This is a genomic window from Iodobacter sp. BJB302 (assembly GCF_002735645.1).
GTDB lineage: Bacteria > Pseudomonadota > Gammaproteobacteria > Burkholderiales > Chitinibacteraceae > Iodobacter.
The window spans coordinates 1-57,671 of the sequence record NZ_PDZG01000005.1 but is presented as its reverse complement, the minus strand read 5'-3'; the positions used below and the strand labels follow the sequence as shown (position 1 = coordinate 57,671).

Below are 57,671 nucleotides of genomic sequence, written 5' to 3'. Positions count from 1 at the left end.
CTTTAAAGACGAAGACCCCATTGAAGCGCTCAGCTCGTTTGATCATTTATCTGATGATCAGCATGAGGCAGATATTGCAGAAGCTCTGCAAGAGGATGCGGACACCGGCTTCAGTGATGTGCTGCCTGATCAGGCTGAGGTCCTTGTTCTGCCTGAGCCTTCTGCTATGCCAGAGCCGGCCGCTGAGCCGCAGTCACCGCTGAGCAGCCTGCTGGATCAGCAGGACGATGATGAAGAAGTAGTCAGCCTGCTGGATATGGAGTCGCTTACTCCGTTTGAACAGCTTATGGATAAGCACGATGTGCAGCGTAAATCCGAGCTGGACAGCCTGCAGGCCGACGATATTGATGAGCAGCTGTTGCCGGTGTTTATCGAAGAAGCGGATGAGCTGATGCAACAAATCAGCAGCTCCCTGCGTGGTTTACGCTTGCCGGATGAAGTGCAGAAAGAATCAGGCGCCCTGAAGCGGCTGCTACACACCTTTAAGGGCAGTGCGCGGATGGCAGGTGCCATGCGTATGGGTGAGGTAGCTCACCAGATGGAAAGCCGTTTGCTGGCGGCAGGAAATCACTATTCTGCTGCGCTTCTTGATGCGCTGGATGCCGATTTTGATTTGATTCAATCTCTGGCTGATGAATTAAAAGGTGTGAAGCAGCCTGCTCCGGTTGTGCAGGCCGTTGTTCCCGTGGCTGCTGAAGTGGAAAGCGGAACCACGATTCGGGTTAAATCCGAGCTGATGGATCAGCTGGTTAATCAGGCCGGTGAGGTATCGATCGCCAGATCGCGTATTGAAGCCGAAATGATCACCATGAAAACCTCTCTGCTTGATTTAACAGAAAACGTGAATCGTTTGCGCAGCCAGCTCCGGGAGCTGGAAATTCAGGCTGAATCGCAAATGCAGGCAAAGATTCAGGATGGCCATGAGGCCAACTTTGATCCGCTTGAGTTCGATCGGTTTACACGTTTGCAAGAAGTCACCCGTTTTATTGCCGAGAGCGTTAACGACGTTGCAACGATTCAGCAAAACTTGCTGAAAAACCACGATGATTCAACTGGTGCATTAATGCAGCAGGCGCGGATGACCAAAGAGTTGCAACAAAGCCTGATGCGTGTGCGCATGGTGCCGTTCAGCAGCTTGTCAGACCGGCTTTACCGTCTTACCCGTCAGACAGGTAAGGAAGTCGGTAAAAAAGTCAATCTGGAGCTGCGCGGTGGTCGTGTGGAAGTAGACCGTGGTGTGCTGGATCAGATGATGTCGCCGTTTGAGCATATGTTGCGCAATGCGATCGACCATGGACTGGAAAGCACCGAGCAGCGGATTGCATTGGGCAAGTCAGAGTTTGGTGAAGTACAGGTTGAAGTACGCCAAGAAGGCAATGAGCTGGTTCTGGTGCTAAAAGATGATGGCAAAGGGCTTGATCTGGAGTCTTTACGGGCCAAAGGGGTAGAAAAAGGTTTAATTGGCCCGCAGGCAAGTGATCAGAGGGTGACCGAGCTGATTTTCGAGCCGGGCATCAGTACGGCCAGCTCGCTTACGGCACTTTCCGGCCGTGGTATCGGCATGGATGTGGTGAAGAATAAGCTGGGTGATTTGGGCGGGCGGATTGATGTATCAAGCCAGGCTGGTGTGGGTACAACCTTTACCATTTATCTGCCCCTGACTTTGGCCGTGACCCAGGTTGTACTGGTTAAAGCGGGTGGAGAGCAATTTGCTATTCCTTCCGGAATGATTGAGCAGGTTCAGGAAATTAAGCTCGGCGTTTTAGAGCGAATTTACGAAAACCGTTTCCAGGAGTGGATGGATCACCGCTATCCTTTTGCATACCTGCCAAGGCTTTTAGGCGATGCAGTCTCTGTGCCAGAGCAAAAGCGTTACAACACCATTATGTTGCTGCGCAGCGGTACCGGGCGTATGGCGCTACATGTGGATGAGCTGGTGCGCAATCAGGAAGTGGTGGTGAAAACCATTGGGCCACAGCTGGCCCGCATTCCGGGTGTAACCGGCGCAACCGTGCTGGGGAATGGTGATGTGGTGATGATTATGAATCCACTCACCCTGCTCGCTCGTGGTGAAACACGCAGTGCGGCGGTACAACTGGTTCCTGAAGAGCTGAAAACAACACCTCTGGTGATGGTGGTGGATGATTCGCTTACGGTGCGCAAAATCACAGGCCGTTTATTGGCGCGTGAAGGCTTCCAGGTCCTCACTGCTAAAGATGGTGTGGATGCTTTGCAACAGCTTTCTGATGTGATTCCTGATGTAATGCTGGTTGATATTGAAATGCCGCGCATGGATGGGTTTGAGCTCACCCGGAATGTGCGGGCCAATGAAAGCACGCGGCAGATTCCTATCATTATGATTACTTCGCGAACTGCTGATAAACACAAGAACTACGCATTTGAGCTGGGCGTGAATGCCTTCCTTGGAAAGCCTTATCAGGAAGAGGAGTTATTAGGCCAGATCAGGAGCTTTATTGAGTCTTAAGCTGGCGTGGCTGCTGCTTTGAGGCGGATTTGCTTTGAAAAGCCAGTCTGTTAAATGTTATTTGATTGGGTTAATGGCCCCGCTCGTTTTTAAGTAAACGCAGCGGGGCTGTTTTATTTTGAGTAAGCCGTTTTCAACAGAGGCCTGACCGAAGGCGTTTTTTATCCATAAAAGCCGGCCTGTTTTTATTTATCTGCTGCTAAAAAACGCGTTAGCACTGTTTCTAGGTAGCTGCACCTGCGATTTATCCCCTATTGTTAAATTATCTCAAACGCATAAGATTAGTAAAAGCTTATGTATCGGTGCAATCCTGACCGGCTTGTAAATGACAGTGACAACTTTAGGATATATAAAAATGAATAAATTTTTGCTTGCTTCGTTGTTTGCATTAAGCAGCCTAGCGTCTCACGCTGACTTGTTAGATACGATTAAAGCCCGCGGATCTATGGTGGCCGGTGTTCGTGCCGATATCCCGCCATTTGGCCAAAGAAATAAAAACCAGACTGTTTCTGGCTACGATGTGGATTTCGCGGGGGCGATTGCTAAGAAATTAGGCGTAAAGCTTGTAGTGCAGGATTTAGATCCAAATGAGCGTATTTCTGCGGTTAAGACGGGCAAGATTGATATCCTGGTTGCTACGTTTACAAAAACAGCCGAGCGTGAGCGCGAAGTTAACTGCAGTAATGGCTATTTTGTTGCCGCGCAAAAAGTTTTATCAAAGAAGGGTAAGTTTCCTTCACCAGAATCCTTGGCAAAAGCCAATATTGGCGTAGCTCGCGGAACAACCGGCTCAGATTTGGTACGCAAGCAGTATCCAAAGGCAACGGTTATTGCTTTTGATGATATTCCTGAAGCGGTGCGTTTTTTAGAAGATGGAAAAATTGATGCCGTGGTGGATGACGAGCCTGCACTGGCACGCTCTTTAAGCAAGATGTCCAATAAGACTCAGTTTGAATTATCCAGCTATGCAAATGCCACCGAGATTTATGCCATCGCCGCTAAATTAGGTGAAAAGCGTTTGATGAATCTGATTAATGAAACGCTGATTGAAATGGAAAACACCGGTGAGGCAGAGCGAATCTTTAATCAGTGGTTTGGGCCGCAAACGGCAACACCATTTCCACGTACTTTTAAAATTCGTGGTTAATTTAACAACACCGAGCATTATTTTGTAAGTTTTACATGTAATGTTAGTGTTGCAATTTTGTAATAAAAGCCCGTCAAAAGTAAGTGAAACTGCTTATTGTGCTGATTTTGGATGCCAGCACAGTTAAGGGTGTTCCACAGTTGGTGATTACCACAGTATGACTGTCGTTGTGAAAGGGCTTTAAGATTAGTTATCTCTAATCTGATACGGCAATGATGTGCTGTTTATTGCCTGGAGCTTTGTATGCAACGATTACTTTTGGCGGGTTTACTGTGTATGAGCAGCGTGCTGGCGCATGCTGATCTGCTGGATAAAATTAAAGCGCGTGGTACGTTGATTGCGGGCGTGTCTGCAGATGTTCCGCCATTTGGGCAAAGAAATAAAAATCAAACTGTTTCAGGTTATGACGTTGATTTTGCAGCGGCTATTGCAAAAAAGTTGGGCGTTAAACTGCTGGTGCAGGATGTAGACCCGGCGGAGCGGATACCCAGTGTAAAATCCGGCAAAGTGGATGTGATTGTTGCTGCATTTACTAAAACGCCTGAACGCGAGCGTGAAGTGGCTTGCAGTATTGGTTATTTTGTTGCCTCCCAAAAAGCCTTGAGTAAAAAGGGCAGATATCCCACTTCAGAATCTTTATCCAGGGCGCGAATTGCTGTCTCTAGGGGCACTACAGGCGAAGATTTGTCCAGAAAACTCTACCCTAAAGCTAATGTTGTGGCTTATGCGGACGTTTCTGATGCCGTTAAATCATTAGAGCAGGGTGCTGTAGATGTGGTGATGGATGACGAACCCACATTGGCTGGTGCTTTGAACTCAATGATTGCGAAATCGCATTATGAATTGTCGAGCTTTTCAAATGCCACAGAGATTCTTTCTGTCGCGGTGAAACTGAATGAAAAACGCCTGCTTAATCTGGTTAATGAAACATTATTAGAAACCGAGAAAAGCGGCGAAGCAGAATTGATTTTTAATCGCTGGTTCGGGCCGCAAACCAATACCCCATTCCTGCGTACCTTCCGTATCCAGGGCTAAATATTCCTTAGCGTGGGCAGCTCTGCCCACGTTTCTTTTGCACATCTTATTTGCAATCCCCTAGCCGCTTGGCGCTGCCTTTTACCGTCATTGTTCTGTCCTGAGCTTTTATCTGATGTTCAAACTGATAGCTGTCTCTGGACGGGCTGAATTGAATCACGCTGTGCATGGCTGAAGGGTGTGGCTGATGGCATTGCATATCCATAATGACCGTATTGCCACTATTGCTGATTTTGGGCATGTCGCAATTCTTCTGCTGCTTGTGCCCCATCAGCTGCCAGCTGGTTTCTTTGTCTTTGGATAAGCAGGACGACATGATTATGGTTCCGGCTTTGGGATCAAAGTGCATATTGGGCTGCTGCATTTGTTTTAGCATTTCTGGCTTCATCTGGCTCATCATTGCTTTTTGTTCAGGCTGCATCTCACTGGTGATTTCCCATTGCCCTGGCTGGGGCACGAGCCCGGCAGCCATGGATGCAGAATTGATAAAGAGAAGGGCACAGAAGAAGCGCATAACGATGCTCCGCATATGGGATAAATCGTTATAGACGTGCAAAGGCGGCTCACCATTAAAAATAGGCGAATGGATAATGTCTGGGTGTGATTTGAACCGGAGCAGGTTTGTGCGGGATAAACAAAGCAACCTGTGTGTCGGGCTGAAAGCGGTTCTGGCTGCTGAAAAACAAAAAGCCCAATCCGAAGATTGGGCTAAATGCTTAATATACTTGGTGGGTCGTGCGGGATTCGAACCTGCGACAAACGGATTAAAAGTCCGCTGCTCTACCAACTGAGCTAACGACCCGCTCTAAAGAGATGCGGATTATAGCGTATAAATTTATGTTGTCAAACTTTTTATAAAAAATATTTTTGCTGATATATTTTTTAAAGCTGCCCGGGGGCCGTTTGTGGGCTGACTGATGGAAACTGCAGTATAAATTGTGTGCCTTCATTTGGAAGGCTTTGCACCGTAATTGAGCCGCCAAATTGCTTATTGATAATATTGAATACAATATTCAAACCAAGCCCGGTACCGCCCTGGCCGCGTTTTGTTGTAAAAAATGGATCAAATATTTTGCCGATATGCTCCTGTGAAATGCCCTTGCCATTGTCTTTGAAACTCATATTTACAAGCTCCCCGTTTTGCTCTGCGCTGATTACAATTTGCCCCTGTTTTTCCGGGGTAAAGGCATGCGCCAGCGCATTTATGGTGAGGTTGGTAATGACCTGTGCCATTGCACCTGGATAGCCCTCTAAAACAATCTCTGCCGGGCAGTTTACCGTGACCTGGGCATCGTTTTGTTTGAGAGCAGGGTGCAGGCTTGAAATCACCTCATCGATATACTCTTTTAATTTATATTCCCGCCGCAGCTCGCTGGTCTGATCGACAGCCACCTGTTTAAAGCTTTGGATTAGTGTGGCAGCCCGTTCTGCGTTGCTCATAATCAGTTGGGATGTCTGTTCTGCTGTTTCGATATAAAGCATGACCGAAGATTTTCGAATTGCACCATCACTCATGGCATTTTTGAGTTGAAATGTTGCATCGCTGAGTACAGAGGCGCTGGTCAGTACAATCCCAACAGGGGTATTGATTTCATGGGCTACACCGGCAACTAAGCTGCCCAGACAAGCCATTTTTTCTGATTGAAGTAAAGATGCCTGAGCGGCCTGCAAATCGGTATAGGCTTGTTTACTGGCGTCTTCTGCCTGGCGGCGGCGGCCCATAATGCGCCTGAGTTTGCGCTGAGTCTGGTTGAAGCCCTGAATGACTTCACTAAACTCGCTAAGCTGCGTTTCAGGTAGCTCTTCTGCTTCATCACCATCATGGCGTGATAAAGCGAAGAGGGCATCACGCAATTGGCTCAGAGGGGTAAACACCATTCTTAAACTGAATGTAAAGGCCAGCAGCAGGATAGAGTCTATGACTAAGATTTCCAGTGCTCTTCGCCAGATATTGGCGCTCAGAGCCGCATCAATGCGCTCCCTGGAGAAATAAACGTTTACTTCGCCCAGGAGTATGCTTTTGCTGGTGTTATTTGAGGCATCTATATCACGGTAAAGCGGCTGGGTAATATGAATTCCCTGAATGTCTGTCCATTGGTTTGTAATTTGCTTGTTTGAGCTTTTTTGTACAGAAGCAAATCGCTCCCCGTCTAAATCCAAGACTAAAATGCCACGTACTTCTTCGGGCAGTATTTCAGCGCTTAGTATTCTATGCGCGGATGCAGGGTTCAGATCCCACAGCGGCCGGGGCAAGCTAATGGTGAGCCGGTTTATTGTTTCTTTTTGCAATTGCTCAAAACGCAACTCCAGCTCATGGGAGAGCAAACCCTGAGCATAAATGCTGAATGCAGCCAAGATGGACGTGGTCATCACGATAAATAACACAATGAGTCGAATTCGAATCGAATGCATAGGCGCTATTGTTCCGGAAGAGATGCAGCAATTGGCCTGATAACAAGCCAGGCTTATGAGTTTCTGCAGCGCTGGCTGGTTTTGTTTTAATGAATAAGCCAGTCAGGGCTGCTGCAAAATGGGCCGACAATTTATAAAGGTATGCTTTTTGGTCTGGGGTGTGTGTTATATAAGGTGTTTGGCTGGTGTAAGCGGCGGTGTCAAGAATACGGTGCTGAATGAATCAGAGCTTAAGCGCTGATTGATGGAGGCATGTGCAGGGAGCGGACAACAAAAAGCCCAATCTTTTGGATTGGGCCAGATATCACATCTATTATGGTGGGCTGTGACAGATTCGAACTGTCGACCTACGGATTAAGAGTCCGCTGCTCTACCAGCTGAGCTAACAGCCCTGAACACACATTGAGTGAGAAGAGTGGTGGGTCGTGCGGGATTCGAACCTGCGACAAACGGATTAAAAGTCCGCTGCTCTACCAACTGAGCTAACGACCCGCTCTCACTTCAGAGAGGACGCATTGTAATGGATTGAGATTTTGTGTCAAGCCTTGCGTGGCCAGTTGCGGCCATAATCAGCAGAATTTGTTGTTTACTCTCTGATTTTAATAAATAATTTTTATTATGGTCGTTGGCAGATATTGCATCTGTTTTTTTTGATTTCCCTACCCCGGTGCAGTTTTATGCGGGTAAAAAAATCGTGAATTTATGCAAAAGTGTTAATGCGGCAAGTTTACAGAAACACGGTAAACTTAAGTTTTCTTGAATTGGATAATCGTCATGCGCTTGCTGCATACCATGCTCCGTGTGGGCAATCTTGAACTATCTATTCAGTTTTATATCGAAGTGCTGGGTATGCGTTTATTGCGCCGCACAGACTTCACAGAAGGCCGTTTTACGCTGGCATTCTTGGGTTATGAAGATGAAGCCAGTGGCACAGTGCTGGAGCTTACCCATAATTGGGATACCGAAAAATATGATCTGGGCAATGCTTACGGGCATATTGCGATTGAAACAGATGATATTTATATGCGCTGTAATGATGTGCGTGCAAAGGGCGGCAAGGTTGTGCGTGAGCCTGGCCCTATGAAACATGGCAGCACCATCATTGCTTTTGTTGAAGATCCGGATGGTTACAAAATCGAATTTATCCAAAAATGAAAAAACACCTATTTCTAGCTTTAAGTTTGTTACCAGGACTTGCTTTAGCCGCAGATTTTGATGGCGCTACATTAAGCTTGGCCTGGGCCTTGCCTTTTGTAGGTATCTTGCTTTCAATTGCGCTATTTCCTTTATTTGCACCTCATTTCTGGCATAGCCATTTTGGTAAGGTCGCTGCTTTCTGGGCTGCGTGTTTCTTATTGCCGTTTACCATGGTCTTTGGTGTGCCTGCTTCGCTGGGAGTGATTGCACACGCAATGATTGAGGAATATATCCCTTTTATTTTGATTTTGTTTGCCTTGTATACCATTTCTGGTGGGATACTGGTTTGGGGAAATCTGCATGGCTCGCCAAAGCTAAATACAGGTTTGCTGGCATTAGGCACGGTACTGGCTTCGATTATGGGAACAACAGGCGCTGCCATGCTGCTGATTCGTCCTTTGATTAAGGCGAATGACAACCGCAAGCATAATGTGCATGTGGTGGTGTTTTTTATTTTCCTGGTGGCTAATATCGGTGGTGGTTTAACCCCTCTGGGTGATCCGCCTTTATTTCTTGGTTTTTTAAAAGGTGTGGATTTTTTCTGGACCTTCAGCCATATGCTGCCTTTAGTTGCTTTTGCTGCGGCTTTATTGCTCACCGCGTTTTACTTTATTGATAGTTATTATTTCAAAAAAGAAGGCGTATTGGAGATTGATAAAACCAAAGATAAGCCGATTAAAATCCATGGGAAATTCAATTTCTTTCTGATTGCCGCCGTCGTGGCTGCTGTCGTGATGTCGGGTGTGTGGAAGCCTGGTATTAGCTGGCATATTGCAGGCACAGAGCTGGCGATCCAGGATTTAATGCGCGATCTTATTTTACTGGCATTAGCACTGGTTTCTTTGAAATTTACGCCTAAGCCCATACGGGCAGGTAATGATTTTAACTGGGGTCCTATTTTAGAAGTGGCTAAGTTATTTGCCGGTATCTTTATTGTTATGGCCCCGGCTATTGCAATCTTGCGTGCAGGTGAGGCAGGGCATTTAGCGCCTCTGGTTAATACTGTGAGTAATGCCAGTGGTGGCCCGGTTGATTATATGTATTTCTGGATGACGGGTTTATTATCCGCCTTTCTGGATAATGCCCCGACTTATCTGGTGTTCTTTAATCTGGCTCATGGCGATGCTGTGCAAATGATGGGGCCAATGGCATCCACGCTGCTGGCTATTTCGGCGGGCTCGGTATTTATGGGGGCACTGAGCTATATCGGTAATGCGCCTAATTTTATGGTGAAAGCCGTTGCTGAAGACCGTGGTATTAAAATGCCAAGCTTCTTTGGCTATATGGCCTGGTCTTGTGCCATTTTATTGCCATTATTTGTGTTAATGACTTTAGTATTTTTTAGTCATTCGTTTTAAAGAAAAGGCCCCGCTGCAAAACAGCGGGGCCTTTTTTATTTTCTTGTCATTCTCAGCTTGTTGCCGGCTTTATTGCTTTAATGTCTGTTTAAGCTCTGCATCCATCCGTGCAATTTCTTGCGTGGTTTTGGCCCTTTGCTGGCCACGCTGTTCTGCTAATTGTATTTTTTGCCTGATCATATCAATGGTTTTATCCTGCACATGCTGCAGTGTGCTGATATCCACGGCCTGTCTTTGCAAAGCGGTTTCTGCACCAATTACATTGTCGTGTATTTGATCTGCTGCGCGCTTCATGGATGACTGAATTTGGTCTTTAACGCGGTTACTGATTTCTAAATTGGCTTTTTGGCGCAGGCTGAGTAAACCCATGCTGATATCGGTGCCCCATGCCGGAATCGCGTTTTCCAGCAAAGAGCGAAAATCATCGGTAATCCCGCGGTTTGCGTCTTCCAGGCCCTTGATTTGAAATGCGCGCAATTTTGCCTGATGGATCTGCAGCTCGATGGTTTCAGCCCTGCGTGTCAGGCGATCTACCCTTTGCCTTTGTCCTGCTATCAGCATCGGGTCGTTGGGATCAAGTGCAGCCAGCTTTTGCTGCTCTTCGGCCAGTACAACGCCGATGGCGGGCAGGATTTGCTCCAGTGCGCGCATATCGGCCAGATTGGCTTCATAAGCATTGCTCAGCCACTGGTTATCGGTTTCCATGACGCGCAGGCGATTTCGCATATCGTTGCAAATTTTGTCGATTTGCCCTTTTGCGCTGTCAAAAGCCTGTACTACATCTACTTTGGCAACGTTCAGTGTGCGCTTCAGGCGCTTAACCAGCCCGTTCAGGCCGCTGGGCTCGCCAAGCTGATCGTAGTGCACGGTGGTCATCAGTTTGAGTACATCATTCATGCCGCGGCCAAAGTCGCCGGTATCGCTGGCGCGTGTTTTAGCCAGCAGCTGATCAGATAACTGAACCAATTGCTGTGTTTGCCTGTTGCCGATTTCCTCGAGCTGCTCACTGCCCAGCTGGCGTATTTGTGCTACGAGGGCAGGATCAGCTGCCGGAGCGGCTGCTTGGGCAGGCTGGATAACGCTGAGCGGCGCATCAGCGGCCTGATTCAGATCGACGGGCAGTGGGCTTGGGCCGGGTGATGGGCTGCCAAACAAGTCTTTGTATTGCGACATGGTAATCCTCAGAGTTTTTGCTGAATATCGACAACCAGCAGAGACAGAAAGTGGCCCCGCCAATTTTCAATATCAAGCAGCTGTTCGTCCAGTTGGGCTGTGAGCTGCCGTGTGGATGCGGCTTGCAGGGATAAAATATGAGCCTGAGTCATGATGCGGCTGAGTAGCTGATCTTCCGGGGCCAGTACCTGCAGAGCGTCTGTTTTTAAAACATCAGCCAAACGATCCAGGTAATCAGTCTGGCGCAGTAATTCATCAATATCATTTTGTAAAAATAAATCCGGTTTTAATTCCTGCCGCATAAATAATTGCAACTGATCGATTAATGCGTGTGCATGAGCCTTATCCGGGGCCTTTTTTCCAAACAATAAACTGCGTTTTGGATTGATGGCTGCCTGCAGATCATCAGCCTGGCGCTTTGCCTCAGTAAAGATGGTATTTAACAGATTTTCACGGCTCTTAACCGACTGAGTAAGGTCGATTACGCGGTGCATCAGCTGCTCGCTGGCTTTAATTAATTCTGCATAGCGCAGATTAACGCCCTCGGTGCTGGCAATTGTTTTAGGTGCGGTGGTGAGTGCTTTGTCTGCGTTGATTTCATCCGGCCTGGCAGGGCTTGTCTGGCCGGCAAACAGATCCGCCAGATTTTCGCTTGCAGGGGCTGTTTGAGGAGCTTCTGGCTCCCCAAACAGATCGCGCATTGGGGCTGCAGGAGCACCAAATAAATCGCGATAGCCGGACATAATCAGCCTTGATAACCAAATAATTGGAAGAAATCAGGCAATTCTTTACCCGGATAGCCCTGGCTGACGTTTTCTACAGTCCATACCTGATCTTTTTTACGAATGCTTGCAAATAAGCAGCCGGTAGATCCTGCATCCAGCGACGCCAGTTTCGCTTCGGCCAGTAATTCATTGTTTTTATTATTGAAGATTTGCATTTTTGCATCGGCCACTTCGGCAAAGCTTTGCCCGCGCTCAATGGCTTTATCTATGGTGCCAACAATGGCGATTAAATCGCAATTGCCGGGCAGGGCATTAAAGTGAATCAGGATGACTTCGTCGGGGCCATCGCCATCACCGGTACGATCGTCCCCGGCCAGGTGTTCCATTGAAGGGGTTTTTTGCTGGCCCCAGTAGCAAATATGATCAACTTCGCTGATTTTCCCTAAGGGGCCGCCACCTGTGCTGTTAAGCGGAAAGCAGCTGGCATCTAAATCATAGCTGCCTTTGCTGGTGTTTTTGGGCGGGGACCAGGACAGCTCAAGGCGCACTTCTTGTAGTGGAGCGTTGTTTTTAGTGAGCGGTAAGCTACCGCCTTTTGTCATTGGGAGCATCTTCTATCCTTACTGGGTTTTATTGAATTTTAATCAGCTATTTTGCAATAATTAAGTATCTGGCTCAGCCTTTATATTCTGCTGATAATTGCTCAAACCAGCGTTTGAATTCTGTATCAAAAATACGGTCGTAAAGCTGATCGGTAGAGAGATTTGCTAATTCAGTTAAGCGGTGGAATGTACATCCTTCAACTTCATTCGCCGCTTTTTGCATCAAATTAAACTTTACCTTTTTATCAGAGTTTGCACCAATCAATACGACAAAAGTACCAATTTTGGCGAGCTCTTTTAATTGAGAAATAAAGTTCGGAGCAGAACCCATATCTTCGCCATCTGAAACAAATAATACTAAGAATGCTTCTTTCTTTTCTGCAGGGGTTTTTTTACCAAAACCAAACAAGCCTTTGAGCATGCCCCCTAGCGTTTGCTCCATGGCCTTACTTTTTAGCAGTGCTTCCAGTGCTTTGGCATAGTCGGTTGAGCCCCATAAAATAGGCTTGGCTCTGTTTAAAAAATCGGTACGGATTTCTGTTTCGGTATCAACTGAATAATCGCCGGTATCTAAAGCACGGTCTGAAAAACCAATAATTTGAATATTGCGGTCAGGATCAATTACCCCTGCGATTGCGAGCGCGGCCGTAAAAAATGGATCAACAATATAGCCGCCGCCAGGAAGCTTTTTTGTAAATTCATCTTTAAATGAGCCACTTACATCAGCAAATAATTTCATGTTTATTTTAAAGCCTGGCGGTACATTTTGTTTTTGTAAGATCAGGCGAACTTTATCCTGCTCTTTTGCCATGGGTAAACTCATCTGTTGCTCCAGTTGAAGATAGTAAAAAGGGGCAGGCACGATCGTGCTAAAAATTTCTTATATATAAGCTGAATGCACAGGCCTGTTTAGCTTATATAGTGCAGTGTGCAGCAGGGCATCCAAGTTCTATTACTTTTGCCTTACGTTATATCGGCAAGTTACCGTAGCAATAAACAAAGAGCAAGTAAGGTGTGAAGCTGGTAGATGCGTGTCAGGCTTGCGGGTTTTCTTGTAAAACTAGGAGGTAATCATTACGCGGATGTATAAAGTACCGCTTTATGTTTACAGGGCAGCTGAATACTTCAAATTACAATGATTTAGCGCTGAATGCCGGATGAAAAATAACGCTGTTTTGCACCACAGCCCGGAAATATACAGAATAATATATCTGTTATATGTATATAAATATGCAATTAATATTATTAACACAGAATATTTTTTAAAACAATATGCAGCTTTTTTTTTAAAAACATTGTTTGCGGGAAAACTTGTTAAGAATAATATTTGTTATAAAATAAAGTGTTATTTTTTAGCCTCTGAATTATTCCTGTTTTGTACTCAGGATGATGGATGATAATGACTCATTATGACTCGGTATTATTTGCGGCTCAGGGTCATTCCTGGAACAAAACAGCCTGCAGATGGTCTTGTATAAGGTGAAAAACTTATTGTGTTCGACTTCTGGCAGATTTGATTTTTGTCATACAGCCTTAAATAGCAATCATGTACAGTAGTTTCAACAGATGAAATTCTTAACGATTTACTGATTAGCAACTCTCAACGAGGTGTTCCGTGACTCAACAGCTATCTCCTGCACAAATCAACAAAATGCACGCTTACTGGCGTGCGGCTAACTACCTCTCAGTTGGTCAAATTTATTTGTTAGATAATCCGCTTCTTACAGAGCAACTGAAGTTTGCTCACATCAAGCCTCGTCTGTTGGGCCACTGGGGTACTACGCCTGGTCTGAATTTTATTTATGTTCATGCTAATCGCGTAATTAAAGAACGCAAAAGCCCGATGATTTATATCACTGGTCCTGGCCATGGCGGCCCTGGTCTGGTGGCAAATACTTATCTGGAAGGCAGCTACGAAGAATTCTATCCACATATCGACCGCACGACTGCCGGTATGCAACGTCTGTTTAAGCAATTCTCCTTCCCACGCGGTATTCCTTCGCACGTAGCACCGGAAACTCCGGGCTCGATGCACGAAGGCGGCGAGTTGGGTTATTCGCTTTCACACGCGTTTGGTGCTGCTTTTGATAATCCAAACCAAACTGTTATCGCTGTTGTGGGTGATGGTGAGGCTGAAACCGGCCCGCTGGCTGCATCATGGCACTCCAATAAATATCTGCACCCTGTGAATGACGGTTTTGTTCTGCCTATCCTGCATCTGAATGGCTACAAGATTGCTAATCCAACCTTGCTGTCACGTATCAGCCATGAAGAAATCACCAAGATGTTTGAAGGTTTTGGTTATAAGCCTCACTTTGTTGAGCTGAAAACCGAAACATTCAATGAAAAAGACGAGTCATTTACCGAGATCCACCAAAAAATGGCTGCGACCATGGATCTGTGTATGGCCGAGCTGGATGCGATTCGTGCTAAGGCACAGGCAGAAATGGATGCTGGCGTACCTATCGTTCGCCCACGCTACCCAATGATTGTGATGCGTACGCCTAAAGGCTGGACTGGCCCGAAAGAAATTAAAGGCAAGAAAGTTGAAGACTACTGGCGCAGCCATCAGGTGCCGTTCTCTGATATCGATGAAGAAAACGTCCACAACTTAGAAAACTGGATGAAGAGCTATCGTCCTGAAGAGCTATTCAATACCGATGGTTCATTCAAGGCAGAGCTGGCTGAATTAGCACCAGAAGGCGCATTGCGCATGGGTTCTAACCCAGTTGTGCACGGCCAGGAATCTAAAGATCTGCGCATGCCGGATTTCCGCAAATACGCGGTTACATTCGATAAGCCAGGTACAGTGAATGCTGAAGCCACCCGCGTGATGGGTAAATTCCTGCGCGATGTGATGGATGAGAACGAAGAGCAAAAGAACTTCCGTATCTTCGGGCCGGATGAAACTGCATCCAACCGCTGGAACGATGTGTTCGATGTATCAGGCAAAACATGGTTTGCTGATTACCTTGAAGCAGATAAAACCAATGATTACCTGGCGCAAGATGGCCGTGTAATGGAAATCTTGTCTGAACATACCTGCCAGGGCTGGCTGGAAGCGTACAACCTGACCGGTCGTCACGGCTTCTTCAGCTGCTACGAAGCGTTTATCCACGTGATTGATTCGATGTTTAACCAGCACGCAAAATGGCTGAAAACAACACGTACCATCAACTGGCGCAAACCTTTGCCATCGCTGAACTACCTGCTGACATCGCACGTATGGCGTCAGGATCACAATGGCTTCTCACACCAGGATCCGGGTTTCCTTGATCATGTGATCAACAAGCGTGCAGAAGTGATCCGTGTTTACCTGCCAGCAGATGCCAACACCCTGCTCAGCGTAACTGATCATGTATTACGCAGCCGTCACTATGTAAACGTGGTGGTAGCTGGTAAGCAGCCAGCGCTGCAATACCTGACTATGGATCAAGCCATCACCCATTGCACCAAGGGTCTGGGGATCTGGGACTGGGCTTCGAATGACCAGGGCGGTGAGCCAGATGTAGTCATGGCTTGCGCGGGTGAAGTACCGACCATGGAAGCACTGGCTGCAACTGATTTGCTGCGCCAGCACTTCCCTGATCTGAAAATCCGCTTTGTGAACGTGTGCGATCTGATGACACTGCAGCCAGAAGAAGAGCACTCACATGGCTTGTCTGACCGCGAATTTGATTCCATATTCACCGCAGATAAACCAGTGATGTTTGCCTTCCACGGCTACCCATGGCTGATTCACCGCCTAACATACCGTCGCAATGGTCACAGCAATATCCATGCGCGTGGTTATATCGAAGAAGGCTCAACTTCTACACCGTTTGATATGGTAGTAGTGAATAAGCTGGATCGCTTTAACCTGGCCATTGATGTGATTGATCGTGTACCTGCATTGCAAAAGATCGGCGCACATGTACGTCAGAAACTGTCGGACAAATTGGTAGAACACAGCCAATATATCGCAGAACACGGTGACGATATGCCAGAAGTTAAAAACTGGAAGTGGGCTTATTAATTAGCGGTGTTTAGCTGATTAAAAACCACAAAAACCGCTCCTCGGATGGGGGGCGGTTTTTTTTATGGCTGTGATCAGGGCGGGTGAAACCCCATACGTAATAAGCAGATTTTTTTTATCAGCAAACTGTGAAAAGCATAATAAGCACGCACTTTGCATAGGGCTTTTTAAAGTCCCCTTGAAAGACGCCGGAGCGAGGAACAAGCGGGGCGGGGGATCGCTTGGGGGCGAGGAACGAGCCAATCCCGCCCGCCGCCGGCTCGATTGGACCGCAACAGGGGCTTCAACCATCCTACACATATTCCCCAACGTTTTTCATGTGCACATGCAACAAAGTCATCTTACTGCCTTACAATGAGGGGTAAACATGGGAGAGAGCTGTGAGCGATTTTGAGCGTTTATCCGATTTAGTTGCTTTGGCCCGCCGTGTAGCGGCTGAAGAAATTATGCCGCGCTTTCAGCAGGTGGCGTCCAGCCGTAAACATGATGGCAGCCTCTTTACCGAGGCGGATATGGCATCGCAAGCTGCATTGCAGCGTGAGCTCCCTAAAATTGTGAATTGCCCGGTGCTGGGCGAAGAAATGAGCGTGGCCGAGCAAAAATCGCTGTGGGCAGATCATGAAGATGGCCTGTGGATTGTTGATCCAATTGATGGCACAACCAATTTTGTACACGGCTTGCCGCATTTTTCGGTGTCGATTGCCTTATTCCGCCAAGGGCGGCCAGTGCTGGGTGTGGTTTATGTACCGGCTTTGGATGAGTGCTTTTCGGCTGCGGCAGGCTATGGTGCTTGGATGAACGGGCGCACTTTACCGCTGCGCCAGGAAGTGCCTAAATCGTTGTGTGAGGCCGTAGCCGCCGTAGAGCCTAAGTATTTAGGCGGGCGATTGCCTGCGCGGGTGGTCAGCGTGGCCCCATTCAGCAGCCTGCGCAATTATGGCTCTTCGACTATAGACTGGTGCTGGCTGGCGGCAGGGCGCACAGATTTAATGTTGCATGGCTCGCAAAAGCTATGGGATTACGCGGCGGGGGTCTTGATCTTGCTTGAGTCCGGCGGGCAAATTGCCAGTATCCATCATGATAATTACTGGCAGGATCATATTTGGCAAAGATCGGTTGTGGCTGCGCGTTGCCCATCCTTATTTAAGCCCTGGCTGGAATGGGTTAAGAATAATCGCTGATGAATAATAATATTATTTTTCTGTATTGAGTATTAATGGCCTATTGCCATTTTATTTGATTAAAAGTATGTGGTTATAAATCGCCAGAAAAAGGCGCAAGCTTTACAGCTTGCGCCTTTTTTGATTTCTCTCAAATAAAACAGTAAATGCAGTTGCTTACACCATTCGAAAATATAAAACAAATAAAATGGATAATTTCTGATGGTTGGCAGGTAAATTTAGTTTTTTTTGCCTGAAAAGCATTAATATGTGCCGCTTTTTTTGAAATCAGGGTATTTCGCTTACATGTGCGGATTTGCTAAACATTCATTACGTTTTTAAGTGGCCGGCGTATAAGTGAAACACCTTATTTCTTCAAATATTACCAGGCCTATATTGCAGGCTGAGTGAAAACCCGTAAAAAACAAGCCGCAGCGCACGCAAATATTAAAGCGGTATGTGAAATTTCAGGAGACGAAGATGTTTGAAGTTGGACGCAGCCTAATCGGTATCGCGGTTCTGTTATTGATTGCTTTTGCAATTTCAATGAACCGCAAAGCAATTAAACCACGCATCATTATTGCTGCACTATTAACCCAGATTTCTATTGGTGCAATTGTGCTGTTTATTCCATTGGGTAAAGATATTTTACTGAATGTGGCTAATGCAGTGAATCATGTATTGGAATACGGTAATCATGGTATCTCATTTTTATTCGGCGGCTTAGTCGATAAAAAAATGTTCGAGGTATTTGGCAACGGCGGATTTGTGTTTGCATTTCGTGTGTTACCGATGATTATCTTTATGACTTCGTTTATTTCTGTGCTGTATTACCTTGGTGTAATGCGCTGGATTGTAACGATTTTAGGCACTATCTTCCAAAAGCTCTTAGGTGTGAGCAAGCTGGAATCTTTTTCTGCTGTGACGACTATTTTCCTCGGCCAGAGCGAAATGCCTGCGGTGGTTAAGCCATTTATGAAAACCATGAGCGGCCCTGAGCTGTTTGCGGTGATGTCCAGTGGTATGGCTGCGATTGCCGGCTCGGTCTTGGCGGGTTATGCAGGGCTTGGCGTGCGTATGGAATACCTGATTGCCGCTTCATTTATGGCGATTCCAGGTGGCTTGTTATTTGCCAAAATTATTTGCCCAAGCACTGAAGAAAGTACGGTAGAAATTAAAGACCTGACTTTTGACGATGAGCGTCCGGCTAATCTGATCGAAGCGGGTGCCGCAGGTGCATCTGTAGGCCTGAAGATTGCTCTGAATGTTGGCGCGATGTTGCTGGCGTTTATTGGCCTGATTGCACTGGTGAATGGTTTGGTTGCCGGTGTGGGCGGCTTGTTTGGCCATCCTGAATACAATCTTGAATTGATTCTGGGGATTGTGTTCTCGCCATTGGCTTACTTAATTGGTGTGCCTTGGGAACATGCGGCGCTGGCAGGTAACTTCCTTGGCCAGAAAATGATTCTGAACGAGTTTGTGGCCTTTGTGGGCTTGGCTCCATACCTTAAAGATGCTGCTGCTGTTTCGGCTGCAGGCTTGCAAGTACTGGATGCTAAAACACTGGCGATTCTGTCTTTTGCTTTGTGCGGCTTTGCCAACTTCTCGTCGATTGCCATTCTGGCAGGTGGTTTTGGCTCGGTAGCGCCAGAGCGCCGTTCCGAAGTAAGCCGTTATGGCTTGCGCGTGGTGGCTGCTGCAACGCTGTCTAATCTGATGAGCGCAACGATTGCTGGTTTGTTTATCAGCATGGCTTAAGTTTTAAAGCAGGCTCTGTTGATTTGTTCCCTTGTGAAGTCAGTCAACAGCGGCGTAGGTTGGGTTAGCTGCTTTGTTGGTCGTTTTGTACCAACAAAGCAGCGTAACCCAACGTGCTCAGGCGGCTTTTACGGAAATGTTGTATTCGTGAAGTTGTGGGTTGGTTGGGTTAGCTTGTTTGTTGGCCGTCTTTGCCAATAAACAAGCGTAACCCAACATGCTCAGATCAAGATCAAGCTTCATCTTTGAAGCAAACCGCTCAAATATTTTGTAAAAGGAAAAATCATGGCAACTCAAAATCAACTCTGTGCTGCAGCCCTGCGTGGTTTGCATTTAATGGATTTAACCGCGCTGAACGATACAGACACCGTGGCTTCGATTGAAGCTTTGGCAGCATCGGCAAAAACCCCTGTGGGCAATCCTGCAGCACTCTGTGTTTACGCACAGTTTGTACCTACTGCAAAAGCGGCGCTGGCGGCTCACGGTTTGAATATTCCGGTGGCTACCGTAACTAACTTTCCTAAGGGCGAGCCAACACCGGCTGAAGCTGCCGCTGAAACAGCCGCCGCCATTGCTAATGGCGCAGATGAAGTGGATGTGGTTTTCCCATGGCGCGCGCTGATGGCGGGTGATGAGCAAGTTGGCTTTGATGTAGTAGCGCAAAGCCGCGCTGCGGTTGGCGATAAGATTCTGAAAGTAATTATCGAAAGCGGCGAGCTAAAAACGCCTGAGCTGATTCGTAAAGCCAGTGAGATTTCTATTGCCGCAGGCGCGCATTTTATTAAGACCTCCACAGGTAAAGTACCGGTGAACGCTACGCAAGAAGCGGCTGAAATCATGATTCAGGCGATTAAAGACAGCGGCAAAGCGGTTGGCTTTAAGGCCGCAGGCGGCGTGCGTACTGCACAAGATGCGCTGGAATACCTGGCCATTGCTGACCGCATCATGGGGCCGGACTGGGCGCAAGCGGCAACTTTCCGTTTTGGCGCATCCAGCCTGATGGGCAGCCTGCTGACCACCTTGGGCCACGATGCAGGTGCAACGGCTAAATCGGCGTATTGATGGCCTGATTGAATGTGGCGGTTTTCCCCCCCCGCCCTACAGAATGTGAGTTGTTTCAAAGAGGTTTATATGTTTCTGCCGCAGGAAATCATCCGTAAAAAGCGCAATGGCGAAGTATTAAGTGGTGAAGAGATTCGTTTTTTTGTGCGTGGGATCAGCGATCAGAGTATTTCTGAAGGGCAGATCGCGGCCTTGGCGATGGCAGTTTACTTTAAAGGTATGGAGCTGGATGAGCGTGTGGCGCTGACTTTTGCCATGCGTGATTCGGGCCAGGTTTTAGACTGGCGCAGCCTGGATTTATCCGGCCCGGTGCTGGATAAACATTCAACCGGCGGCGTGGGTGATCTGGTTTCCCTGCTCTTGGGGCCAATGATTGCGGCTTGTGGTGGCTTTGTGCCGATGATTTCCGGCCGTGGCCTTGGGCACACCGGCGGTACTTTAGATAAGTTTGATGCGATTCCTGGTTACAACACCGAGCCAAGTACTGAGCTATTTCGCAAAACGGTGCGTGAAGTGGGCGTGGCGATCATCGGCCAGACTGGTGATTTAGCCCCTGCGGATAAACGCCTCTACGCGATTCGCGATGTGACCGCCACGGTGGAATCGGTGGCCATGATTACCGGCTCGATTTTGTCGAAAAAATTATCGGCAGGGCTGGATGCGCTGGTGATGGATGTCAAAGTAGGCAGTGGCGCATTTATGCCAAATCTCGCCGCATCGCGTGAGCTGGCGACCAGTATTGTTGAGGTCGGTAATGGCGCAGGCCTGCCAACGGCTGCACTGCTCACCGATATGAACGAGCCACTTGCCCCATGTGCGGGTAATGCCATCGAAGTGCGCTGTGCGCTGGATTATTTAAGCGGCAAACATCGCCCAACACGCTTGCATCAGGTGACGATGGCGCTGTGCAGCGAAATGCTGGTGCTGGGTAAATTGGCCGCCAATGCGGCCGAAGCCGAAAGCAAACTCATGGCGGCCCTGAATAGCGGCCGTGCAGCGGAAATATTTGGCCGTATGATCGCCAGCCTTGGCGGGCCGGCTGATTTTATTGAAAAGCCAGAGCAATATCTGCCACAGGCCGCGCTACAAATTGCGGTGCCAGCGGCGCAAAATGGTTTTATTGTGGCTATAGATACCCGTGCGCTGGGCATGGCCGTAGTCAGCCTGGGTGGTGGCCGCCGTAAGCCGGGTGATGCGCTGGATTACGCGGTAGGTATTACCCAAATTGCTGGCTTAGGCCAGGAAGTAAGGGCAGGCGAGCCATTGGCCATCGTACATGCACAAAACGCACAGGCGGCAGAGCTGGCGGTGCAAGAAATACAGGCTGCGTTTACATACGGCTTAGTTGCCGTTGCCAGCAATCCGATTATTTATTGATTTAAAAGCTTCACAGGCTTAAGGAGTATCCCATGCGTGCCATCTTCCTGATTATGGATTCACTCGGTGTAGGCGCTGCACCCGATGCAGATAAGTTTGGTGATGTAGGCTCCAATACCCTCGGCCATATTGCAGAGCGCTGCTTTAATGGCGAGGCCGATATTGATCGCAGTGGCCCGCTTAAAATCCCGAATTTAGAACAACTGGGCATGGGTTTGGCTTGTGGCTTGGCCAGCGGCAAAGTGCCCGCTGGTTTATCCGCCACGATCAAGCCCACTGCCGCCTATGGCGCGGCTTTTGAGATTTCCTCCGGCAAAGACACGCCATCGGGGCACTGGGAATTAGCCGGTGTGCCGGTATTGTTTGACTGGGGCTATTTCACTAAGAAAACCGATACCTTCCCGCCAGAACTGCTGGAAACCCTGGTAAAACGTGCTGGCCTGCCTGGTTATCTGGGCAATTGCCACGCTTCTGGCACCGATATTATTGCCAAGCTGGGCGATGAGCATCGCGCCACAGGTAAGCCGATTTTTTATACCTCGGCCGATTCGGTATTCCAGATTGCTGCGCACGAAGAAAGCTTTGGTCTGGAAAAGCTTTATGAGCTGTGCCAGATCGCTCATGAAGAAATGCTGCCTTACAATATTTGCCGCGTGATTGCCCGCCCGTTTAATGGCGAAACCGCAGCCACTTACGCCCGTACTGGTAATCGCCATGATTACGCTGTTGCTCCGCCCGCTAAAACAGTCTTGGAAAAGCTGACTGATGCAGGCGGTACGGTGGTTTCTATCGGCAAAATCGCTGATATTTATGCGCATTGCGGTATTACCAAAGGCATTAAAGCCAGCGGCTTAACCGCGCTGTGGGATGCCACGCTGAAAGCTACGGAAGAAGCACCGGACAACAGCATTGTGATGACCAATTTTGTTGATTTCGACGAGAAATTTGGCCACCGCCGCGATGTAGCGGGCTATGCCCGTGGTCTGGAATTATTCGATAAGCGCCTGCCAGAAATGCTGGCCCTGCTTAAAGACGACGATATTTTGATTATCTCAGCCGATCACGGCTGCGATCCAACCTGGCCGGGCACTGAGCACACCCGTGAGCATGTGCCGGTGTTGGTTTACGGCAAGTGCGTTCCGGCTGGCAGCATTGGTATTCGCGAATCTTTCGCAGACGTTGGCCAGAGCCTGGCTAACTGGTTCAATCTTTCTTCTTTCCCGGTTGGGAAAGCCTTTCTGGAGTAAGTCATGACTCGTGAAGAACTCGACGCAAAAGAACTACTCGATCAGGCCCGTATTGCCCGTACTTCGGCCTACGCACCGTATTCGCGCTTTTTGGTTGGTGCAGCACTGATTACTAAAGACGGCCGTGTGTTCCACGGCTGCAATGTAGAAAACGCCTCTTATGGCCTGTGTAATTGTGCAGAGCGCACGGTGCTGTTTAGTGCCATTGCCAATGGCTACAGGCCTGGTGATTTCTCGGCCATTGCCGTTGTGGGTGATACCCCTGGCCCGATCGCGCCTTGTGGCGCCTGCCGTCAGGTGATGATAGAAATCGGCACACCTGCGCTGCCGGTGATCCTGGGTAATATGAAAGAAGATATGGAAATCACCACCGCAGGCGATCTGCTGCCGGGTGCGTTCTATCTCGACCCAAACGAGACCCCCGCGCTTTAAGCTCCAACGGATCTCATTTTCACTTGATTAGTAAGATGCTTCAGCTTGACTGAATAGAGCACTAAATCTTGAACCACAGAGGGTACAGAGAGCACAGAGGGTCACCGAGAAAATCAATACTTTGATGGTTTTCTCTGTGATCCTCTGTGTCCTCGTTTTACTCTGTGGTTCAAGGTTTAACACGCTCAAATTAAGCTGAAGCATTCTTAGAATCAGGTGTTTTTCGTTTTTTTGATTAAGTAGGACTCTCATGTCTAAATCTGAAGTTTTCCATTTAGGTCTCGCTAAAAGCGATTTAGCCGGTGCCACTCTTGCGATTGTGCCAGGTGATCCTGCCCGTGTGCAGCGTATTGCTGAAAAAATGGGCAATGCCAAGTTGCTGGCCAGCCATCGTGAATTCACAACTTATCTGGCTGAGCTGGATGGCAAGCCGATTGTGATTTGCTCTACCGGTATTGGCGGCCCTTCTACTTCGATTGCGGTAGAAGAGCTGGCTCAGCTGGGGATCAATACCTTCCTGCGCGTGGGTACAACGGGTGCGATTCAAGCGCATATCAATGTAGGCGATGTGCTGGTGACCACCGGTTCTGTTCGTCTGGATGGTGCAAGCTTGCACTTTGCCCCGATGAGCTTCCCTGCGGTGGCCGATTTTGACTGTACAACTGCGCTGGTAAATGCGGCTAAAAAAGCTGGTAAACCACTGCATATCGGTGTGACGGCTTCATCAGATACTTTCTACCCGGGCCAGGAGCGTTACGATACATGCAGCGGCCGTGTGGTGAGCAGCATGCAAGGCTCGATGAAAGAATGGCAGGCAATGGGCGTGATGAATTATGAAATGGAATCCGCCACTCTGCTGACCATGTGCGCGACTCAAGGCTGGCGTGCAGGGATGGTAGCGGGTGTGATCGTAAACCGCACCCAGCAGGAAATCCCGGATGCTGAAGCCATGAAGCTGGCAGAACACACTGCAGTAGATATCGTGATTGAAGCTGCGCGTAATCTGCTGTAATAGTTTGAATGAGTAAGTAAAAAAGGCCGTCATTGAATGACGGCCTTTTTTTTATGCGCTCAGGAACAAGTTATACGCAGGGTTATTGCTTTCATCCCAATGCATATAGCCCAGTTTATCCACAAAGGCTTTAAATGCATCGTTGTCTTGCTCTGGCACTTGAATGCCGACCAGAATGCGGCCGTAATCTGCACCGTGGTTGCGGTAGTGGAAGAGGCTGATATTCCACTCGCCATTCATGCCATCCAGGAAGTTAAGCAGGGCGCCGGGGCGCTCCGGAAACTCGAAGCGCATCAGGCGCTCGTTCTGCACATTAGGCGCTTTGCCGCCGACCAAATGGCGAATATGCAGCTTGGCCAGTTCATTATCGGTGAGATCGACCGCAGCGATTTTTGCCGCAGCCAAGTCGCTGATCAGATCAACCACTTCGCTGCGATTTTGAATCGATAAGCCTACAAACACATGAGCTTCGCTGGCGGTGGAATAGCGGTAGTTAAATTCGGTGATATTGCGTGCGCCGATCAGCTTACAGAATGCACGGAAAGAGCCGCGCTGCTCCGGAATCGTGACGGCCACAATCGCTTCGCGCTGCTCGCCCATTTCGGCTTGCTCGGCAATATAACGCAGGCGGTCAAAATTCATATTTGCGCCAGAGGCCACGGCGATCAGGGTGGCGTTTTGCTTACCCTCACGCGCTGCCCATGCTTTCAGGCCAGCAATGGCAAGCGCACCGGCAGGCTCCAGAATCGAGCGATTATCTTCGAATACATCTTTAATCGCCGCGCACATGGCGTCGGTATCCACCAGAATGATGTCGTCTGTAAAATCTTTACACAGGCGGAAGGTTTCTTCACCGACCTGTTTCACCGCTACGCCGTCAGCAAAAATGCCCACTTGTGGCAGGGTAATGCGCTCGCCCAGCTTCAGGCTTAAATACATGGCGTTGGCATCGGTGGGCTCTACACCAATGATTTTAATTTCCGGGCGCAGGCGTTTGATATAGGCCGCCATCCCGGCTAATAAGCCACCGCCACCTACGGGGATAAATATCGCGTCGATATGATCGGGGTACTGGCGCAAAATCTCCATCGCCACCGTGCCTTGCCCGGCAATCACATCAGGGTCATCAAAGGGGTGAATCAGCGTGGCGCCGGTTTGCTCGGATAAATTAAGCGCGTGCTGATAGCAATCAGAGTAAGAATCACCAACTAGCACTGCTTCAGCGCCACGGCGGGTAACGGCATCCACCTTGATGCGCGGGGCGGTTGTGGGCATCACAATGGTGGCGCGGCATTTTAAATGCTGGGCGGCCATTGCTACGCCTTGCGCATGATTGCCTGCGGATGCCGCTACTACGCCACGCTCCAGCTCAGCATGGCTAAGCTTGGACATCTTGTTATACGCGCCGCGAATTTTGAACGAAAACACGGGCTGCATATCTTCGCGCTTAAACAGCACTTTATTGCCAATGCGGCGCGATAGATTAGGGGCAAATTCGAGAGGGGATTCAATAGCCACATCGTAGACACGGGCTTTGATAATACTTTCCAGATAATCTTTCGACATAGCATGCTACGGGTTGGTGAGAGGGAATGGATGATTCTACCGTTGAAAACGCTAATCCGGGGCTTTGAAAAAGACACAAGCCAAAAATCAGGAAGATTTACCAAGATGTTTTAACACCGCTTATTTGCAAAAACATGGGGGCGGGTTGCTGATATAAGCAGAAATTTTTGCCACGCAGCTCTGTGTGCAGCCTTCCTGGAGGGCCAAGATAAAGCGGCCCGGAGATACTCTGATTTATTCAGTACCGCGCAGCGATTGGATTTCTTTATTCATCATCAGGTTTTCAAATGCGATACTGACATTGCGGCAAAACAGCTCAATCAGCTCTTTATCCGGGTTGGATAAAGCCACAGGCCCGTCAATGATCAGCAAATTGACTGGGCCGCGCTCGGTGTGGAAAAAACCGATAAAGTGATCTGCAGCGTAAACACTCTTTTCTTCCTGCATGGCTTTTTTGATGGATTCATCAAAGCGCAGCCGCTCATTCAGCTCTAATGGCCTGCCACAAAGCGGCTCGTAGCCACCGGTGGCATACATGACTTGAATGGCCCCGTCCTGTGATAGCGCCGCTATACCACCCTGCACAATGATATAAAGCGCTTCTTGTTCAAAAAAGAGCAGGGATTGCAGTTGCTCCAGTACGCCCTGAGCAAATTGCTGAATAGATTGTTGTTTAAAAATGCTTGCTGAAGCTTCAATTACTTTAATTAAGCCACGGCGGTTGGCGGCGAGCATCTGGCGCTGATGCTCAAGCAGCATAATGTCTTTATACGAGCGCAAAGTACCCAGAATGGCCGTATAAAGTTTATCGCGGGTCAGCTCGGTTTTGGCTTTGTAATCATTGATATCGTAGCTTTCAATCACCCGCCGCTCTGGTGCAATGCCGGGCTGGCCGGTACGCAAAATAATACGAATCTGATGATTGCCCAGCGTTTCGCGAATGGCATGGGCCACTTGCAGGCCGGAATCTTCCTGCTCCATCACCACATCAAGTAATACCAGAGCGATATCGTGGCGGGTGCTGAGCAACGCCAAGCTTTCCGCTCCTGAGTAGCAGGATAAAATTTCCAGACGCTTGCCTAGAAATTCGATATTGGCGAGCGCCAGCCTTGTGACATGATGAATATCAGGTTCATCATCAACAACCAGAATTGTCCAGCAATCATGCTGATGGCTGTTTGATTCATCGCTGCTGTCTTCGTCCAGCCAATCTTCATCCGCGCTATTACTCATATTTCTCTCTGTGTAAGGCCCGTATCTAGCTAGTGTAGAACTTATCTGTGTGTGTGAGCATTATTTTGTAAATTCTCCATGCATTTATCTTAGAACGTAATAAAGCCGTGAAAAGATGAAATATCTGTCGCTCAGACTTTAAATTTATTCTGTGCGCCGCCATCTGCTGGATATATTTTGTTAAGGATTAATCATGAGCCAAATGACTCCGCAGGAAATCGTTCACGAGCTGGATAAGCATATTGTTGGCCAGGCTGCCGCCAAGAAATCGGTAGCGATTGCGCTGCGTAATCGTTGGCGCAGGCAGCAGGTGGCAGAGCCCCTGCGCAGTGAAATCACTCCAAAGAATATTTTGATGATTGGGCCAACTGGCGTGGGTAAAACTGAAATTGCCCGCCGCCTGGCCAAATTATCTGATGCGCCCTTTATTAAGGTAGAAGCAACTAAATTCACCGAAGTGGGTTATGTAGGTAAAGATGTAGACAGCATTATTCGTGATCTGGTTGAGGTTGCTGTTAAGCAGGTGCGGGATAAAGCCATCAGCCGCAATCGCCATCGTGCTGCCGATGCTGCTGAAGATCGTGTTTTAGATGTGCTCCTGCCGCCAGGTGGCAACGATGAATCGGATACCCGTCAGAAATTCCGCAAGATGCTGCGTGAAGGCAAGTTTGACGATAAAGAAATTGAAATCGAAGTGGCAGCCGCTGTGCCAACGATGGAGGTGATGAGCCCGCCGGGAATGGAAGACTTCTCCAGCCAGATTCAGCAAATGTTTAAAGGTGCGTTCTCAGATAAAAAGAAATCGCAAAAGCTGAAAGTGGCCGAGGCGATGAAGCTTTTAACCGAGGAAGAAGCGGGCAAGCTGGTTAATGAAGAAGATGCTAAAACCGAAGCGTTGCAAGCGGTTGAGCAAAACGGCATTGTGTTTATTGATGAGATTGATAAAGTCACCAGCCGGGCAGAGGCGGGCAGCGGTGAAGTCAGCCGCCAGGGTGTGCAGCGTGATTTACTGCCGCTGGTGGAGGGCACAACGGTCACCACTAAATATGGCATGGTTAAAACCGACCATATTCTGTTTATTGCCAGCGGCGCATTCCACTTAGCCAAGCCTTCAGATTTAATTCCTGAGCTGCAAGGGCGCTTTCCGATTCGGGTTGAGCTTAATTCGCTAACAGTGGGCGATTTTGCCAGCATTCTTACCGGCACCGATGCCTGCCTTGTGAAGCAATATCAAGCCTTGCTTGCCACAGAAGGCGTAGAACTGGATTTCACTGATGCCGGCGTAAAGCGCATGGCCGAAATTGCCTGGCAGGTGAATGAAAGCACCGAGAATATCGGCGCGCGTCGTTTATACACCGTGATGGAGCGCTTGCTTGAGGAAATCTCCTTTGATGCAAAAAGCGGCAAGATTGTGGTGGATGCAGATTTTGTGAGCAGCAAATTAGGCGGTGTTGCAGCGGATGAAGATTTGGCGCGCTACGTGCTTTAATCTTAGCTCTGTGTAAGGATTAAAAGTTATCCACTGTTAGCCTGCAGCAGATCCCGGCTAATACTCTGAAAATAAAGGCAGAAAATCGTAAGGTTTTCTGCCTTTGTTTTTTTGAAAATCAACTGAATCAGGCAGAAAGCAGCGGCAGAAAAGGCATTTTACCGTTCCTCAGCTTACAATCTTATTCCGTATAAATATGGCTGGAAAATGTCATTTTTGTGAACTAGGCTGATAGGCGACTTTCTGCTGAGCCTGATAATTCTTTATAACTTATTAAATCTTGTACTGTTGCAGACACATTAAGTACTGTTTTTTTGCGGCATATCAATGCGCGTATCAGGGCTTTACACACAGGCTTCGCTGTGCTTAGGGCTGGTTTTTTTAAATACGGTTTCTCTTCTTCTTATTGCCCGTCAAGTGGTATCTGGCTTGGGTCTTGCCCTGTTTTACGCCTGTTTAACTAAGCAGATTTATTGATTTAAATCCCCTTAATCAGGGTTGAATTGATATCTTACCCACAAAGTTATCCACAGCTTGTTTTGCCTCTGTGTATATGAATTTATATCAGAGATAACACCCTCTATTAGGGATATCCCCGTTTTGTATCTTGTGCAGACTTCCCTCTATTATCTTTGACGCAACGATCCTTTATTGCCTTTATCCTGCCGGTATTTTATTCAGGATGATTTGCAGGCTAAAGCCGGGTTCCGGCTATTTGCTTGTCATTTAATTGAAAAAATAAAACGATTGTTTAAGGTGGGCGAATCAGCTTATCTATTCCATTAAAAAGTCGCGATCTTCTTTCCCTCAAAGCTTCAAAATCACTTTGAAATAAGGATTTGTCAGATGCTTAAATTATTTAAACCTACTCTTTTGGCCGCACTGGTTAGTTTGTCGTGTACAGCGGGCGCTGCAGAAATGAAATCGGTGGCTGTAACCGCGATTGTTGATCACCCTGCGCTCGATGCTGCGCGTAAAGGGGTAGAAGACGAATTAAAAGCAGCAGGTTTTGAGCCGGGTAAGCAAATTAAGTATCAATTTCAAAGTGCACAGGGCAATACCGCCACTGCTGCGCAAATTGCACGCAAGTTTGTGGGCGATCAGCCCGATGTAATCGTGGCGATTGCCACACCAAGTGCTCAAGCTGTAGTCGCGGCAACGCGCACAATTCCTGTGGTGTTTACGGCGGTAACAGACCCGGTGGCGGCTAAGCTGGTGAAAAGCTGGAAAACAGGCAACGATAATGTAACTGGCGTATCCGATATGCTGCAGTTATCCCCGCAAATTGATTTAATCCTTAAAGTAAAACCCACAGCCAAGCGTATTGGCATGGTGTATAGCCCGGGTGAAGTGAATTCCACGATTGTGGCTAAAGAATTAAAAACTGAATTGGCTAAACGCGGCATGACGCTGGTAGAAGCACCGGCAGCACGTACGGTGGATATCTCAACCGCGGCTAAAAGCTTAGTGGGTAAGGTGGATGCGATTTACACCAATACCGACAATAACGTGGTGTCCAGCTACGAATCTTTAGTGGGCGTGGCGCAACAAGCACAGATTCCTTTGATCTCGGGTGATGCCAGCCTGGTGAAACGCGGCGCAATTGCAGCCATGGGTATGAGCTACTACGACCTGGGCCGCCAAACCGGCAAGATGGTGGTGCGTATTCTGAAAGGCGAAAAAGCCGGGGATATCGCGCCGGAAGTAGGTGCTAAGCAAGAGCTGATGGTGAACGCCGGTGCCGCGCAAAAACAAGGCGTAACGCTGTCTGCAGCGCTGCTTAAAGAAGCTAAAGAAGTGGTGAAGTAAAAAACTGCGTCAAACCCCAAATCTTGAACCACAGAGAACACGGAGTTTCACAAAGAAATCCTCGTTTTGTTTGTCTCCGTGCTCCTCCGTGTTCTCCTTTCCTCAGTGGTTTAAGGTTTGGGTTTTCAGATTTAATTTTTGCTCCTTGGAATACTTATGACTCCCATTGCCTTAATGGGCGCATTGGAAATTGGTTTGATCTTTGCGCTGGTGGCGCTTGGGGTGCTGATTTCTTTTCGCCTGCTTAATTTCCCTGATTTAACTGCCGATGGCAGCTTTCCCCTTGGTGGCGCGGTCGCGGCTACTTTAATTTCCGGCGGGCATGATCCCTGGTTTGCCTGTTCCATGGCGGTGCTGGCGGGAGCGGCCTCGGGCTGGCTGACGGCATGGCTGAATGTGCGGCTGAATATCTTGCAGCTTTTGGCCAGTATTCTGGTGATGATTGGCCTTTATTCGGTCAATCTACGCATTATGGGCGCACCAAATCTGCCGCTGATTGGCGCGCCTTCCGTGTTTAGCCCTTTTATTGGCGAGCAGCTGGAAAGAGGCTGGCTGGTGCAGCCTGCAGTGCTGGCGGTGATTATTGTGCTGGCTAAGCTGGGCATGGATTTCTTTTTTGCGTCGCAAGCAGGGCTGGCGATGCGGGCCACCGGGGCCAATCCCCGTATGGCGCGGGCGCAGGGCATTGCTACTGACCGGATGATTCTGATTGGGATGGCGCTCTCCAACGCGCTGATTGCCTTTGCTGGTGCGCTTTATGTGCAAACGCAGGGCGGGGCGGATGTATCGATGGGGGTGGGTACGATTGTGGTGGGCCTTGCTGCAGTGATTATTGGCGAAACACTCTTGCCATCGCGCAATTTGTGGGTGATTACGCTGGCTACCGTGCTGGGCGCTTTGCTTTACCGCCTGCTGATTGCTCTGGCGCTGAACGCTGATTTTATTGGCCTGAAGGCACAGGATTTAAATTTAATTACCGCCGTACTGGTGGGCTTTGCCCTGGTGCTGCCAAAAGTAAAAGCCAGGGTGTTTCGTAAAAAGGGGAAACGGTCATGATGGAAGTCCGTGATTTATACAAGACCTTTAACCCCGGCACACCGATTGAAAATCTGGTTTTAAAGGGTTTATCGCTCACCATTGAATCGGGCCAGTTTATTACCGTGATCGGCAGCAATGGCGCGGGCAAATCCACCTTTCTGAATGCGATTTCCGGCGATCTGCAAATGGACAGCGGCAGCATTCATATCGACGGGCAGGATGTGACCCGGCTTTCTGCATGGCAGCGTGCTGGCATGGTGGCGCGGGTGTTTCAGGACCCGATGGCTGGCACCTGTGAAGGGCTGAGTATCGAAGAAAATATGGCTCTGGCCTGGCAGCGTGGTAAAAAGCGCGGCTTTGGCCGGGCGGTTAAAAACGAGCAGCGGGCCATTTTCCGCGACAAGCTGGCTACCTTAGAGCTGGGGCTGGAAAACCGGCTTGGCGACAGGATGGATTTGCTCTCTGGCGGGCAAAGGCAGGCGGTCAGCCTGTTGATGGCTTCTTTGCAGCCATCGCGTTTGCTGCTCTTGGATGAGCATACTGCGGCGCTGGACCCAAAAACTGCGGCTTTTGTGTTGCAGCTGACCGATCGCATCGTTAAAGAAAACAACTTAACCGCGCTGATGGTAACGCACTCCATGCGCCAGGCGCTGGATCACGGCCATCGCACCGTTATGCTGCATCAGGGGCAGGTGGTGCTGGATGTGGCAGGAGATAAACGCCACACCATGGAAGTGGGCGATTTGCTGGCCATGTTTGAAAAAAACCGTGGCGAGAAAATCGACGACGATGCGCTGCTCTTAGGCTGATTGATTGTCTTTTAAAAAGCTGGCTCTAATTTGGGGCCAGCTTTTTTTGTCTGTTACTTCTCTTTATTCCTCACTTTTTCTCTTTTTTGTTGATTGTGCCCTTACATTAATCTTGTGCAATTTAGATTGAGCATGGCATACTTTGTTAACGATACCCATTCTCATTATCGTTTAAGGGTTATATTCATCAAAAGTAAGCTGTGAACCTGGCACTGGCCTTGTTCAAGCTTGCTTTTCCGTGCTTGCAGCTGCGGGACAGGTGATTTTGGCGGATGGGGATCAGCTGGCGTCAGTGCCTGGTTTTTCAGGGCGGCTGTGTCTGGCCTTATTTAACTTTGCCTATTCCACTTTTATAAAGAGGAGCTCATCTGATGAATGATCTATTCCGTGGTGAATTGCGTACGCAGGCTCAATATCTGCTGTTGGGTTATCAAACAGATTCAGCAATGTTTTTTGCCAGCTCCAGGCAAACTTTGCTGGCTCAGGGCCACTATGCCACGGTTCCTGCGGCAAATAGTTTAGATGCGCTTAATCAGGCTGTAGCCCTTGCTCTGAAGCAGGCAAAAGCCACAGGGCATCTTGATCCGGTGGTGGTGGGGGCGATTCCTTTTGATGGCAGAAAATCTGCCTGCCTGAGCATCCCTCGCAGCGTATTGCGGGCAGGCCCTTTACCGCAAAGCCTTGCCCAGCCTAAGCCGCAGGCCGTTCCTTGCTCCATCACACCCCTGCCAGAGCCGCAAGCTTATGCCGATGGTGTAGCGCTGGCCGTGCAGCATTTACAGAATAAATATTTAGATAAAGTGGTGCTGGCCCGCGCATTGGATCTGGCTGCTGAGCAAGTGGTGGATATCCCCAAATTACTGGTCACGCTGGCTCAGCGTAATGCCCATGGTTATACCTTTGCCGTTAATCTTTCCGGGCAGACAGAAGCCCCCCCGCGTATTTTGATCGGGGCCAGCCCCGAGCTTTTGCTGCGCAAAAAAGGCAGCCAGGTGTTTTCTAATCCGCTGGCAGGCTCGGCCGCCCGCAGCCCCGATCCTAAAATTGATCGCGAGCGAGGCGAAGCGCTGCTCCAGTCGGCAAAAGATTTGCACGAGCATGCGGTGGTGGTGAATGCGGTTGCGGCCGGTTTGCGGCCATTTTGCCGTACGCTGATAGTGCCGGAGCGGCCGGTATTAATGCATACCGAAACCATGTGGCACTTATCCACAGAAATCAGCGGCGAGCTGATTGATGAAGAAACCACATCGCTGATGCTGGCTTCAGCCCTGCATCCTACGCCCGCCGTGTGCGGCCACCCCAATCAGAATGCCCGGGATTTAATTGCACAAATCGAGCCGTTTGATCGTGGCTTTTATACCGGCATGCTGGGCTGGTGCGATGCCAATGGCGATGGTGAGTGGATTGTAACGATACGCTGCGCTGAAGTTGCGGGTAAATCGCTGCGTCTGTTTGCCGGTGCCGGCATCGTGGCCGATTCATCACCGCAAAGCGAGCTGGCAGAAACGTCGGCAAAGTTTCGCACCATGCTGAATGCCATGGGTCTTGTTCACGCAGGAGCGGTGTGATGAGTGATTTTTTAAAGCATTGCACGCCATGGCCTGAAGCTTTGGCCGGGGAATATCGCCGTAAGGGCTATTGGCGTGGCCAAACCTTTAGCGCCTTGCTGGAGGAGCGGGCAGAGCAATATGGCGAGCGGCTGGCCGTAGTGAGCGGGCAAACCCGCTGGCGCTACCGTGATCTGGCCGCAGAGGCGGATCGCTTAGCTAGGGGGTTTAGTGCCCTGGGCATAGGGCCAAAAGACAGGGTGGTGGTGCAGTTGCCCAATTGCGCCGAGTTTTTTGCGGTGATTTTTGCCCTGTTCAGGATTGGCGCTTTGCCGGTCTTTGCCCTGCCAGCACATCGCAAATTAGAGATCAGCTATTTTTGCCAGCATGCCGAAGCCGTGGCTTATATCATCGCCGATCAGCACGGTGGCTTTGATTACCGCAATCTGGCCAGCGAAGTAAAAGCCGTGTCGCCAAGCTTGCAGCATGTTTTGGTGCTGGGTGATGCCGGGCCATTTACGGTGTTGGGTGATTTGCCAAGCGGTATGCTGCCCGCGCCGCCTGAGGCTTCAGATGTTGCGTTCTTTCAGCTTTCAGGCGGCAGCACGGGAACGCCAAAGCTGATTCCGCGCACCCACGATGATTATATTTACAGCCTGCGGGGCAGCGCAGAAATCTGCCAGCTTAGCCCGGAGAGCGTTTACCTCTGCGTATTGCCTGCCGGACATAATTTTGCGCTGAGCTCGCCCGGCTCCTTAGGCGTTTTCTATGCGGGCGGCACCGTGGTGTTGAGCAACAACTCCAGCCCCGATCATGTTTTCCCGCTGATTGCCGCAGAGCGTGTTTCGATCACGGCTCTGGTGCCGCCTTTGGTGCCGGTATGGCTGGATGCGGCAGCAAGTCTGCAGCCGGATTTATCCAGCCTGAAAGTCGTGCAGGTGGGGGGCGCTCGTTTTAACAGCGAAATGGCTGCCCGCTTGGTGCGTGAATTGGGCTGCACCCTTCAGCAGGTGTTTGGCATGGCCGAGGGCCTAGTTAATTACACACGCTATGACGATAGCGATGCGCTGGTTTTGCACACTCAGGGCAGGCCGATCTCGCCAGACGATGAAATCCGCGTGGTGGACGATGAAGATCAGCCCTTGCCCGCAGGCGAAGTGGGGCATTTGCTGACACGCGGCCCTTACACCATTCATGGCTATTACCGCGCTGCCGAACACAATGCCCGTAGCTTTACAGCCGATGGTTTTTACCGCACAGGTGATTTAGTCAGGCAAACCGCTGAGGGCTATCTGGTGGTGGAAGGCCGGGCCAAAGATCAGATAAACCGTGGCGGCGAAAAAATCTCTGCCGAAGAAATAGAGCATCTGCTGCTGGCCCATCAGGGCGTGGCCGACGTGGCGATTGTGGCCATGCCGGATGCTTTTCTGGGTGAAAAAAGCTGCGCCTTTGTGATCCGCCGCGACGCCAGCCTGCGGGCGGTGGAGCTGAATGCCTATCTGCGAAAACTAGGCATCGCCGCTTATAAAATCCCCGACCGGATCGAGTTTACCGACGCCTTCCCTAAAACCGGCGTGGGCAAAGTCAGCAAAAAAATCCTACGGCAAATGATAGAGCAGCGGCTGCTAGTGCTGTCGTAGGGCGTGTGAAACCCCATATGTGCTAACCAAAGTCAAAAAGACCTTTTTAGTGCCTTCGGCACGTTGATTTTGGCGCGGTATCCCCGCGGGGGACTTACTTTCTTGAACGGCCAAGAAAGTAAGCAAAGAAAGCCGCCCCACGAAACACGAAGGCCCCTGTTGCGGTCCAATCGAGTCGGCGGCGGGCGGGATTGGCTGGATCCTCCTCCCAAGCGATCCCCCGCCCCGCTTGTTCCTCGCTTCGGCGTGTTTCAAGGGGACTTTAAAGCCCTATGCAAAGAGCGTGGTTATTATGTTTTTTCGCTGTTTGCTAATAAAAAAACAATTTGCTTAACGCGCATGGGGTGAAACCCGCGAGTGATGCTGAAAAATACGTGGGTTTCACTCGCTCTACGCATCGTTACTGACCTTTAAACACTAAAAAGAATCCACATGGCCATCCCAAAAATCAGTACTTATCCAATGCCCACCGAGTTTCCTGCTAACCGTGTGAGCTGGCAGCCAGAAGCAAAACGTGCTGTGCTGCTGATCCACGATATGCAGGATTACTTTGTTGATTTTTATGATAAATCTGCCGCACCTGTGCCTGAATTAATCGGCAATACAAGGCGTATTCTGGATCTGGCAGCCAAGCTGGGTATTCCCGTGGTCTATACCGCGCAAACGCCGGATCAGACATTAGAAGAGCGCGGGCTATTGCAGGATATGTGGGGAGCAGGCCTTGTGGCCCAGCCTGCACGTAAAGGCATCGTTCAGGAGCTTGCCCCGCAGCCGCAGGATACTGTGTTGCCAAAATGGCGCTATAGCGCATTTCAGCGCTCTAATTTGCTGGAAACCATGCAAAGCCAGGGGCGTGATCAGCTGATTATTTGCGGCGTTTACGCGCATATCGGCTGCATGATGACCGCTTGCGATGCCTTTATGCACGATATTCAGGCCTTTTTTGTGGGCGATGCACTGGCTGATTTCTCTGCCAAAGAGCATCAAATGGCGCTGGATTACGTGGCGCAGCGCTGCGGCTATACCACTTCCACCACGGCTTTAATTCAGCAATTACAAGGTGGCAGCCTGCCTGCCTCAATTGATGAGCTGCGGCAAATTATCGCCAGCAGCTTGCAAATTCCTGCATCTGATTTGCACGATGACGACAATCTGATCGACTGGGGCCTGGATTCAATCCGGGTAATGAGCTTGCAGGAGAGCTGGAGAAGGGCGGGTACAGAGCTAAGCTTCGCCCAGCTTGCCGGGCAAGCCACACTGGCGGCATGGTGGGCTTTGTTGGTGACGTCTTAATAAACAGTGTTGCAAGAAAAAACGTCCACCTCTGCAGGTGGACGTTTTTTTTATCAGAAGCGGTAATCTACCGTCACGCCCAGCGTGCGGGGTGCACCTGCGTCTGCCTCGTGATTGCGGCTACCTTTGCGGTAAATCACATCGCTATTGAAGAGGTTTTTAACATAGGCACGTACTGCGTAATTGCCTTTGTCGTAACCCACTTGCAAATTAGCCAGGGTGTAATCGCCCGCTTTCAGCTGCTCTGTATTGCTTAAGTCTGAATAGTATTCGCCTGTATGGCTGATATCGCCATTCAGGAAGAAGCCCATATCAAACTTTTGCTTAAAGCCAAAGCTGGCAGACACCGGGGCTGCGTAGCCTAAGCGGTTTCCTTCAACGGAAGCGCTGCGAATATTGCTTTCGGTAATCTTGGTGCTTAATAAGCCTAAAGATGCAAAGAGCTGAAGCGAGGAATTGACGCTGGCGTCGGCGCTGACTTCCAGGCCATAGCTTTCTGCCTTAGGGATATTGGTAAAGTAATTATTTAGTAAGGCCTGATAGTCCTTATAGCGGTTGTAAAACAGATTGGCGTTTAAGGTCAGGCGTTTATCCAAGAAGCTGGAACGGCTGCTCAGCTCGATCGTATTGACTTCTTCTTTGCCGTATTCATAAAACTTGTTGTCGTCATAGTTAATGCTGCCCGCGCCCGGGGTATAGCCTTGGCGATAGGTCAGGCCAAACGATGTTTCGGGGGTGGCTTTGTAAATGATGCCAACTTTAGGCAAAAACATGGTTTCAGTGATATCGGTTTTGATCAGCGCCTCATTATTGGTGCCTGGCCATCCTAAAACATTACGTTTTTGGCTTTCACGCTCGATACGCCCGCCCAGATTCAGATCAAAACTGCTGTTTAAGGTGATGGTGGATTCACCAAATACAGCGAGGGTATCTACCTTATCTGTGCCAAAAAAGCCGCTGTTATAAGGGCTGGCGTTTAAATCCTGATGGCGGTCGTAGTAGTAAAACCCGGCCAGCGCGCTGACTCTGCCGCCTTGCGGATTGTAAATCAGGCGGGATTCCAGCGTGTTGCTGTTTTCATCCATTTGCAGCTGGAAGCGGTCAGCACCGCTTTCTTTAAAGGATGCATGGTATTTGCCACGGCTATAGAGCAGATGGCTGTTTAAACTCTCAGAGATTTTGTACTCAAGGTCTACGTTTGCCGTGGTTTTGGAAGAATCCTGAGTGCGGGTATTTACTTTGGAATTCAGCTTGGAATAGGTGCGGTCAGAATAATTAGCGCTGTTAATCCGGTTTAAGTATTCGCCTTCCTGATCGCGCTGGGATACGGTGAGCTTGGCCGAGAAATCAGGCATATTGCTTGGCGTCCAAAGCAATTTGGCGCGGACATTCTGGCGCTTGAAATCTGAAGGATCCCATGGCCAGGCGCCAGGGTATTCAACAAAACCCTTGCCTTTGATGCCTTCGGCGGCCAGACGGAAAGCCAGTTCATCTTGAACAATCGGGCCGGAAATCATGGCTGCGCCAAGTGTGCGGCCAGCTTCGTTTTCATAACCGGCACGCACTGCGCCTTCCCAGCTGGAAGTCGGATTTTTAGTGTTGACCACGATGGCACCGCCAATCGTGTTGCGGCCCTGAGTGGTGGATTGCGGGCCGCGCAAAATTTCGACCTGCTCTACATCCCACATACCAAAGTCTACATACTGCTGGCCGGACCATGTTTCCGGCGCGCCATCTACGCTGGTGCTGACGCGCGGGCGTGCACCAGAAATAAAGCTGAATACGCCTGTTGCCGGGCCAGTACCTTCCACGCCACGAATGTTTACGCCACCTGCGCCATTGATGTTGACGTTGGGCGCGCGGTTGCTTACTTCATAAATCGATGTGACATGGCCCTTATCCAGATCAGCACCGCTTAATACGGTGATGGCGGTGGTGGTTTCTTGCATGGAGCGGTTAATTTTTTCACCAGTTACCGTGACAGGCGCTAAGTAGGCGGTGTTGGCAATCAGCTGATAGCCCGCGCCACTGGCTACGGCTTGCAAGCCCGTATCGGCCAGAATGGCATTCAGCCCCTGCTGGCCTGAATAACGGCCATTGAGTGCAGGCCTTGTCCAGCCCTTAACTAAGCTTTCATCGATATTGAGCTTGATGCCAGATTGCTGGGAAAACTGTTTCAGCTGAGCGGATAAAGAGCCGGCCGGCAGCTGATAAACCTGCTCTGCTGCTGATGTATCCGCATAGGCCACGGCGCTTGCCCCGCCTAAGCCCGCAAGTGCCAGTTTGATTGCTAACAGTAATGTGTAATGCCGGGTTGGGTGTTTCATTCTTGTTTCCGTCAGAGATTGATGTGAGCGCTTGCTGGCGTAATGCCTTGGGCTTCAGGTCTTGCGGGTCATGTTGGAGCGAGGCAGTTCATTGCATATCCATTCAAATACCTTTCTTATTCATTTCAATTGCTTGCATTTTTATTGCAATAAATCAGCAGTTGTTTTCTAAATAGTGTGATTTTTAAGTGATATGTAATAAATTGCAGCTATGAAATGATAATACTTCTCATTACAATGTGCAATAATCCCTTTATGACAAGAGCAGCAAAAAGGATGAGTCGCAGTATGTTGTGCAAGCTAAATTCAGAAGCAAGCGAAGCCACATATTTATTGAAAGCAAGTGATGCTGGTAGTGAAAGCTGGTGGTTAAAGATTGCAGAGCAGGGCACGCCGCTTATTGAGGAGTGCGCTGATCACAGGGTTTGGGTGACGTTTCTATGGCGCGATCCGGCAGGCGATGAATCTTGCTCAGAGCTGGCACGGGTTTATATCGACGTTAATTCGGTGACCGATCACCACAGCGCAGACCCGCAATCGCTGGCCAGAATGGCAGGCAGCGATATCTGGTACTGGCAGGTGCAGCTGCCAGCAGACTGGCGGGGCAGTTATTGCCTGATACCCGTAGCGGCATCCCGGCTGCCGGATTTTTCAGCGCCGCCCTCTGCTGAGCAGGCCAGCCATCAGCGCAGCTGGTGGCGCTCAATCGCTGAGGCGGCAGAGGCAGATCCTTTGAATTTGCAATCTCCACGCGCTGGCGCATGGCGTACTGCAATGTCGGCGCTGCATTTACCAAAAGCGCCGCCACAGACTGCCTGGCTGTATGCAGACGGGCAAGACGAGGGTGATCCGGCCGGGCTTAAGCTGCTGGACTGGCACAGCGCCATGCTGGCAAATCAGCGCAGGGTCTGGGTTTATCAGACAGGAGAGCCAGATGGCGACCGCGCCCTTGTGCTGCTGCTGGATGGTCAGCACTGGGCTGAGCGTATGCCTGTGTATCCGGCGATTGACCGTGCCACTGCAGACGGGCAGCTGCCTGCCGCCGTATATGTGCTGATCGATGCAATTGATGGCGGGCAGCGCAGCCTCGAGCTGCCTTGCAACCCTCAGTTCTGGCTAGCCGTGCAAAGCGAGCTGTTGCCGCTGATTCAGCAAATTGCGCCTTGCAGTGATCAGCCGGAGCGCACCGTTATTGCCGGGCAAAGCTATGGCGGGTTGTCGGCCATGTACGCGGCCTTGCACTGGCCGGAGCGTTTTGGCTGCGTGCTCAGCCAGTCAGGCTCTTTCTGGTGGCCTTACCACGATATTTTAAAAATGCCGCTGAATCAGCCGGCTATCCGCAAGCCGGGGAGCAGGGGGCAGCTTGCCGAACAATTGCCAGGCCTGGCACCGGCGGCGCGGGCATTAAAGGTATTTCAGGAAGCAGGCAGCCGTGAAGACGTGATGATTGATGTAAATGAAACCATGCGCGATGCCTTAGTGCAGGCAGGCCATCAGGTGAGTTACCGCCTGTTTGAAGGCGGGCACGACTGGTTGTGCTGGCGGGGCGGCCTGCTTGAAGGGCTGAGCGGGCTATTAGCGCACTGCAAATAAATACCGTACTGAAGTCAGCCCATTTTAAAACCGGTTTTAAGCGGAGATTCAAAGTATGAGCAACGAGCAGGTTAATCCTTTTGATGATGAAAGCCAGGATTTTTTTGTGTTGAAAAACGCCTTGGGCCAATACAGCCTGTGGCCTGATTTTGCTGCGGTGCCTGCAGGCTGGAATAAGGTATTGGGGCCGGAAAGCCATGCCCGCTGCCTTGAATATATTGAGCTGAACTGGCTGGATATTCGCGTCACCCAGTCTGTGCATTAATTTTGCCCGCAGCGGGTCTACTTTTAAAGGGAATAGGCATCTTGTTAAGTACTGTTACGCAGAACTCCTCAGCAGAAAGCGGGCTGGAATTGCCCATTGTTGGATCACAACTGGGCATTTGGCTGGCCGATCAGATATCGCCGCTAAAAAATGGCTATACCGTTGCGCATTATACGGAGCTGCAAGGCGCATTGGACGTGGCCTGCCTGCAACGTGCTGTAAGGCAGGGGCTGAGCGAAGCAGATACGCTGCACGCGCGGTTTCGGGAAGGTGATTCCGGCCCCGTGCAATATTTACCGCTGGCCGTGGATGCAGATTGTCTGCCTGATGCCGAATTCTTAGATTTAAGTGATCAAAACGATGCGGGCGCTGCGGTGCTGGCGCTGATGCGTGCAGATCTTGATCAGGCCGGGGCGGCTGATTCGGGCCAGGCGCTGTACCGGCATATTATTTTTAAGGCGGGCAATGAGCGCTGGTTCTGGTATCAGCGCTATCACCATGTGTGCGTTGACGGCTATAGCTTTAGCGCGCTGACACGGCGGATTGCGGCAATTTATACCGATTTGCAACAAGGCCATGCGGTCAGCGCCACGCCCTTTGTCTCTTTTGCCCGCGTGGTGGATGAGTACCTGGCCTATCAGCAGTCTGCGCTTTACCAGCGCGACCGCCAGTTCTGGCAGGACTACAGCGCTGATTTGGCACAGCCGGTTTCTCTGACTGCCCATCATGGCGGCCAGTCTTTTGCCAATGTAAATGCCTTAAAGCAAAGCTTTCAGCTGCAAAGAAGCACGGGCCTGCCGGCTGATGTGAGCGAGCCAGAATTACTGATGGCGGGCATTTTTGCTTATTTATCTAGGATGACCGGCTCGGCAAGGCCGGTATTGGGCGTGCCATTTATGCGCCGCATGGGGTCTGCCGCGCTGAATGCTATTGGCCCTGTGGTGAATGTATTGCCATTGCAGCTCAGAGTGGATACGGGGCTAAGCCTGTGTGAGCTGGCCAAACGCCTGGCTTTGGAGCTGCAGCGGGTACGCAGGCACCAGCGTTATGACGCTGAGCAGGTGCAGCGCGATATGGGAGCAGGCCGCCGCCCCTTGTACGGGCCAGGTATTAATTTAAAGATTTACGAGCAAAGCCTGCAATTGGGCAGCTTGCAAGCCACGACGCATATTCTGGCTGCAGGCCCGGTTGATGATCTGGAGTTCGGTATTGCGCTGGAAGAGCAGCAGCTGGTGCTTAGCCTGACAGCTAATCCAGATCGCTATCAGCCTGAAGAGCTGGTATTACATTGTGAACGTTTAAGCGCATTTTTAAATGCCCTGATGGCCAGCCCGCATGCGCCGATTGATACGCTGGCCTTATTAGCCCCTGCCGAAACAGCAAGGCTGGAAAAATGGTCAGCCGGGCCTGCGATTGCACTGCCAGAAATCAACACCGTTATTGATTTGTTTCAGCAGCAGGCTTTGCAATCTGCCGGGTATAAGGCGCTGGTTTTTGGGGCGGAAACGCTGGATTTTAGCGGGCTAAGCGCAAAAGTAGCGCGCCTTGCCCGCCTGCTGATGCAGCAAGGGATAGGTCGGGGCGATATTGTGGCCATTGCTTTGCCACGCAGTGTGGATTCGGTGGTGTCTGTGCTGGCGGTATTGTCGGCAGGCGCGGCTTATTTACCGCTGGATCTGGATTACCCCAAAGATCGTTTGGCCATGCTGTGCGACGATGCGCAGCCCGCGCTGCTGCTGGCTTTAAGTAATTGCGATTTGCTTTTGCAGGCACAGGCTTTATATCTTGATTCACCGGATTGCATGGCGCAATTGTCTGCTTTATCTGCTCTGCCGCTTAGCGATAGCGATAGGGCTGCGCCACTAAATAAGGCGGATCCTGCCTACATTATTTATACCTCCGGATCGACCGGTAAGCCTAAGGGAGTGATGGTTAGCCACGGCAGCTTGCTTAATTTACTGATCTCTCATCAGCATGGCTTTATTGCAGACATGATGCAGCGCCTTGGCGGGCGCAGAGTGCGTGCGGCGCATAGTACTTCATTCTCATTTGATGCTTCGTGGGAGCCGCTGTTCTTTTTACTTTTGGGCCATGAGCTGCATCTTTGCGATGAAGAATTGCGGCGCGATGCTCAGGCCTTGCACGAATTTATTCAGGCGCAGCAAATCGATATGCTGGATGTGCCGCCACCGGTATTACAACAATTGCTCGCTTGCGGTTTGGCCGTGGCCAACCATGTGCCGGATCTGATTCTGATTGGCGGCGAGGCGGTGTCTCCGGCGCTGTGGAATGAGCTGCGCCAGTATCCCCGGCTGCATGTTTATAATTTTTATGGCCCTACCGAATACACCATCGATGCCTTAGGTGCTTGCGTGTCGCAGGCAAAGCAGCCGGTCATCGGCCGGCCTGTGGCTAATACTCAGGCTTATGTGCTTAACCATGCCTTGCAAAAAGTAGCGCAGGGCGTGGTGGGTGATTTATATCTGGCGGGTGAAGGAATGGCGCTGGGCTATTTGCGCCGCCCCGGCCAAACCGCCAGCCGCTTTGTGGCAAATCCTTTTGCAGAAGGGCGGATGTACCGCACGGGTGATTTAGTCCGCTGGCGCAGCGACGGGCTGCTGGAGTTTATCGGCCGGGCCGATTTTCAAATCAAGGTACGCGGTTTTCGGATTGAGCCGGGCGAAGTAGAACACGCCCTGCTTAAGCTGCCAGGGGTGAAGGGCGCTGTGGTAATTGCTGAGCCGCTTGGGGCAAGCCACCGTCTGATTGCCTACTGCACGGCAGAGCACGATGCGCCGGGCTTAAACCTTGATTTACTTGCCAGGCTGGCCGGGCAGCTGCCCGATTATATGGTTCCGTCAGCGCTAATGATCCTGCCTGCCTGGCCTTTGAATGTGAACGGCAAAATCGACAAAGAGGCGCTGCCCAAACCCGCTCAGCAAAGCCAGAGCCGTCCGGCTGCCAGCGATGCCGAGCACTTGCTTTGCAATGGCGTAGCTAAGGTGCTGGGGCTGGAAATCCTTGGCCCGGATGATGATTTCTTTCATTTGGGCGGGGATAGTATTTCGGCAATGGCGCTGGGCTCAGAGCTAAGACGCGCTGGGTTCTTACTCAGGCCGCGCGATGTGTTTTCCCAGCGCACGCCCGCCAGAATGGCCACCATTTTAGAGCGGCTGGACAGCGCACCCACAGCAGGCAGCGAGGCAACAGGGCGCTTGGGGCGCTTGCCAATAGTGAGCTGGTTTGCTGAGCATTACGGGCTGGACAGATGCTTTGCTCAGGGTGTGCTTTTGCGTATTCCAAAGGAAATTCAGCCTGCTCATTTGCACACCGCACTGCACGCTCTGCAACGCAGCCACCCGGTTTTACGCGCCAGGGCGGATGAACAGGGTTTGCTGCTCACGGCCGATTGGGATACAGCCCAGCCAGAGCAGCAGCAATTACTGCCGCAGGATGATTTCTCTGCCGTGATGGATGCCCGGTTTGCAGCGGCCTGCGCCAGCTTAAAACCCTCAGCCGGAAAAATGATGCAGGCAGTGCATTTTGCCGGGGAAGCCGAAAGCTTTCTGATGCTGGTGCTGCACCATCTGCTGATTGATGGCGTGTCATGGCGAATTTTGCTGGCCGATTTGCAAGAGGCCAGTGAGGCTGCGCTGAATAATACGGCGGCGCTGCTGCTGCGTGAATCATGCACGGTGCAGGATTGGGCGCAGCGGCTGGCCGGGCAAATCCCTGCACGCCGTGCGGAGCTGGCACTGTGGCAGGCTGCGCTGGCCGGGCCGTCTGGCGGGCGGGTGTTAGATCCTGTACGGGATACCTATGGATCGGCAAGCCAGAGCCGTACTTTGCTGGATGCCGGTTTAAGCGCAGCGCTTTTATCTGATTTGCCCGCTGCTTATCAGGCGCAGATTGAAGAGCTGATGCTGCTTGCGGTGTCCTTAGCGTATAGCGAGGTATTTGCCAGCCCGCGCGTCAGTGTTTCGCTGGAATCTCATGGCCGCCAGCTTGATGACGGCCATGCAGATTTAAGCCGCACCATAGGCTGGCTGACCAGCGAATATCCGCTGGCGATTGAGCTGAAAAACCTGGATCTGGCGGGTGTAGCGGCAGGAAGCCATGCGGCAGCAGAGGCAGTAAAGGCCATCAAGCGCAGCACCCGTGCGATTGCAGATAAAGGGCTGGGCTATGGCATTTTGCGTTATCTGGATGATGAAAACGGCCCTGCCCTTGCAAAGCTGGAAGCCGCTAACCGGCCACAGTTCTTATTCAATTATCTGGGGCGCTTTACGGGCGCGGCCGAATTTTGGGCCCCGCAAAGCACGGCAGGATATTTTGCCGATGCGTTTGCGGTGCATACCGACCCAACGATGCCTTTGCTCTATGGTTTGGAAGTTAATTTATTTACAGAAGAAAGCAGCAGCGGCCCGCAACTGGCCCTGAACTGGACATGGGCGACGGCGCTGTTTAGCAAGGCTGAAATAGCCGCCCTGCATCAGCGCTTTACCGCCTATGTGGCAGGCTTGATGCACTTTGCCAAGGCCCGGCCTTTGCTGGCGCTTGATACGCTGGTAGGGGTGGAAACGCCGGTAAGCGATTCGGCGCTGCACGCTTTAAGCCAGCGCTACGGGCCACTGGCGGCGGTTTTACCCGCTTTGCCTTTGCAGGAAGGCCTGTTGTTTCATGCCCAGCTGGGCGATGCAGGCAGCAAATACAACTCGATTACCCGCATTGAGCTGCTTGGCCCGCTGGATACCGAAAGACTGCGCGATGCGCTGGAAGCGGTGCTTGATCGCCATCCTCAGCTGGCGGCGATGTTTGATGATGAATCGGGCAGTTTACAGCTCTTGCCTTTGGTGAGTGGCCACGGGCGCCGCTGGCCATGGGCGCAGCAGGATATCAGCCACTTAAGCAAGGCGGAGCAGCAGGCTGAGCTGGCACGATCAGAGCAGCAGGAATTAAACCGTGATTTTGTGATTGGCGGCGCAGATATTCTGCTCAACGCGCTGCTAATCCGCCAGGGCCATCATCAGCACACACTTTGCTTAACGGCACATCATCTGGTGGTGGATGGCTGGTCTACGCCAATTCTGCTGGGTGATTTGCTGCGCGCCTACGGGGATGGCACTTTAGCCGCCACCCGTGTGGATTATGCAACGGTGGTGAAGCAACTGGCAGCCCGTCCGCTGGCGGCCACCAGGGCGATCTGGACAGATGTACTGGCCGGGGTGAAACCAACCGTGTTATTTGGCGATAATCCTGAGCCCGGCAAGGTGAATACCCTGGAGCTGGTGGTGCCAGATGCGCTGGAGCAAGCCTTAACTGCAAAGGCGCGTCAGCAGGGTTTAACGCTTAATTCCATGATGCAGGGAATGTGGGCTGCACTGCTTTCAATCATGAGCGGGCGTAATGATGTGGTGTTCGGCTCGCCCGTATCGGGGCGTTTTAGTCCCGGCGTGGAAGAGCATATTGGCTTATTTAGTAATACCCTGCCCGTGCGCGTGCGACTTAATCCGCATCAGCCTTTGCTCGCCCAATTAGCCGCCGTGCAGGCTCAGCAGATTCAGCTGCTGGAGCACGATGGCCTGGGCCTGGGTGAAATCCAGCGCCTGGCAGGAGCGCCCACCTTATTTGATACCCTGCTGGTGGTAGAAAACTACCCGGAGCAGGATGAATTGCTGGCGCGGGATTACCACGGCTTGCGGGTAGGTGCGCTGCGAAACCGCGGCTATACCCATTATCCTTTAACCGTTCTGGTGCTGCCGGGCCAGCAATTACGCCTCGTGATTGAATACCGGGATGTGGTGCAGGATGTGGCCCGGTGGGCAGAGCGGATTTTAATGCTGCTGAGCCATCTGGCTGATGATGCTGATCTACCATGGGCTGCTTTCAAACCGCAGATTCAGGCCGAGCAGGCCCTGATTCAATCCCTGAATGCAACCGATACCCCGCTGCCCGCTCATACCCTGTGTGATTTACTGCAGGCGCAGGCAGAGCGGACGCCGGATGTTGTGGCTTTGCAGGATGTGGAAAGATCGCTCAGCTACCGGCAAATGCGGCTGGAGGTGGCGCAGCTTGCCGGGCACTTGCAAGCCGCAGGCGTGGGTGCGGGTGATATTGTGGCAGTGGCTCTGCCCCGCTCGGCTCATCTCAGCTTGGCTTTAATGGCGGTGCTGGAAGCGGGCGCTGCTTATCTGCCGCTGGATGTGGGCTACCCGGCTGAGCGGCTGAGCTATATGGTGGCAGACGCTAAGCCGCGTTTAATCATCAGCGACAGCACGCTGGCCGCCCGTTTTGCGGGAATGGGGCCGCTGCTGCTGGCAGACCGCCTGCCAGGGCAAGCGCCGCAGCAGGCTGCGGTGATGCTGACGCCAGATCATGCTGCCTATCTTTTATATACATCGGGATCGACTGGTCACCCCAAGGGTGTGCTGGTTTCGCACCGCGCTATTGTGAACCGGCTGGTCTGGATGCAGCATGAATACGCCCTGCAGGCCGACGATGTAGTGCTGCAAAAAACCCCGTGCAGCTTTGATGTTTCAGTATGGGAATTCTTCTGGCCCTTAATGTACGGTGCCAAACTCTTTATGGCGCCGCCTGAAGCGCATAAAGACCCGGAAGAACTACTGGCACTGATTGCTGAGCAGCAGATTACAACGCTGCATTTTGTGCCTTCGATGCTGGCCGCTTTTATTGCCCAGCCTAATGCCTTATCGCCAGATTGCGCCAGCCTGAGACGTGTATTTTGCAGCGGAGAAGCGCTGCCCCGCGAGCTGGCTGATCGCTATGCGGCGCTGATTGCCGCACCCCTGCATAATCTTTACGGGCCAACCGAGGCGGCAGTGGATGTGACATACAAACCTGCGCAGGATAAAGACGTGGGCACAGCACGCGCGAGCAGCGTGCCTATTGGCCGCCCCGTCTGGAATACTCAGCTGCGCGTGCTGGATGCCTATTTGCGCGAAGTGCCGCTGGGTGTGGCAGGTGATTTATATCTAACCGGTGTGCAACTAGCAGATGGCTATTTAGGGCGAGCAAGCCTAACAGCAGGGCGTTTTGTGGCAGATCCTTTTGCTGCGGGCGGGCGGATGTATCGCACAGGAGATGTGGTGCGCTATCTGCCAACGGGCGATGTTGAATACCTTGGCCGTAGCGATGATCAGCTAAAAATTCGTGGCCAGCGCATCGAGCTGGGCGAAATCGAGGCGGCGCTCTTGCAGCAGCCGGGCATTGCCCGTGCTGTGGTGCACGCGCGTTTACTGGGTGTGCAGGTGGCAGCAACAGGCGCGGATGCCCGCCAGCTGCTGGCCTATGCCATTGCGGAAGACTGCCAGTCACCCCCTGATCCCCAGGCCGTGCTTGCGGCGCTGGCGCAAGTGCTTCCCGCCTATATGGTACCGGTGGCGCTGGTTTATCTGAGCGAGTTTCCATTAAGCGCCAATGGTAAGCTGGATCGCAAAGCCTTGCCCGAGCCTGTTTTAATGGCGAATTCTGCCCGCCGTGCGCCAAGGGCAGGTCTGGAGAGCCAGATTGCGAATGTCTTTGCGCAAATACTCGGGCAATCGCTTATTTCTGCCGAAGATGATTTCTTTATGCTGGGCGGCCATTCCCTGATGGCGATGCGTTTAGCGGCTGCTTTGCGCAGTGAACTCAAGCGGCCGGTGTCTGTTGGGCAAATTATGGTGGCGTCCAGCGTGCAAAAGCTGGCCGCGCTGCTGAGCGATGAGCAGCAGGCGAATGACCCGAATAACGCAGGCTTTGGCGAAGTGCTTTATTTGCGGGCTGGCCTTGGCAAACCGCTGTTCTTTATCCATCCAGCTTCCGGTTTTGCATGGCAATACAGCGGCTTTGCCCGCCAGCTTTCCGGCCAGTGGCCTTTAATTGGCTTGCAGTCGCCAAGGCCGGACGGCGTGATTGCCACTTGCGCCAATATGGATGAAGTGTGCGATCGGCATCTGGCTAATTTACTGCGCATTCAGCCGCAAGGCCCGTATCACTTACTGGGCTACTCTTTTGGCGGCGCGGTGGCGCACGGGCTGGCGGCAAGGCTGCAGGCTATGGGTGAGCAAGTCGCTTTCCTGGGGTTGTTTGATATGTATCCCCCCGAAGAGCAGGATTGGACCGCGCCTTCGGAAGAAGAGGCCAATACCGAGCTGGACAGGGAGCGCGAGCAATTTATGCTGGCGGCAGAAGAGGGCGCAGATGAATTTATGCTGCGTGAAAAAACCGAGATGTTTGAGCAGATTGTGGCCAACTACGCGGATGCCGTGCGGCTCTTATCCAGCGCACACTCCTCCCGTTTTGATGGCAAAGCACAGCTGTTTGTAGCCAGCCGCACACTGCCCGCAGATTGGGATATTCAGGCCCGCTGGGCGGCTTATGTGGAAGAGCTGGAAGCCCACTACCTGGACTGCGCCCACGAGGATATCGTCTCGCCCGAATCCCTGACGGTGCTAGGGCCTTTGCTTGATCAGATCCTGACTAAAACGCTGAGCTGATAAAAAATACCCCGCTGATACGAGGGCGGGGTATTTTTTTTGTATTGGTTTGATCAGCGCAAATGCGGCCTGCCGCGCGGGATAATCATTGGGGTGTGGCTGACCGGATCGTCGATAATCAGGCAGGGCAGGCCAAAGACGTTTTCTACCAGCTCTGGCGTCATGATCTGGCGGGGCGTGCCTGTGGCGACGATTTGCCCTTCTTTCATTACGATCAGCTGGCTGGCGTAGCGGCAGGCGTGGTTCAGATCGTGCAATACCGCCACCAGGGTGCGGCCTTGCTCATTCAGGGTGCGAAACAGCTCCAGTAGCTCAATCTGGTGGGCAATATCCAGATAGGTTGTGGGCTCATCCAGCAGCAAAATGGATGTTTGCTGGGCCAGTGCCATCGCCACCCAGACGCGTTGCCTTTGCCCGCCAGACAGCGCGTCTACATTTTGCCCGGCAAGCTCCGTGATGCCTGTGGCTTGCATTGCGCTGGCCACGGCGTCTTCGTCGCTGCGGCTCCATTGCCGCAGCAGGCTTTGGTGCGGGTAGCGGCCACGGGCAACGAGATCGGCCACACAAATGCCTTCGGGCGCGGTGGAAGATTGCGGCAGAAGGCCAAGTTGTGTGGCTACAAATTTAGCCGGGTAATGGTGGATATCTTTGCCATCGAGGCTGATTTGCCCTGTGGAGGGTTTGATCAGCCTTGCCAGGCTGCGCAGCAGCGTTGATTTGCCACAGCCATTGGGGCCGATAATCACAGTAAAAGCATCATCGCTGATTTGCAGGTCAAGCTGATCGCAAATCACGCGCTGCCCGTAGCCCAGCTGCAGGTTTTTACCCTTTAAGCGGCTGGCGGCGGGGGCGGTTTGGGTTAGCATTGCGGTCATATACGTTTTGCTTCACAGAGTAAGAGCCAGATCAGATAAACCCCGCCAATACTTACCGTGATAACGCCTACCGGGAATTGTTGGGGGAAGAATAAATGTTGCGCGGTGATATCTGCCAGCAGCAGCAGCAGAGCGCCCATTAAGGCCGAAAGATACAGAGTTGTCGTGTTGCTTATCCGGTTCACAATTTGCGGTGCAACAAGGGCAATAAAGGCAATGGGCCCGGTGGCGGCTGTGGCTGCGGCAATCAGGGCCACGCCGAGCGCCATCAGCTGCAGACGGGTGCGCTCGGCAGGGATGCCTAATGCGCTGGCGCTATCGTCGCCCATTTCTAATAGCTGCATCCTGCGGCCAAGCAGCAGGGCCAGCAGCATACAGCTAAGGCAAAAAGCCGCAGCAGGCAGGCCTTTGGCCCATGACATGCCATTGAGCGATCCTGCTGCCCACAGCGCCACACTCATGGCCGCTTCAAGGCTGCCGGTAATGCTGAGCCAGGTATTAAAGGCTGCCAGCATGGCGCTGACGGCAATCCCGGTAATAATCAGCCTGAAGCCGTGTATGCCTTGCCGCCAAGCCAGCAAATAAACCAAGAGTGCCGTCAGCAGCCCGCCAATAATAGCGCCGGTGGCGATCTCCAGATAACCGCCGTTTAAAAGGATGATGGTGATTAGCGCGCCGGTATGTGCGCCTGTGCCAAAGCCAATCACATCGGGGCTGCCCAGCGGGTTTCGTACCAGCGATTGAAAAATGGCCCCGCTCATGCCCAATGCCGCGCCAATCACCAGCGCCATTAATACGCGTGGCAGCCGCCATTGATTGATGACAATCATGGCTCGGCTGCTGCCTTCGCCTTTGAGCGCAGCAAAGACTTCTGCGTTTGAAAATGATAATGCTCCCAGCTTTAAGGCCATCACTCCCAGCAGCAGGCAGGCCAGCGCAAGAATAAAAGCGAGGCGCAGCCCGGCAAGATTGAGGCGGAAGCTGATGGCTCCATCCGGCCTGCCAATGAGGATAGTGCGGCGCGCCATCATGTGCGCACCTGCTTGCGGGCCAGCCAGATCAGCATTGGTGCGCCCACAAAGGCGGTGACAATTGATACGCGCAACTCGCCGGGCACCAGCAGGCGGCCCACCATATCGGCCCCGAGCAGCAAAATGGGGGCAAGTAAAATGGTCAGTGGCAAGATCCGCCGCTGATCCGGGCCAACCAGCCAGCGCGCCACCTGCGGGATCATCAGGCCGATAAAACCAATTGGCCCCGCAATGGCCGTTGTTGCGCCTGTGAGCAGGGTAATGGCCAAAATGCTGAAGGCCTGCGTGATCCAGGGCCGTGTACCCAGTGTTACGGATAATTCTGCGCCCATGCTGAGTGCATTCAGCGGCCTTGCTAATAAAAGTGCTAATACGCTGCCGGTGATCATGGCGGGTAAGACCATCAGGACCAGATCCAGATTACGTACATCCAGCGTGCCTGCATTCCAGTAGCGGATACGATCAAAAGCCATGGGGTTAAACAGCACCAGCCCCGAAGAAATACCGTGCATGACCGCGCCAATCGCCACACCCGCCAGAATAAAGCGGCTGGGGTCCAGCCTGCCCACACTCCAGACGCCAATAAAATAAACCAGAAGTGTGGTGATTAAAGCGCCCGCGCAGGCAAAGCCAACAAAGGCGGCAGGCTGCTGGATATTAAATAGCGCTACGGCAAGCACCACCGCAAAGCTGGCCCCTGCATTCACCCCAAGCAAGCCGGGATCTGCAAGCGGATTACGCGTCAGCGCCTGGATCAGTGCACCGGTGAGGCCCAGTGCGGCTCCGGCAAACAGGCCAAGCAGCGTTCTGGGCAGCCTGCTCTCCAGCACAATAATGCTGTCCGGGTGTTGGGCTGCGCCAAAAAAGCTGTCGTAAACCACGGCCAGCGGGATGGGCTTGGCCCCCATGGTCAGGCTAAGCAGCACAAAAAAGCAGAGCAAGATAAACACTAAGGCATATCGGGAGCGGTTTTTTTGCCTCGGAAAAGGGGCGGGCGCAGCGGAATTAAGCATTAAATGAGAATGTTAATCATATTCATTTCGATGCTTAATGATACCATAGCCGTCAAGCTGGTGACAGATTTCGCCTTGCGCTGCTCCCGATTCTTTTTCTTTTTTGGATTTCTTATGAGTAAACCCGGATCGTCTATTTTTGTTGATTTCAGTCTGCTTAAAAATAATTCAAACTTTCGGTCTGTTTTTATAGCGCGTTTAATTTCTGTGCTCTCTCTAGGCATGCTCACTGTGGCGGTGCCGGTGCAAATCCATGCGCTGACTGGCTCGGCATTGCATGTAGGGATGGCGGTAGCGCTGGATGGCGTGGGGATGTTTGTAGGGCTGATGTGTGGCGGTGTGCTGGCTGATCGCTACGACAGGCGCAAGCTGATTCTGATGGCCCGCAGCTTGTGCGGTATTGGCTTTTTAGTGCTGGCTTTGAACAGCTTTATTTCAGCGCCCTCTCTGCTGGCACTCTATCTGGTTGCGGTCTGGGATGGTTTTTTTGGGGCACTTGGAATCACGGCCCTGATGGCGAGTATTCCGGCGCTGGTAGGGCGTGAAAATCTGCCGGCGGCAGGCGCATTAAGCATGCTGACCGTTCGTTTGGGGGCGATTTTGTCCCCGGCCATTGCCGGTGTGGTGATTGCTTTGGCAGGGGTAAGCTGGAACTACCTGCTGGCAGGGCTTGGCACCCTGTGCACATTAATTCCTTTGCTGCGTTTGCCTTCCATGAAAGCGGCTGCGGGCCAGCCTCAGCATCCCTTGCGTGCCTTAGCCGATGGCGTGTGCTTTTTGCAGCAAAGCCCCGTGGTTGGGGCCGTGGTGGTGATGGGCACTTTACAAACATTATTAAGCTCGGTGCGGGTGATGTTTCCGGTGCTGGCTCTGGCTGTGTATGGCGGCGGTGCTTTTGAAGTGGGCCTGATGTATTCGGCGGTGCCGCTGGGGGCGATGACGGGTGCGTTTACCAGTGGCTGGGTGGCGCGGGTACAGCGGCCGGGCTTGTCACTGATTACTGCGGTGATCTCAGCGGCGCTGGCGATTGTTGTGTTTGGCCTGATTACTCATCTGCCATCGGGCCTGGTGGCGCTTGTTGTATTTGGTTATCTGGGCTCGATCAGCTCTTTATTGCAGTTCACCTTAGTGCAGCAGCACACGCCGGATCATTTGCTGGGGCGGATAAACAGCCTGTGGAGTGCTCAGGATGTGGTGGGGGATTCAGCAGGGGCTTTGGGGCTGGGGGCTTTGGCCCGTGCATTTGCGCCACTGATGGCAGTGTGCTCTTTTGCGGGCGGCGTTGCGCTGACCGGGGCCATGCTGGGGCTTGGGTTTAGTGGTTTGCGGCGCTTGCAGAATCCCCCGCCAGAGGCTGAGCTGCCAGATGCGGCATCTGAGGCGGCTCATTAAAGCAATGTTTGCCTAGCTGCCTGAATACGCCAGCCAGGCTGCTGTTTACTTAAAGTGCTGCTCAATCCGCTTCAGCATATTGCTGGCGCTGTAGTAATCCATGCGAAAAGTATCCAAGCCTACGGCATAAACGCGATTGTTGGATATGGCCAGATTTTGTTGCAGAAACTTATTATTTTTGACTTTGGCTACGGTTGAATCATCGGCGGTAAACAGCAGCATGGTTTTGCCCTGCAGCCCTGCAGAGAATTTTTCACCCGTTAGCTGGGTGAAGTCCTTGCGTATGCCCATGCTGGTATCGCCTTTGGCTGCATCCGGAATAGTCGCAAGTGTAAAGCCCAGATCCAGCAGTAGCCGCCCTTGTGCGGAGTTGGTAGTCCATACATTGGCGCCAGAGTTATCTTCGTAGTAAACCATGGCGTTTACGGGCTGGGGCGGGAGATGGATTTTTTGTTTTGTGGCACTGAGCTTGCTGCTGAAGTCTTTGATTGCTGCCGCTGCATCTTGCTCGTGGCCGGTAATGGCCCCCAGCTGGGTGGCAATCGCTTGCCAGTCTTTATCGTCATAATGAATGATCACTGTTGGGGCAATCTGGTTGAGCTGATCATAAATTTTACGGGCAGAATCGCCGCCGGTTGCAGACACAATAATCAGATCAGGATTGGCTGCAGCAATGGTTTCAGCATTGGGCTCGCCATGGTAAAGCGGCTCTACTTTGCGCTCTTTAGCGATATGCGCCCATTGGCGGAAAAACCCCTGCTCATCTGAGGTTACGGTGTTAACCGCTCCGGTGCCGCTGCCAATCACAGGGGCATTAATGGTGAGCAGCGTGCCGGTAAGCGTCACACTGGTCGATACAATCCGCTGGGGCGGGGCCTTGATGGTGAGCTTGCCCTGAGGTGTGTCGAAAGTGCGTGGCCAGCCGCTGGTCTGCGTTTCGGCTGCAGTTGTTTTTGAGCCGGAATCGCAGCCTGCAAGCAGGGCCGCGCCAATAAGCATAAAGGCCAGAAGGCCGTGTTTTGTATTCACTGAAAGACTCGCTTGTGTGGTTTTTGCTGGCGTCAGGGGAAAGAGCCTGTAAATGAAGCTGGCGCTTACAGCCTTATTAATTATTTTAATACGAATAATTATTATTCGTATTAAAATATTGCTTCAGACGGCCTGAAAAGCGTCTTGTGCCACCAGAAAACAACAAGGAAAGCCCTCTTATGCAAGATCAGCTTTATCGTGGAAAAGTAGCCATTGTGACCGGAGCGGCCCAAGGGATTGGTGCGGCTGTTGTGCAGGCTTTAGGCCGCCAGGGTGCGATCGTTGCAGCACTGGATATTCAGGCGGAGCGCTTACAGGCTGCGGCTTTGCAATATCGGGTTGAAGGTCTGGCGGTGCATGCTTATCCTGTGGATATGCGTAGCAGCAGCCGGATTAGCGAGGTGGTTGGGCAAATTGAAGCTGAGCTGGGGCCGGTTGCTGTGCTGGTGAATGCTGCAGGCATATTGCATATGTCGGCCATCTGCGCGATGAGCGATGAAGATTGGGAAAACACCTTTGCGGTGAATACGCATGGCCCCTTTTATTTATCCAGAGCCGTGGCGCAGCGTATGATTCCGCGCCGCAGCGGTGCGATTGTCACGGTAGGATCAAATGCGGCTGAAGTGCCGCGGCTGCAAATGGCGGCCTATGCCGCATCTAAGGCGGCGGTGGGGCATTTTACCAAGTGCCTGGGGCTGGAGCTGGCTGAATACGGCATACGCTGTAATATTGTCTCCCCCGGCTCTACCGATACGGCCATGCAGCGCCAGCTTTGGCAGGATGAAAGCGATGTGCAAAAAGTGATAGCAGGCTCTTTGCCAGGCTATCGCACAGGTATTCCGCTGGGGCGGATTGCGGATGCGGAGGATATTGCCGCATCGGTACTCTTTTTACTCTCGCCCGGTGCCCGCCATATCACCATGCATAATTTGTGTGTGGATGGCGGGGCGACGTTGGGTATTTAACCGGAAAAATGTGTGCTGAAGATCTGGCGTGTCTATCTGGATGATGCAGCCTGGCTGAGCGGGCCAGGGCTGGCTGTGCTGGATGAGCAGGAGCATCAGCGCTGGCAGAGCCTGCGCAGAGCGCTTGATGCGAACCGTTATGCGGCCGCACATATTGCTTTACGCGCTGTTCTGGCCAGTGAGCTGGACTGCTTACCAGCCGATATCCGCTATCAGCATAATCCATGGTGCAAGCCATTTTTGCACCATGGCCCGGCATTTTCATTAAGCCACAGCGGGGGGATTGCCCTGATTGCTTTGCAGCCCCTGGGGCCTTTGGGAATAGATATCGAGCTGCATAATAATGACACTGATCCGGATTGGTTCAGTGATTTCCAAAGCCCTGCGGAGTTGAGGAAAATAGCTCAGCCCTTAAGCGCCGCACAGGCTTTAAAGCTGTGGGTGCGCAAAGAGGCAGTGCTCAAGGCGTTTGGGCGGGGTTTGCATTTACCCATGTCGCAAGTGGTGCTGCCGCAGGGCGAAAACCGGCGCATGCGGGCAATGATTCATTGCGAAAGTGAAAACACCCTTTGGCATCTTTATGATTTGGATGTGGGTATAGAGGCTTTGGCGGCTTTAGTCAGCCGCCGCAGTTATACCGCTCAGGAATTACAGGTGAAGGACTGGCCTGCAGTTTAGCTTTGGCCCCGCTCACTGATGATCTCGCCAAGGCATTCGGGGCAAAAGCAATCGCCCGATGCGCCGGATGGCGATAACACCGGCGGAAAATCCATACACCAGCATCCCCCGTTCTGCCCGCCGCTGCCGCAGCTAAATTCTGAACCGCAGCGCTGACATTGTTTGTTGATTAAAGGCAGGGCCAGCAAGCGTTGCCAGACGATGGTTTTTTCTGCATCTGTTGCTGCAGACCAGAGGCGAATCTCATCCAGGGTACGGCGGCAACCCGTACAGGTTTGTGCGTCGTCCAGCTTGCACTGGCCAATGCATGGCGAGGGAACAGGGGTTTCAGACATGATCAGATCAGGCGGGCAAATAACGATTTTACCAGCCAGGCTCTGATCTTCTGCAAAATCCTTTTTTATTGCTCTATGTCGAAATACACATTTTTTAGCTGATGCGCTTCGCTTTCAGACAGATCGGCCAGATGATGCAGCGCGTTTTCTGCCGCAACCAAGGGCGGGGGCGGAGCGTTGGAGGTCTTTTCTTCAAACTGAATCACGCCTGCCATTTTCCACTCGCCATCAATACGCTTGAGTTGATAGCTGGTGCAATATTCCCACGGGCTGCCATCGGTGAGCAGTACCCGCCAGCGCAGCCTGGCAGTGGCCAGCGTGGGTGTAATTTTCAGCATACTGAGGATGGTGTAGCGTGCGTTGTGAAAGCCTTGGTTTTTATACCAGTCAAATAATATGCATGTGGTGTGATAGAGCTCTTCCAGCTTGGGCCAGTCGGTTTTTTCCCCGTTGATTAAGGAAAAGAACGGCAGGCAAAACATATCCGTTACGCCATCCACATCCAGCTTTGCGTAGACTTTGGAAAAAACCTCAAAGAATGCTTCCAGATCTTCTGTTTCATCCATGCTGCACCAAGACTTAGTCCCATGAAAATTATTAATGCCAATGGTATAGGGAAAGTATTGCAATGAAAACAAGAAAGTAAGTAGAAAGCCTTACTGTGGCTTTCTGGATAATATAGCGCTTTATTGGCCGTGGATTGGGCCTGCAATGCGCTATAAACGGGCCCGCTGAGATGGCTGAAAGACGGATTTTTACCGGGTGGCTTACAAATTTTTGCTAAAGGCTTCACAAAACAAAATTCTTCATGTAGTATGCCGATCTCTTCAGGGGAGTCGCCAAGTTGGTTAAGGCATCGGATTTTGATTCCGACATGCGAAGGTTCGAATCCTTCTTCCCCTGCCAAGAGCAAAATAAGCCGCGTAATGAACTGACCCCAATTAGTTGGACAGTATAAAAGCTAGGCGCTCAAGGGCTGGGTTCTGTATTGCACAGGACTCAGCCCTTTTAACTTCAGTTTGATTCGGTCGTGGTTATAGTAATGGATGTAA

Annotated in this window: 42 protein-coding genes and 4 tRNA genes (1 of these 46 running past the window's edge); 27 read left to right on the top strand and 19 right to left on the bottom strand. The window is 51.3% G+C overall.

What is annotated here, in order from left to right; translation table 11 throughout:
• The 3 genes from CSQ88_RS02850 to CSQ88_RS02840 all read left to right on the top strand — a co-directional run.
• Nucleotides 1-2,485 carry the end of an Hpt domain-containing protein gene (locus CSQ88_RS02850; protein WP_099396588.1) on the top strand. The gene continues 2,891 nt to the left of window position 1, outside the view, so the window shows 2,485 of its 5,376 coding nt (coding positions 2,892-5,376); the start codon falls outside the window, past its left edge; it ends in the stop codon at nucleotides 2,483-2,485.
• A 355-nt stretch (nucleotides 2,486-2,840) separates the two neighbouring features.
• On the top strand, nucleotides 2,841-3,632 hold the full coding sequence (locus CSQ88_RS02845; protein ID WP_180273506.1) for a transporter substrate-binding domain-containing protein: 792 nt from the start codon (nucleotides 2,841-2,843) through the stop codon (nucleotides 3,630-3,632).
• A gap of 243 nt (nucleotides 3,633-3,875) precedes the next feature.
• The gene (locus CSQ88_RS02840) at nucleotides 3,876-4,667 is read left to right on the top strand and encodes a transporter substrate-binding domain-containing protein (protein ID WP_099396586.1); all 792 of its coding nucleotides are present in this window, start codon (nucleotides 3,876-3,878) and stop codon (nucleotides 4,665-4,667) included.
• A 46-nt stretch (nucleotides 4,668-4,713) separates the two neighbouring features.
• Here the strand turns inward: CSQ88_RS02840 and CSQ88_RS02835 are convergent, their stop codons facing one another.
• The 5 genes from CSQ88_RS02835 to CSQ88_RS02815 form a co-directional block, all read right to left on the bottom strand.
• Nucleotides 4,714-5,181, bottom strand: coding sequence for a DUF3617 family protein (locus CSQ88_RS02835; protein WP_180273505.1), 468 nt, complete (start codon nucleotides 5,179-5,181; stop codon nucleotides 4,714-4,716).
• A 212-nt stretch (nucleotides 5,182-5,393) separates the two neighbouring features.
• Nucleotides 5,394-5,469: transfer RNA gene (locus CSQ88_RS02830), tRNA-Lys, on the bottom strand.
• Between the two features lie 80 nt (nucleotides 5,470-5,549).
• Nucleotides 5,550-7,079 carry a sensor histidine kinase gene (locus CSQ88_RS02825; protein ID WP_099396584.1) on the bottom strand — a complete coding sequence of 510 codons (1,530 nt, stop codon included), beginning with the start codon at nucleotides 7,077-7,079 and terminating at the stop codon, nucleotides 5,550-5,552.
• A 316-nt stretch (nucleotides 7,080-7,395) separates the two neighbouring features.
• Nucleotides 7,396-7,471: transfer RNA gene (locus tag CSQ88_RS02820), tRNA-Lys, on the bottom strand.
• Between the two features lie 24 nt (nucleotides 7,472-7,495).
• Nucleotides 7,496-7,571: transfer RNA gene (locus CSQ88_RS02815), tRNA-Lys, on the bottom strand.
• Nucleotides 7,572-7,853: 282 nt separating this feature from the next.
• Here CSQ88_RS02815 and gloA point away from each other — a divergent pair.
• Complete coding sequence (gene gloA, locus CSQ88_RS02810) at nucleotides 7,854-8,234, top strand: lactoylglutathione lyase (RefSeq protein WP_099396583.1); 381 nt, start codon at nucleotides 7,854-7,856, stop codon at nucleotides 8,232-8,234.
• Nucleotides 8,231-9,634, top strand: coding sequence for a sodium:proton antiporter (locus tag CSQ88_RS02805; RefSeq protein WP_099396582.1), 1,404 nt, complete (start codon nucleotides 8,231-8,233; stop codon nucleotides 9,632-9,634). The genes gloA and CSQ88_RS02805 overlap by 4 nt, the downstream gene beginning before the upstream one ends.
• 69 nt (nucleotides 9,635-9,703) lie before the next feature.
• Here CSQ88_RS02805 and CSQ88_RS02800 read toward each other — a convergent pair whose 3' ends face one another.
• From CSQ88_RS02800 to CSQ88_RS02785, 4 genes are all read right to left on the bottom strand, one after another.
• Nucleotides 9,704-10,807: a toxic anion resistance protein gene (locus CSQ88_RS02800; protein ID WP_099396581.1), complete on the bottom strand. Its 1,104-nt coding sequence runs from the start codon at nucleotides 10,805-10,807 to the stop codon at nucleotides 9,704-9,706.
• Nucleotides 10,808-10,815: 8 nt separating this feature from the next.
• Nucleotides 10,816-11,550, bottom strand: a complete 735-nt coding sequence (locus tag CSQ88_RS02795; protein ID WP_099396580.1) for a hypothetical protein — start codon at nucleotides 11,548-11,550, stop codon at nucleotides 10,816-10,818.
• 2 nt (nucleotides 11,551-11,552) lie between these two features.
• A complete protein-coding gene (locus tag CSQ88_RS02790) occupies nucleotides 11,553-12,143 on the bottom strand; it encodes a TerD family protein (protein WP_099396579.1) in 591 nt (196 codons plus the stop codon).
• 64 nt (nucleotides 12,144-12,207) lie between these two features.
• On the bottom strand, nucleotides 12,208-12,957 hold the full coding sequence (locus CSQ88_RS02785; protein WP_099396578.1) for a VWA domain-containing protein: 750 nt from the start codon (nucleotides 12,955-12,957) through the stop codon (nucleotides 12,208-12,210).
• Between the two features lie 792 nt (nucleotides 12,958-13,749).
• Here CSQ88_RS02785 and CSQ88_RS02775 point away from each other — a divergent pair.
• From CSQ88_RS02775 to udp, 8 genes are all read left to right on the top strand, one after another.
• Nucleotides 13,750-16,149, top strand: a complete 2,400-nt coding sequence (locus CSQ88_RS02775) for a phosphoketolase (protein ID WP_257212432.1) — start codon at nucleotides 13,750-13,752, stop codon at nucleotides 16,147-16,149.
• A 380-nt stretch (nucleotides 16,150-16,529) separates the two neighbouring features.
• Nucleotides 16,530-17,330: an inositol monophosphatase family protein gene (locus CSQ88_RS02765; RefSeq protein WP_099396574.1), complete on the top strand. Its 801-nt coding sequence runs from the start codon at nucleotides 16,530-16,532 to the stop codon at nucleotides 17,328-17,330.
• Nucleotides 17,331-17,789: 459 nt separating this feature from the next.
• Entirely contained in the window at nucleotides 17,790-19,067 is a 1,278-nt protein-coding gene (locus CSQ88_RS02760; RefSeq protein ID WP_099396573.1) for a NupC/NupG family nucleoside CNT transporter, read from the top strand.
• A gap of 285 nt (nucleotides 19,068-19,352) precedes the next feature.
• Entirely contained in the window at nucleotides 19,353-20,129 is a 777-nt protein-coding gene (gene deoC, locus CSQ88_RS02755; RefSeq protein ID WP_099396572.1) for a deoxyribose-phosphate aldolase, read from the top strand.
• 69 nt (nucleotides 20,130-20,198) lie between these two features.
• Nucleotides 20,199-21,506 (top strand): thymidine phosphorylase, encoded by a 1,308-nt coding sequence (gene deoA / locus CSQ88_RS02750; protein WP_099396571.1) that lies wholly within the window; start codon nucleotides 20,199-20,201, stop codon nucleotides 21,504-21,506.
• Nucleotides 21,507-21,538: 32 nt separating this feature from the next.
• Nucleotides 21,539-22,753: a phosphopentomutase gene (locus CSQ88_RS02745; protein ID WP_099396570.1), complete on the top strand. Its 1,215-nt coding sequence runs from the start codon at nucleotides 21,539-21,541 to the stop codon at nucleotides 22,751-22,753.
• Nucleotides 22,754-22,756: 3 nt separating this feature from the next.
• A complete protein-coding gene (locus CSQ88_RS02740; protein WP_099396569.1) occupies nucleotides 22,757-23,185 on the top strand; it encodes a cytidine deaminase in 429 nt (142 codons plus the stop codon).
• A 250-nt stretch (nucleotides 23,186-23,435) separates the two neighbouring features.
• Entirely contained in the window at nucleotides 23,436-24,197 is a 762-nt protein-coding gene (gene udp, locus CSQ88_RS02730) for a uridine phosphorylase (RefSeq protein WP_099396567.1), read from the top strand.
• Between the two features lie 51 nt (nucleotides 24,198-24,248).
• Here udp and ilvA read toward each other — a convergent pair whose 3' ends face one another.
• Together ilvA and CSQ88_RS02720 are read right to left on the bottom strand one after the other, a co-directional pair.
• Nucleotides 24,249-25,763 carry a threonine ammonia-lyase, biosynthetic gene (ilvA, locus tag CSQ88_RS02725; protein WP_099396566.1) on the bottom strand — a complete coding sequence of 505 codons (1,515 nt, stop codon included), beginning with the start codon at nucleotides 25,761-25,763 and terminating at the stop codon, nucleotides 24,249-24,251.
• Between the two features lie 234 nt (nucleotides 25,764-25,997).
• The gene (locus tag CSQ88_RS02720; RefSeq protein WP_099396565.1) at nucleotides 25,998-26,996 is read right to left on the bottom strand and encodes a DUF3369 domain-containing protein; all 999 of its coding nucleotides are present in this window, start codon (nucleotides 26,994-26,996) and stop codon (nucleotides 25,998-26,000) included.
• Nucleotides 26,997-27,189: 193 nt separating this feature from the next.
• On the opposite strand from CSQ88_RS02720, the gene hslU reads away from it, so the two are divergent.
• The 7 genes from hslU to CSQ88_RS02685 all read left to right on the top strand — a co-directional run bounded on the left by hslU (nucleotide 27,190) and on the right by CSQ88_RS02685 (nucleotide 36,621).
• Nucleotides 27,190-28,485, top strand: a complete 1,296-nt coding sequence (gene hslU, locus CSQ88_RS02715) for an ATP-dependent protease ATPase subunit HslU (protein ID WP_180273504.1) — start codon at nucleotides 27,190-27,192, stop codon at nucleotides 28,483-28,485.
• 846 nt (nucleotides 28,486-29,331) lie between these two features.
• On the top strand, nucleotides 29,332-30,294 hold the full coding sequence (locus CSQ88_RS02710) for an ABC transporter substrate-binding protein (RefSeq protein ID WP_099396564.1): 963 nt from the start codon (nucleotides 29,332-29,334) through the stop codon (nucleotides 30,292-30,294).
• Between the two features lie 156 nt (nucleotides 30,295-30,450).
• The gene (locus tag CSQ88_RS02705) at nucleotides 30,451-31,350 is read left to right on the top strand and encodes an ABC transporter permease (protein WP_099396563.1); all 900 of its coding nucleotides are present in this window, start codon (nucleotides 30,451-30,453) and stop codon (nucleotides 31,348-31,350) included.
• Entirely contained in the window at nucleotides 31,347-32,141 is a 795-nt protein-coding gene (locus tag CSQ88_RS02700; RefSeq protein WP_099396562.1) for an ABC transporter ATP-binding protein, read from the top strand. Before CSQ88_RS02705 ends, CSQ88_RS02700 begins: the two co-directional genes overlap by 4 nt.
• 371 nt (nucleotides 32,142-32,512) lie before the next feature.
• The gene (gene dhbC / locus CSQ88_RS02695) at nucleotides 32,513-33,709 is read left to right on the top strand and encodes an isochorismate synthase DhbC (protein WP_099396561.1); all 1,197 of its coding nucleotides are present in this window, start codon (nucleotides 32,513-32,515) and stop codon (nucleotides 33,707-33,709) included.
• Nucleotides 33,709-35,328, top strand: a complete 1,620-nt coding sequence (locus CSQ88_RS02690; protein ID WP_099396560.1) for a (2,3-dihydroxybenzoyl)adenylate synthase — start codon at nucleotides 33,709-33,711, stop codon at nucleotides 35,326-35,328. Before dhbC ends, CSQ88_RS02690 begins: the two co-directional genes overlap by 1 nt.
• A 432-nt stretch (nucleotides 35,329-35,760) precedes the next feature.
• Nucleotides 35,761-36,621 carry an isochorismatase family protein gene (locus CSQ88_RS02685; RefSeq protein WP_099396559.1) on the top strand — a complete coding sequence of 287 codons (861 nt, stop codon included), beginning with the start codon at nucleotides 35,761-35,763 and terminating at the stop codon, nucleotides 36,619-36,621.
• Nucleotides 36,622-36,674: 53 nt separating this feature from the next.
• On the opposite strand, the gene CSQ88_RS02680 is transcribed toward CSQ88_RS02685, so the two are convergent.
• Entirely contained in the window at nucleotides 36,675-38,948 is a 2,274-nt protein-coding gene (locus tag CSQ88_RS02680; RefSeq protein WP_099396558.1) for a TonB-dependent receptor, read from the bottom strand.
• A gap of 288 nt (nucleotides 38,949-39,236) precedes the next feature.
• Between CSQ88_RS02680 and fes the strand changes: the two genes are divergently transcribed.
• From fes to CSQ88_RS02665, 3 genes are read left to right on the top strand one after another with little or no spacing between them, the layout of a single operon-like run.
• A complete protein-coding gene (fes, locus tag CSQ88_RS02675) occupies nucleotides 39,237-40,541 on the top strand; it encodes an enterochelin esterase (protein ID WP_099396557.1) in 1,305 nt (434 codons plus the stop codon).
• A gap of 55 nt (nucleotides 40,542-40,596) precedes the next feature.
• The gene (locus CSQ88_RS02670; RefSeq protein ID WP_099396556.1) at nucleotides 40,597-40,806 is read left to right on the top strand and encodes an MbtH family protein; all 210 of its coding nucleotides are present in this window, start codon (nucleotides 40,597-40,599) and stop codon (nucleotides 40,804-40,806) included.
• Between the two features lie 41 nt (nucleotides 40,807-40,847).
• Complete coding sequence (locus CSQ88_RS02665) at nucleotides 40,848-49,301, top strand: non-ribosomal peptide synthetase (protein WP_099396555.1); 8,454 nt, start codon at nucleotides 40,848-40,850, stop codon at nucleotides 49,299-49,301.
• 53 nt (nucleotides 49,302-49,354) lie between these two features.
• Here the strand turns inward: CSQ88_RS02665 and CSQ88_RS02660 are convergent, their stop codons facing one another.
• From CSQ88_RS02660 to fepD, 3 genes are read right to left on the bottom strand one after another with little or no spacing between them, the layout of a single operon-like run.
• A complete protein-coding gene (locus CSQ88_RS02660) occupies nucleotides 49,355-50,176 on the bottom strand; it encodes an ABC transporter ATP-binding protein (RefSeq protein ID WP_099396554.1) in 822 nt (273 codons plus the stop codon).
• Nucleotides 50,173-51,207, bottom strand: coding sequence for an iron-enterobactin ABC transporter permease (gene fepG / locus CSQ88_RS02655; protein WP_257212431.1), 1,035 nt, complete (start codon nucleotides 51,205-51,207; stop codon nucleotides 50,173-50,175). The genes CSQ88_RS02660 and fepG overlap by 4 nt, the downstream gene beginning before the upstream one ends.
• Nucleotides 51,204-52,220, bottom strand: a complete 1,017-nt coding sequence (gene fepD / locus CSQ88_RS02650) for a Fe(3+)-siderophore ABC transporter permease (RefSeq protein WP_099396553.1) — start codon at nucleotides 52,218-52,220, stop codon at nucleotides 51,204-51,206. Before fepD ends, fepG begins: the two co-directional genes overlap by 4 nt.
• A 114-nt stretch (nucleotides 52,221-52,334) precedes the next feature.
• Between fepD and entS the strand changes: the two genes are divergently transcribed.
• Nucleotides 52,335-53,612 carry an enterobactin transporter EntS gene (gene entS, locus CSQ88_RS02645; RefSeq protein WP_099396637.1) on the top strand — a complete coding sequence of 426 codons (1,278 nt, stop codon included), beginning with the start codon at nucleotides 52,335-52,337 and terminating at the stop codon, nucleotides 53,610-53,612.
• A gap of 45 nt (nucleotides 53,613-53,657) precedes the next feature.
• Here entS and fepB read toward each other — a convergent pair whose 3' ends face one another.
• Complete coding sequence (gene fepB, locus CSQ88_RS02640) at nucleotides 53,658-54,641, bottom strand: Fe2+-enterobactin ABC transporter substrate-binding protein (RefSeq protein WP_257212429.1); 984 nt, start codon at nucleotides 54,639-54,641, stop codon at nucleotides 53,658-53,660.
• Between the two features lie 179 nt (nucleotides 54,642-54,820).
• Between fepB and CSQ88_RS02635 the strand changes: the two genes are divergently transcribed.
• Nucleotides 54,821-55,606, top strand: coding sequence for a 2,3-dihydro-2,3-dihydroxybenzoate dehydrogenase (locus CSQ88_RS02635; RefSeq protein ID WP_099396552.1), 786 nt, complete (start codon nucleotides 54,821-54,823; stop codon nucleotides 55,604-55,606).
• Nucleotides 55,607-55,618: 12 nt separating this feature from the next.
• Nucleotides 55,619-56,284 (top strand): 4'-phosphopantetheinyl transferase superfamily protein, encoded by a 666-nt coding sequence (locus CSQ88_RS02630; RefSeq protein ID WP_099396551.1) that lies wholly within the window; start codon nucleotides 55,619-55,621, stop codon nucleotides 56,282-56,284.
• Here the strand turns inward: CSQ88_RS02630 and CSQ88_RS02625 are convergent.
• Together CSQ88_RS02625 and CSQ88_RS02620 are read right to left on the bottom strand one after the other, a co-directional pair.
• On the bottom strand, nucleotides 56,281-56,619 hold the full coding sequence (locus CSQ88_RS02625) for a DUF1289 domain-containing protein (protein ID WP_180273503.1): 339 nt from the start codon (nucleotides 56,617-56,619) through the stop codon (nucleotides 56,281-56,283). The genes CSQ88_RS02630 and CSQ88_RS02625 overlap by 4 nt on opposite strands.
• A 65-nt stretch (nucleotides 56,620-56,684) precedes the next feature.
• Complete coding sequence (locus tag CSQ88_RS02620) at nucleotides 56,685-57,185, bottom strand: hypothetical protein (protein WP_099396549.1); 501 nt, start codon at nucleotides 57,183-57,185, stop codon at nucleotides 56,685-56,687.
• A gap of 263 nt (nucleotides 57,186-57,448) precedes the next feature.
• On the opposite strand from CSQ88_RS02620, the gene CSQ88_RS02615 reads away from it, so the two are divergent.
• A tRNA-Gln gene (locus tag CSQ88_RS02615) sits at nucleotides 57,449-57,525 on the top strand.
• 55 nt (nucleotides 57,526-57,580) lie between these two features.
• Here the strand turns inward: CSQ88_RS02615 and CSQ88_RS02610 are convergent.
• A partial coding sequence (locus CSQ88_RS02610) for an IS3 family transposase (RefSeq protein WP_143449393.1) occupies nucleotides 57,581-57,671 on the bottom strand: 91 nt, incomplete at its 5' end.

Excerpts from the sequence above, each read along its gene's own strand:
- CSQ88_RS02845 (WP_180273506.1), top strand. The coding sequence starts at position 2,841 with ATGAATAAATTTTTGCTTGCTTCGTTGTTTGCATTAAGCAGCCTAGCG.
- CSQ88_RS02840 (WP_099396586.1), top strand. The coding sequence starts at position 3,876 with ATGCAACGATTACTTTTGGCGGGTTTACTGTGTATGAGCAGCGTGCTG.
- CSQ88_RS02835 (WP_180273505.1), bottom strand. The coding sequence starts at position 5,181 with ATGCGCTTCTTCTGTGCCCTTCTCTTTATCAATTCTGCATCCATGGCT.
- CSQ88_RS02825 (WP_099396584.1), bottom strand. The coding sequence starts at position 7,079 with ATGCATTCGATTCGAATTCGACTCATTGTGTTATTTATCGTGATGACC.
- gloA (WP_099396583.1), top strand. The coding sequence starts at position 7,854 with ATGCGCTTGCTGCATACCATGCTCCGTGTGGGCAATCTTGAACTATCT.
- CSQ88_RS02805 (WP_099396582.1), top strand. The coding sequence starts at position 8,231 with ATGAAAAAACACCTATTTCTAGCTTTAAGTTTGTTACCAGGACTTGCT.
- CSQ88_RS02800 (WP_099396581.1), bottom strand. The coding sequence starts at position 10,807 with ATGTCGCAATACAAAGACTTGTTTGGCAGCCCATCACCCGGCCCAAGC.
- CSQ88_RS02795 (WP_099396580.1), bottom strand. The coding sequence starts at position 11,550 with ATGTCCGGCTATCGCGATTTATTTGGTGCTCCTGCAGCCCCAATGCGC.
- CSQ88_RS02790 (WP_099396579.1), bottom strand. The coding sequence starts at position 12,143 with ATGCTCCCAATGACAAAAGGCGGTAGCTTACCGCTCACTAAAAACAAC.
- CSQ88_RS02785 (WP_099396578.1), bottom strand. The coding sequence starts at position 12,957 with ATGAGTTTACCCATGGCAAAAGAGCAGGATAAAGTTCGCCTGATCTTA.
- CSQ88_RS02760 (WP_099396573.1), top strand. The coding sequence starts at position 17,790 with ATGTTTGAAGTTGGACGCAGCCTAATCGGTATCGCGGTTCTGTTATTG.
- deoC (WP_099396572.1), top strand. The coding sequence starts at position 19,353 with ATGGCAACTCAAAATCAACTCTGTGCTGCAGCCCTGCGTGGTTTGCAT.
- deoA (WP_099396571.1), top strand. The coding sequence starts at position 20,199 with ATGTTTCTGCCGCAGGAAATCATCCGTAAAAAGCGCAATGGCGAAGTA.
- CSQ88_RS02745 (WP_099396570.1), top strand. The coding sequence starts at position 21,539 with ATGCGTGCCATCTTCCTGATTATGGATTCACTCGGTGTAGGCGCTGCA.
- CSQ88_RS02740 (WP_099396569.1), top strand. The coding sequence starts at position 22,757 with ATGACTCGTGAAGAACTCGACGCAAAAGAACTACTCGATCAGGCCCGT.
- udp (WP_099396567.1), top strand. The coding sequence starts at position 23,436 with ATGTCTAAATCTGAAGTTTTCCATTTAGGTCTCGCTAAAAGCGATTTA.
- ilvA (WP_099396566.1), bottom strand. The coding sequence starts at position 25,763 with ATGTCGAAAGATTATCTGGAAAGTATTATCAAAGCCCGTGTCTACGAT.
- CSQ88_RS02720 (WP_099396565.1), bottom strand. The coding sequence starts at position 26,996 with ATGAGTAATAGCGCGGATGAAGATTGGCTGGACGAAGACAGCAGCGAT.
- hslU (WP_180273504.1), top strand. The coding sequence starts at position 27,190 with ATGAGCCAAATGACTCCGCAGGAAATCGTTCACGAGCTGGATAAGCAT.
- CSQ88_RS02710 (WP_099396564.1), top strand. The coding sequence starts at position 29,332 with ATGCTTAAATTATTTAAACCTACTCTTTTGGCCGCACTGGTTAGTTTG.
- CSQ88_RS02705 (WP_099396563.1), top strand. The coding sequence starts at position 30,451 with ATGACTCCCATTGCCTTAATGGGCGCATTGGAAATTGGTTTGATCTTT.
- CSQ88_RS02700 (WP_099396562.1), top strand. The coding sequence starts at position 31,347 with ATGATGGAAGTCCGTGATTTATACAAGACCTTTAACCCCGGCACACCG.
- dhbC (WP_099396561.1), top strand. The coding sequence starts at position 32,513 with ATGAATGATCTATTCCGTGGTGAATTGCGTACGCAGGCTCAATATCTG.
- CSQ88_RS02690 (WP_099396560.1), top strand. The coding sequence starts at position 33,709 with ATGAGTGATTTTTTAAAGCATTGCACGCCATGGCCTGAAGCTTTGGCC.
- CSQ88_RS02685 (WP_099396559.1), top strand. The coding sequence starts at position 35,761 with ATGGCCATCCCAAAAATCAGTACTTATCCAATGCCCACCGAGTTTCCT.
- CSQ88_RS02680 (WP_099396558.1), bottom strand. The coding sequence starts at position 38,948 with ATGAAACACCCAACCCGGCATTACACATTACTGTTAGCAATCAAACTG.
- fes (WP_099396557.1), top strand. The coding sequence starts at position 39,237 with ATGTTGTGCAAGCTAAATTCAGAAGCAAGCGAAGCCACATATTTATTG.
- CSQ88_RS02670 (WP_099396556.1), top strand. The coding sequence starts at position 40,597 with ATGAGCAACGAGCAGGTTAATCCTTTTGATGATGAAAGCCAGGATTTT.
- CSQ88_RS02660 (WP_099396554.1), bottom strand. The coding sequence starts at position 50,176 with ATGACCGCAATGCTAACCCAAACCGCCCCCGCCGCCAGCCGCTTAAAG.
- fepG (WP_257212431.1), bottom strand. The coding sequence starts at position 51,207 with ATGATGGCGCGCCGCACTATCCTCATTGGCAGGCCGGATGGAGCCATC.
- fepD (WP_099396553.1), bottom strand. The coding sequence starts at position 52,220 with ATGCTTAATTCCGCTGCGCCCGCCCCTTTTCCGAGGCAAAAAAACCGC.
- entS (WP_099396637.1), top strand. The coding sequence starts at position 52,335 with ATGAGTAAACCCGGATCGTCTATTTTTGTTGATTTCAGTCTGCTTAAA.
- CSQ88_RS02635 (WP_099396552.1), top strand. The coding sequence starts at position 54,821 with ATGCAAGATCAGCTTTATCGTGGAAAAGTAGCCATTGTGACCGGAGCG.
- CSQ88_RS02625 (WP_180273503.1), bottom strand. The coding sequence starts at position 56,619 with ATGTCTGAAACCCCTGTTCCCTCGCCATGCATTGGCCAGTGCAAGCTG.
- CSQ88_RS02620 (WP_099396549.1), bottom strand. The coding sequence starts at position 57,185 with ATGGATGAAACAGAAGATCTGGAAGCATTCTTTGAGGTTTTTTCCAAA.